Origin of the sequence: Microbacterium sp. HD4P20 (genome assembly GCF_019449275.2) — a bacterium.
Lineage (GTDB): Bacteria > Actinomycetota > Actinomycetes > Actinomycetales > Microbacteriaceae > Microbacterium.
Genome location: NZ_JAHZQZ020000006.1, coordinates 115343 through 173013, shown reverse-complemented (window position 1 = coordinate 173013; position 57671 = coordinate 115343). Strand labels below are relative to the sequence as shown.

The 57671-nt window shown below is 70.0% G+C and carries 48 protein-coding genes and 1 tRNA gene (2 of these 49 running past the window's edge); 17 read left to right on the top strand and 32 right to left on the bottom strand.

What is annotated here, in order from left to right:
* The 3 genes in view from K0817_RS01560 to K0817_RS01550 are tightly spaced (at most 57 nt apart) and all read left to right on the top strand, a layout consistent with a single transcriptional unit that may run on beyond the window.
* Positions 1 to 550, top strand: the 3' portion of a protein-coding gene (locus tag K0817_RS01560) for a phosphotransferase family protein (protein ID WP_219979334.1). The gene continues 503 nt to the left of window position 1, outside the view; only the last 550 of its 1053 coding nucleotides appear in the window; its start codon lies beyond the left edge, outside the window; it ends in the stop codon at positions 548 to 550.
* Positions 550 to 1770 (top strand): acyl-CoA dehydrogenase family protein, encoded by a 1221-nt coding sequence (locus K0817_RS01555; protein ID WP_219979333.1) that lies wholly within the window; start codon positions 550 to 552, stop codon positions 1768 to 1770. Before K0817_RS01560 ends, K0817_RS01555 begins: the two co-directional genes overlap by 1 nt.
* Positions 1771 to 1827: 57 nt before the next feature.
* On the top strand, positions 1828 to 3408 hold the full coding sequence (locus K0817_RS01550; RefSeq protein ID WP_219979332.1) for a long-chain fatty acid--CoA ligase: 1581 nt from the start codon (positions 1828 to 1830) through the stop codon (positions 3406 to 3408).
* Between the two features lie 239 nt (positions 3409 to 3647).
* On the opposite strand, the gene K0817_RS01545 is transcribed toward K0817_RS01550, so the two are convergent.
* Complete coding sequence (locus tag K0817_RS01545; protein WP_219979331.1) at positions 3648 to 4145, bottom strand: carboxymuconolactone decarboxylase family protein; 498 nt, start codon at positions 4143 to 4145, stop codon at positions 3648 to 3650.
* 145 nt (positions 4146 to 4290) lie between these two features.
* Here K0817_RS01545 and K0817_RS01540 point away from each other — a divergent pair, with 145 nt between their 5' ends.
* Positions 4291 to 5547 (top strand): MFS transporter, encoded by a 1257-nt coding sequence (locus K0817_RS01540; protein ID WP_219979330.1) that lies wholly within the window; start codon positions 4291 to 4293, stop codon positions 5545 to 5547.
* Positions 5540 to 6343 carry a MerR family transcriptional regulator gene (locus K0817_RS01535; protein ID WP_219979329.1) on the top strand — a complete coding sequence of 268 codons (804 nt, stop codon included), beginning with the start codon at positions 5540 to 5542 and terminating at the stop codon, positions 6341 to 6343. The genes K0817_RS01540 and K0817_RS01535 overlap by 8 nt, the downstream gene beginning before the upstream one ends.
* Positions 6344 to 6404: 61 nt before the next feature.
* Here K0817_RS01535 and K0817_RS01530 read toward each other — a convergent pair whose 3' ends face one another.
* The 10 genes from K0817_RS01530 to K0817_RS01485 all read right to left on the bottom strand — a co-directional run bounded on the left by K0817_RS01530 (position 6405) and on the right by K0817_RS01485 (position 16834).
* Positions 6405 to 7811 (bottom strand): PLP-dependent aminotransferase family protein, encoded by a 1407-nt coding sequence (locus K0817_RS01530; RefSeq protein WP_253735111.1) that lies wholly within the window; start codon positions 7809 to 7811, stop codon positions 6405 to 6407.
* A gap of 185 nt (positions 7812 to 7996) precedes the next feature.
* Positions 7997 to 9283 carry an ABC transporter substrate-binding protein gene (locus K0817_RS01525; protein ID WP_219979327.1) on the bottom strand — a complete coding sequence of 429 codons (1287 nt, stop codon included), beginning with the start codon at positions 9281 to 9283 and terminating at the stop codon, positions 7997 to 7999.
* A gap of 2 nt (positions 9284 to 9285) precedes the next feature.
* Positions 9286 to 10581 (bottom strand): branched-chain amino acid ABC transporter permease, encoded by a 1296-nt coding sequence (locus K0817_RS01520; protein WP_219979326.1) that lies wholly within the window; start codon positions 10579 to 10581, stop codon positions 9286 to 9288.
* Positions 10578 to 11456: a branched-chain amino acid ABC transporter permease gene (locus K0817_RS01515; protein ID WP_219979325.1), complete on the bottom strand. Its 879-nt coding sequence runs from the start codon at positions 11454 to 11456 to the stop codon at positions 10578 to 10580. Before K0817_RS01515 ends, K0817_RS01520 begins: the two co-directional genes overlap by 4 nt.
* Entirely contained in the window at positions 11456 to 12208 is a 753-nt protein-coding gene (locus K0817_RS01510) for an ABC transporter ATP-binding protein (RefSeq protein WP_219979324.1), read from the bottom strand. Before K0817_RS01510 ends, K0817_RS01515 begins: the two co-directional genes overlap by 1 nt.
* The gene (locus K0817_RS01505) at positions 12205 to 12942 is read right to left on the bottom strand and encodes an ABC transporter ATP-binding protein (RefSeq protein ID WP_219979323.1); all 738 of its coding nucleotides are present in this window, start codon (positions 12940 to 12942) and stop codon (positions 12205 to 12207) included. Before K0817_RS01505 ends, K0817_RS01510 begins: the two co-directional genes overlap by 4 nt.
* Before the next feature lie 581 nt (positions 12943 to 13523).
* The gene (locus K0817_RS01500; protein WP_219979322.1) at positions 13524 to 14285 is read right to left on the bottom strand and encodes an SDR family NAD(P)-dependent oxidoreductase; all 762 of its coding nucleotides are present in this window, start codon (positions 14283 to 14285) and stop codon (positions 13524 to 13526) included.
* Positions 14286 to 14424: 139 nt separating this feature from the next.
* Positions 14425 to 15477, bottom strand: a complete 1053-nt coding sequence (locus tag K0817_RS01495) for an NADPH:quinone oxidoreductase family protein (protein WP_219979321.1) — start codon at positions 15475 to 15477, stop codon at positions 14425 to 14427.
* The gene (locus K0817_RS01490) at positions 15464 to 16054 is read right to left on the bottom strand and encodes a TetR/AcrR family transcriptional regulator (RefSeq protein ID WP_219979320.1); all 591 of its coding nucleotides are present in this window, start codon (positions 16052 to 16054) and stop codon (positions 15464 to 15466) included. Before K0817_RS01490 ends, K0817_RS01495 begins: the two co-directional genes overlap by 14 nt.
* A gap of 36 nt (positions 16055 to 16090) precedes the next feature.
* On the bottom strand, positions 16091 to 16834 hold the full coding sequence (locus tag K0817_RS01485; RefSeq protein WP_219979319.1) for an SDR family oxidoreductase: 744 nt from the start codon (positions 16832 to 16834) through the stop codon (positions 16091 to 16093).
* 194 nt (positions 16835 to 17028) lie between these two features.
* On the opposite strand from K0817_RS01485, the gene K0817_RS01480 reads away from it, so the two are divergent.
* From K0817_RS01480 to K0817_RS01460, 5 genes are all read left to right on the top strand, one after another.
* The gene (locus tag K0817_RS01480; protein ID WP_219979318.1) at positions 17029 to 18261 is read left to right on the top strand and encodes an acyl-CoA dehydrogenase family protein; all 1233 of its coding nucleotides are present in this window, start codon (positions 17029 to 17031) and stop codon (positions 18259 to 18261) included.
* Between the two features lie 62 nt (positions 18262 to 18323).
* The gene (locus K0817_RS01475) at positions 18324 to 19478 is read left to right on the top strand and encodes an AI-2E family transporter (RefSeq protein WP_219979317.1); all 1155 of its coding nucleotides are present in this window, start codon (positions 18324 to 18326) and stop codon (positions 19476 to 19478) included.
* Between the two features lie 141 nt (positions 19479 to 19619).
* A complete protein-coding gene (locus tag K0817_RS01470) occupies positions 19620 to 19907 on the top strand; it encodes a hypothetical protein (RefSeq protein WP_219979316.1) in 288 nt (95 codons plus the stop codon).
* 55 nt (positions 19908 to 19962) lie between these two features.
* Positions 19963 to 22860, top strand: coding sequence for a LuxR family transcriptional regulator (locus K0817_RS01465; protein WP_219979315.1), 2898 nt, complete (start codon positions 19963 to 19965; stop codon positions 22858 to 22860).
* Between the two features lie 55 nt (positions 22861 to 22915).
* Positions 22916 to 23962 carry an ATP-dependent DNA ligase gene (locus K0817_RS01460; RefSeq protein ID WP_219979314.1) on the top strand — a complete coding sequence of 349 codons (1047 nt, stop codon included), beginning with the start codon at positions 22916 to 22918 and terminating at the stop codon, positions 23960 to 23962.
* Positions 23963 to 23995: 33 nt separating this feature from the next.
* On the opposite strand, the gene K0817_RS01455 is transcribed toward K0817_RS01460, so the two are convergent.
* The 7 genes from K0817_RS01455 to K0817_RS01425 all read right to left on the bottom strand — a co-directional run bounded on the left by K0817_RS01455 (position 23996) and on the right by K0817_RS01425 (position 29328).
* Positions 23996 to 24553 (bottom strand): nitroreductase family deazaflavin-dependent oxidoreductase, encoded by a 558-nt coding sequence (locus K0817_RS01455; protein ID WP_219979313.1) that lies wholly within the window; start codon positions 24551 to 24553, stop codon positions 23996 to 23998.
* Complete coding sequence (gene ligD, locus K0817_RS01450; protein WP_219979312.1) at positions 24550 to 25593, bottom strand: non-homologous end-joining DNA ligase; 1044 nt, start codon at positions 25591 to 25593, stop codon at positions 24550 to 24552. Before ligD ends, K0817_RS01455 begins: the two co-directional genes overlap by 4 nt.
* Before the next feature lie 197 nt (positions 25594 to 25790).
* A complete protein-coding gene (locus tag K0817_RS01445; protein WP_219979311.1) occupies positions 25791 to 26387 on the bottom strand; it encodes a dihydrofolate reductase family protein in 597 nt (198 codons plus the stop codon).
* Positions 26388 to 26390: 3 nt separating this feature from the next.
* Positions 26391 to 26870, bottom strand: a complete 480-nt coding sequence (locus K0817_RS01440) for an SRPBCC family protein (RefSeq protein WP_219979310.1) — start codon at positions 26868 to 26870, stop codon at positions 26391 to 26393.
* Positions 26867 to 27253 (bottom strand): metalloregulator ArsR/SmtB family transcription factor, encoded by a 387-nt coding sequence (locus tag K0817_RS01435; protein WP_219979309.1) that lies wholly within the window; start codon positions 27251 to 27253, stop codon positions 26867 to 26869. Before K0817_RS01435 ends, K0817_RS01440 begins: the two co-directional genes overlap by 4 nt.
* An 80-nt stretch (positions 27254 to 27333) precedes the next feature.
* Entirely contained in the window at positions 27334 to 28578 is a 1245-nt protein-coding gene (locus K0817_RS01430) for an SseB family protein (protein WP_219979308.1), read from the bottom strand.
* 321 nt (positions 28579 to 28899) lie between these two features.
* A complete protein-coding gene (locus tag K0817_RS01425; RefSeq protein WP_219979307.1) occupies positions 28900 to 29328 on the bottom strand; it encodes a hypothetical protein in 429 nt (142 codons plus the stop codon).
* An 80-nt stretch (positions 29329 to 29408) separates the two neighbouring features.
* On the opposite strand from K0817_RS01425, the gene K0817_RS01420 reads away from it, so the two are divergent.
* Positions 29409 to 30017: a MerR family transcriptional regulator gene (locus tag K0817_RS01420; protein WP_219979306.1), complete on the top strand. Its 609-nt coding sequence runs from the start codon at positions 29409 to 29411 to the stop codon at positions 30015 to 30017.
* A gap of 32 nt (positions 30018 to 30049) precedes the next feature.
* On the opposite strand, the gene K0817_RS01415 is transcribed toward K0817_RS01420, so the two are convergent.
* The 3 genes from K0817_RS01415 to K0817_RS01405 form a co-directional block, all read right to left on the bottom strand.
* Complete coding sequence (locus K0817_RS01415) at positions 30050 to 32536, bottom strand: ATP-dependent helicase (protein ID WP_253735117.1); 2487 nt, start codon at positions 32534 to 32536, stop codon at positions 30050 to 30052.
* A gap of 179 nt (positions 32537 to 32715) precedes the next feature.
* Complete coding sequence (locus K0817_RS01410; RefSeq protein WP_219979305.1) at positions 32716 to 33402, bottom strand: response regulator transcription factor; 687 nt, start codon at positions 33400 to 33402, stop codon at positions 32716 to 32718.
* Entirely contained in the window at positions 33395 to 34684 is a 1290-nt protein-coding gene (locus K0817_RS01405) for an ATP-binding protein (protein ID WP_219979304.1), read from the bottom strand. The genes K0817_RS01410 and K0817_RS01405 overlap by 8 nt, the downstream gene beginning before the upstream one ends.
* A 115-nt stretch (positions 34685 to 34799) precedes the next feature.
* On the opposite strand from K0817_RS01405, the gene K0817_RS01400 reads away from it, so the two are divergent.
* Both K0817_RS01400 and K0817_RS01395 read left to right on the top strand, forming a co-directional pair.
* Entirely contained in the window at positions 34800 to 36410 is a 1611-nt protein-coding gene (locus K0817_RS01400; protein ID WP_219979303.1) for a PspC domain-containing protein, read from the top strand.
* A complete protein-coding gene (locus tag K0817_RS01395; protein WP_253735110.1) occupies positions 36407 to 36847 on the top strand; it encodes a hypothetical protein in 441 nt (146 codons plus the stop codon). The genes K0817_RS01400 and K0817_RS01395 overlap by 4 nt, the downstream gene beginning before the upstream one ends.
* A 277-nt stretch (positions 36848 to 37124) precedes the next feature.
* Here the strand turns inward: K0817_RS01395 and K0817_RS01390 are convergent, their stop codons facing one another.
* The 10 genes from K0817_RS01390 to K0817_RS01345 all read right to left on the bottom strand — a co-directional run bounded on the left by K0817_RS01390 (position 37125) and on the right by K0817_RS01345 (position 50857).
* Positions 37125 to 38195, bottom strand: a complete 1071-nt coding sequence (locus K0817_RS01390) for a peptidase C39 family protein (RefSeq protein ID WP_219979302.1) — start codon at positions 38193 to 38195, stop codon at positions 37125 to 37127.
* A 1-nt stretch (position 38196) separates the two neighbouring features.
* Positions 38197 to 39777, bottom strand: a complete 1581-nt coding sequence (locus tag K0817_RS01385; RefSeq protein WP_253735109.1) for an ABC transporter ATP-binding protein — start codon at positions 39775 to 39777, stop codon at positions 38197 to 38199.
* Positions 39774 to 40634, bottom strand: a complete 861-nt coding sequence (locus K0817_RS01380) for an ABC transporter permease (RefSeq protein WP_219979301.1) — start codon at positions 40632 to 40634, stop codon at positions 39774 to 39776. The genes K0817_RS01385 and K0817_RS01380 overlap by 4 nt, the downstream gene beginning before the upstream one ends.
* Positions 40631 to 41626, bottom strand: a complete 996-nt coding sequence (locus tag K0817_RS01375; protein WP_219979300.1) for an ABC transporter permease — start codon at positions 41624 to 41626, stop codon at positions 40631 to 40633. Before K0817_RS01375 ends, K0817_RS01380 begins: the two co-directional genes overlap by 4 nt.
* A complete protein-coding gene (locus K0817_RS01370; protein WP_219979299.1) occupies positions 41623 to 44265 on the bottom strand; it encodes an ABC transporter substrate-binding protein in 2643 nt (880 codons plus the stop codon). Before K0817_RS01370 ends, K0817_RS01375 begins: the two co-directional genes overlap by 4 nt.
* Before the next feature lie 243 nt (positions 44266 to 44508).
* Positions 44509 to 44997, bottom strand: coding sequence for a glutathione peroxidase (locus tag K0817_RS01365; RefSeq protein ID WP_219979298.1), 489 nt, complete (start codon positions 44995 to 44997; stop codon positions 44509 to 44511).
* Between the two features lie 13 nt (positions 44998 to 45010).
* Positions 45011 to 45484: a MarR family winged helix-turn-helix transcriptional regulator gene (locus tag K0817_RS01360; RefSeq protein WP_219979297.1), complete on the bottom strand. Its 474-nt coding sequence runs from the start codon at positions 45482 to 45484 to the stop codon at positions 45011 to 45013.
* A 215-nt stretch (positions 45485 to 45699) separates the two neighbouring features.
* Positions 45700 to 48726, bottom strand: a complete 3027-nt coding sequence (locus K0817_RS01355; RefSeq protein WP_219979296.1) for a hypothetical protein — start codon at positions 48724 to 48726, stop codon at positions 45700 to 45702.
* Positions 48727 to 48992: 266 nt separating this feature from the next.
* Positions 48993 to 49790: an ABC transporter permease gene (locus tag K0817_RS01350; protein WP_219979295.1), complete on the bottom strand. Its 798-nt coding sequence runs from the start codon at positions 49788 to 49790 to the stop codon at positions 48993 to 48995.
* Complete coding sequence (locus K0817_RS01345) at positions 49787 to 50857, bottom strand: ABC transporter ATP-binding protein (RefSeq protein ID WP_219979294.1); 1071 nt, start codon at positions 50855 to 50857, stop codon at positions 49787 to 49789. The genes K0817_RS01350 and K0817_RS01345 overlap by 4 nt, the downstream gene beginning before the upstream one ends.
* A 61-nt stretch (positions 50858 to 50918) precedes the next feature.
* Between K0817_RS01345 and K0817_RS01340 the strand changes: the two genes are divergently transcribed.
* The 4 genes from K0817_RS01340 to K0817_RS01325 all read left to right on the top strand — a co-directional run bounded on the left by K0817_RS01340 (position 50919) and on the right by K0817_RS01325 (position 55011).
* Entirely contained in the window at positions 50919 to 51932 is a 1014-nt protein-coding gene (locus K0817_RS01340; RefSeq protein WP_219979293.1) for a YafY family protein, read from the top strand.
* A gap of 160 nt (positions 51933 to 52092) precedes the next feature.
* Positions 52093 to 52165: transfer RNA gene (locus tag K0817_RS01335), tRNA-Met, on the top strand.
* Positions 52166 to 52268: 103 nt separating this feature from the next.
* The gene (gene budA / locus K0817_RS01330; protein ID WP_219979292.1) at positions 52269 to 53000 is read left to right on the top strand and encodes an acetolactate decarboxylase; all 732 of its coding nucleotides are present in this window, start codon (positions 52269 to 52271) and stop codon (positions 52998 to 53000) included.
* 238 nt (positions 53001 to 53238) lie between these two features.
* Complete coding sequence (locus K0817_RS01325; protein ID WP_253735108.1) at positions 53239 to 55011, top strand: serine hydrolase domain-containing protein; 1773 nt, start codon at positions 53239 to 53241, stop codon at positions 55009 to 55011.
* A 41-nt stretch (positions 55012 to 55052) separates the two neighbouring features.
* Here the strand turns inward: K0817_RS01325 and K0817_RS01320 are convergent, their stop codons facing one another.
* On the bottom strand, positions 55053 to 57671 hold the 3' portion of the coding sequence (locus K0817_RS01320; protein ID WP_219979290.1) for a glycoside hydrolase domain-containing protein. Its footprint extends 2313 nt past the window's final position; only the last 2619 of its 4932 coding nucleotides appear in the window; its start codon lies off the right edge, out of view; the stop codon is at positions 55053 to 55055.

The window sequence follows — 57671 nt, the reverse complement described above, 5'->3', positions numbered from 1 at the left end:
GTCGACGTGGCGCCGCCAGCTGAACGCGTCGCGCTCACGTGAGACCCCGCAACTCGACGCATTGCAGTCGGCACTGGCCGATGGCATCCCTTCTTCGTCTCGCTCCACGATCGTGCACGGCGACTACCGTCTCGATAACGCGCTGGTGGTGGGTGAGGGCGACGAGCCCCGCATCTCGGCGATCCTCGACTGGGAGATGGCGACGCTCGGCGACCCGTTCGTCGATGTGGGCATGCTGGGCCTGTACTGGGACATCGCCGCGCTGCCCGGTGGCGAGGGTGTCGTGCCGAGCGCAGTCGACCCGGACGCCGGCTACCCCGGCTTCGACGAGCTGGTCGAGGCCTATGCCGAGCACGCCGGCATCCTCGTCCCCGATCTGCGCTGGTACCGCGCGTTCGCCGCCTACAAGCTCGCCGTGATCCTCGAGGGGATCCACTACCGCTTCCAGGCCGGTGACACCGTCGGCGAGGGGTTCGACCGCATGGGTGCGCTCGTCGAACCGCTCGCGAGCACCGGCCTCGACACCACCCGAGCCGAAGGAGTGCGCTGATGGACTTCGCCCCCGACCCCACCGCGCATGACTACGCCTCGCGGGCCCGCGGCTTCCTCGACGAGCACGTGCTGCCTGCCGAGCCGGTGCTCGACGAGCAGCTGGCCGCGGCACCCGGCGACTGGACCGTGCGGCCGGTGGTCCGCGAACTGCAGAGCAAGGCGCGCGAGGTGGGACTGTGGAACCTCTTCCTCCCCGGCGGTGAGCACGGTGCCGGCAACGGCGGCGCGGGCCTGACGAACCTGCAGTATGCGCCGGTCGCCGAGGTCACCGGATGGAGCCCGCGCCTTGCCCCCGCCGCCTTCAACTGCGCCGCGCCCGACACCGGCAACATGGAGGTGCTGAACGACTTCGGCACACCGGAGCAGAAGGAGCAGTGGCTCCAGCCGCTGCTCGAGGCCCGCATCCGGTCGTCCTTCTGCATGACCGAGCCCGACGTCGCCTCCTCCGATGCGACCAACATCGGCACGCGCATCCGTCGCGACGGCGACCACTTCGTGATCTCGGGGCGAAAGTGGTGGTCGACCGGCGCGATGAACCCGGACGCGGCGATCTTCATCGTGATGGGAAAGACGGATCCGGATGCTGCGCGCCATCGGCAGCAGTCGATGGTCCTGGTCCCGCGCGACACACCGGGGGTGCGGATCGTCCGCCCGTTGACGGTGTTCGGCTACGACGACCGCGATCACGGCGGGCATGCCGAGATCGCGTTCGACGATGTGCGCGTGCCGGCGTCGAACCTCATCGCGGGCGAGGGTGACGGGTTCGCCATCGCGCAGGCGCGACTCGGACCCGGCCGCATCCATCACTGCATGCGCGCGATCGGCATGGGCGAGCGTGCGCTGCACCTCATGACCGAGCGAGCGAACGCGCGGCACGCGTTCGGGCGGACGCTGGCCGACCAGGGTGTCGTGCGCGAGTGGGTCGCCGAGGCGCGCATCCAGCTCGAGGCGCTGCGGCTCCTCGTGCTCAAGACGGCCTGGCTCATGGACACCGCGGGCAACAAGCAGGCCATGACCGAGATCCAGGCGATCAAGATCGCGGTGCCCCGCGCCGTGCAGCAGATCGTCGACCGCGCCATCCAGATACACGGCGGCGCAGGGGTCTCGTCCGACACTCCGCTGGCCGAGCTCTACGCCGGCGTGCGGTCGCTGCGCATCGCCGACGGGCCTGACGAAGTCCACTTGGCGAGCCTCGGCCGCGCCCAGCTGCGGGAGTAGCCGACCAGCGGATGCCGCGGCATCCGAAGCCCCCGTCCGATGTCGAAGGAGACAGCGATGACACACCAGCCCGACCCGGCGATCGACGGCGCGGGGTTCACGACCCTGTCGGTCGCGAGCCTTCTCGCCGAATCCGCCGTGCGGCATGCCGACCGCACCGCTTTCTACTTCGCCGGCACGACCGTGTCGTACCGCGAGCTGTGGGATCAGACCCGTGCGTACGCCGGTGCCCTGCAGGCGCGCGGGATCGGCCGCGGCGACCGCGTGGCGATGCTCGTGCCGAACGTGCCCGACTTCGCCCGTGTGTACTACGCCGTGCTGTCGCTCGGAGCGGTCGTGGTGCCTGTCCACCTTCTGTTCAAGGCCGACGAGATCGCACACGTGCTGCGCGATTCCGACGCCGATCTGCTCGTGGTCGCCGCTCCCCTGCTCGCCGAGGCCATGCCGGCGGCTGCGACGGCCGGTGTGCCGATGGTGACGCTGCTGCTGCCCGCCGACGCGGGCATCGACCTGCCGCGGCTCGAGATCGAGGCGGCGGCAGCGCAGCCGATCGCGCGACACGAATCGGTGGGCCCCCTGGATGCCGCGACCATCCTCTACACGAGCGGCACGACGGGCACTCCCAAGGGCGCGGTCGGCTCGCACCTGTCGATCGTCGAGCAGGTGCACACGACCCTCATCGACGCGTTCGACCTGCGTGCCGACGACGTCGTCTTCGGCGGGCTGCCGCTGTTCCACACCTTCGGCCAGACCGCTGTGATGAACATCGCACTGCGGGTCGGAGCATCCGTCATCCTTCTCCCTCGCTTCGATCCCGACCAGGCGCTCGCGCTGATGGTCGGGCTGAGAGCGACCGTCTTCACGGCGGTGCCGACCATGTACGTCGGGATGCTGGAGGCCGCACGCCGCTCGGAGGACCGCCCGCCCCTGCGGTACGCCGTGTCGGGCGGGGCCGCGTTGCCGGTCGCGGTGCTCGAGTCCTTCCGCGACGCGTTCGGCGCCGACGTGCACGAGGGCTACGGGCTCACCGAGACGGCGCCGACCGTGTCGTCGAATCCGCTGCACGAGCCGATCCGCCCCGGCACAGTCGGGCGCCCGCTGTGGGGCGTCGACGTCGCGATCGCGGACCCCGATCGCGAAGACGCCGTCGTGCTGCTGGGCGAGCCCGACGCGCTCGGCGAGATCGTCGTGCGCGGCCACAACCTCTTCAAGGGATACCTCGGGCGGGCGGATGCCACGGCCGACGCCGTCGTGGACGGCTGGTTCCGCACCGGCGACCTGGGCACCTATATCGACGGCGTGCTCACGATCGTCGACCGCAAGAAGGACATGATCGTGCGATCGGGCTACAACGTGTACCCGACCGAGGTCGAGGCGGTGCTGGCGCGGCATCCGGGCATCGCGGTCGCCGCCGTGTTCGGCGTCACCGACGACGTGCGTGGTCAGGAGGTGCACGCCGCCGTCGTCCCACACGAGGGAGCGACCCTCGATGCCGACGAGGTCGTGGCGTTCGTGCGCGATCGCCTCGCGGCGTACAAGTACCCGCGCGTCGTGCACGTCGTTGGGGCGCTGCCACTGGGGTCGAGCGGCAAGGTGCTCAAGCGCGACCTCGTCGCGCAGTTCACGCCCGTCCGCTGACCTGGGGGGATGCCTCGCGCCGCCGCGCCGCCCGCGCCGCCGCGCCGCCCGCGCCGCCCGCTTCGGGTGGCGCAACACGCGGAATCTCACCCGCCAACCCCGCGTGTCGCGACCCCCGAACACCCCACGCCCACACCCACGCCCCGAGCCCCCACCGCAGGTGGCGCAACACGCGGAATCACGCCGGCCAACCCCGCGTGTCGCGACCCCCGAAGCTGCGAGACACCCGGCCGACGCGCTCAGCCGGCGGGGCGCGGGGCGACGGTCCACGCGCGGGTGGTGACGCCGATGGCGTTCCACACGTTGATCGTGATGATGAGCGAGATGAGGGCCGCCGCGGCCTCTTCACCGAACGCGGCGACCGCATCGGTCACGGTGTCCTCGGGCACGTGCGTCTCCGACAGGCGCGTGACGTCTTCGGTGAGTGCGAAGGCCGCACGCTCGGCGGCCGTGAACAGGCCCGATTCGCGCCAAACGGCGACCGCATCCACGCGCTGCGTCGCCACCCCCGAGGATCGTGCGGCACGAGCGTGCAGATCGACGCAGTAGGTGCACCCGTTCACCTGCGAGGCGCGCAGGCGCACGAGCTCGCGCAGACCGGCGTCGATGCCGGCGAGGTCGAGCTGCTCGGTGGTGGCGTCGTCGAGCGTGCTGACGGCGCGCGAGAAGACGGGCGCGAGGGCGTCGAAGTCCAGGCGCGGCGAAACGGGGACGAAGGTGTCGTTGAGAAATGTCATGATCTCAGGCTAGGAAATCAATGTCATGCCGAACATGGCCAATTCGACCGCGTGTGCGTGGGCCATTCCGACTCGAGGCTTGGGGTGCACGGGTCCCAGGGACTCCGCTTGACCCCGCCCCTACGTCATGGTTCTGACTTGATGCATGAGGCTCATTCCCTTCGCGTATCTGGCGTCCTACCTGCTGTCACTCACCGGCAACTCGATCGCGGGCGTGGCCCTGCCGTTGATCGTGTTGCAGGTTACGGGGAGCGCACTCGGCGCGGGCGCGGTCGCCGCGGCGACCGCGGTTCCGGCGGTGGTCGCCGGTCTGCTGATGGGAGTGGTCATCGACCGGATCAACCGTCGGACGTCGTCGGTCGTGACCGATCTCGTCTCGGCGGCGGCGGTCGCGGCGTTGCCGCTGATCGACATGCTCTCGGGGCTGAGCTTGGGGTGGTTCATCTTGTTCGGGATCATCGGCTCGCTGGGTGATGTGCCGGGCATGACCGCGCGGGACGCGCTGCTGCCCGCGATCGTTCGCCACAGCGGGATAGCCGCGGAACGGCTCATGGGAATCCGCGAGGCTCTCGGTGCGGTGGCGTTGCTTCTCGGCCCGGCCGTGGCGGGCACCCTCATGGTGCTGTTCGACGGTTCCACGGTGCTGTGGATCACCGCGGCAACCTCGTTGGCGGCGGCGCTCCTGACCCTGCTCATCCCGCACCGTGTCGGTGCCGTGGTCACCGCGGACGGTGAGGCGGCGATCGTCACAGGGACCGGATGGGCGCAGCTCCGCGAGGGATGGCGGGCTCTGTTCCGTAGTCGATTCCTGCTCGCCACGACGGCGCTCAGCCTGGCGTCGGTGATCGTGCTCGCTTCCCTGCAAGGGCTGATCCTGCCGGTCTACTTCACGCTCGTCGAGCAGCCTGGAATGCTCGGGTTCGTCCTCTCCGCCCTCGCCGCCGGAATGCTCATCGGGGGCACGACCTATGCGATCGCCGGCGCACCAGGCCGGCGACGAGCATGGTTCCTCGCCGGAATGCTCGGCAGCACGCTCGGGTTCGGGATCATCGCGGCCCTGCCGTCCGTGTGGGTCGTCTTCGCCGGCGCCTTCGTCGTCGGCCTGTCGAGCGGCCTTTTCGGCAGCCTGATCGGCGTCCTGATGATCGAGCGCATCCCCGAGCAGATGCGCGGACGGATCATGGGAACCCAGAACGCGATCATGACCGCTGCGCCTGCAGCGGGCATCGTTCTGGCCGCGGTGCTCACCGAGTACGCGGGCGTGAACGTCGCGGCGATCGCCCTCGTGGGCGTGTGGCTCGTAGCGCTCGCTCTGGGCCTGTTCGCCCGCTCGCTGCGTAACCTGGAACCGGAGCCTGCGGAGCCGGGCAACGGCGAGACGGTGGTGGTCAACAATGCATAGCGGAGAGCTGGCGCGACTCGCGGGCGTCACCGTCCGGGCGCTGCGGCACTACCACCAGATCGGAGTGCTCCCTGAGCCCGAACGCAGCAGCAACGGCTACCGCAGCTACAACGTCCACGATCTGATCCGGGTGGTGCGGATCAAGCGTCTCGCCTCCCTCGGGATACCGCTGGAGCGCATGTCCGACCTTCTCGACGACGCAGCCTCAGACGGCAGCGGGCTGCTGGATGAGTTGGACGCGGAACTCGCGGCACAGATCGAACGGCTCACAGAACAACGCGACCTCATCGCCCGCCTCCGCGCCCACAACGCGCCCCCGGACCTTCCTCCGGAGTTGGCTCCGTTCCTCGCGGTGTTCGCAGCCACCGGACTCTCACCGCATCTGGCCAAGATCGACCGCGATCAGTCGGTCCTCCTGGCTCACCTTGTCGGGGACGAGGGGATGCCGTATCTCGCACGCTTCTATCAACGGATCAGTGCGCCCACCCTCGCAGCCGCCGTGACCGACATCGCGGAGCGGTTTGATCGGCTCGGGCCGGGGAGCACTGAGCAGGATATCGCCGCGCTCGTGGACAGCTTCGTGGCAACTTTCGCACCGTTGATCGGCGAGCTGTCGGATGGGTCAGAACCCGACGAGCTGAGCGGGTCGGCGAGCCTGTTCAACGAGTACACGGCCGACGTGCTGAACACGCAACAGCAGCGCGCCCTCGAAAGACTCGCAGCGACACTCGATGACTCGGCCCCGGCGGTGGCCATGATCCACGGGGAGGAATCTGCCGTCGTGCATGAATCCTGACCCTCCACCACCCCCGACTACCGTGGAATCGCTGGAGGTCTCCGCCGACTTCAGTGGCAACCTACCCCTCCGCGATCGCGGCGACCAGCGCATCGAGCCCGGTCTCGACACGTGACGGTGGCAGCGCGCCATACCCCACGACGACCCCCGCCGGCGTCGGCCGCGCGGTCGGCGCCCCGCCTCGGGAACGTGCCGCGCGAAACGCGGCCAGGCCGTCGACGGCCACGCCACGCTCGCTCGCCCGCGCCACCACGCGCGCCTCGACGGACTCGTCAGGCAGCCCGACGAGACACTGCAGGCCTGCGGAAAGCCCCTCGATGTGCAGCTGCGGCGCACGCTCCGCCAGGAGCGCGCCGAGCAGCTCTCGCCGCGTCCGGAACCGTGCGCGACGCCGGCGCACCGCCCGGTCGTACTCGAACGCATCGATGAAACGCGCGAGGGCGTGCTGGTGCAGTCCACTCGGGGTTCCGCCCGACACCTCGCGCTGGCGGCTCACGTCGTCGCGGAGCGCGGCGGGTATGACGCCCCATGCCAGCCCCACCGATGGCGCGAGCGCCTTGCTCGCGCTGCCGAGATAGACCACGACGTCGGGCGCGAGCGCCTGCAACGCCCCGACGCTTCGCCGGTCGTAGCGGAACTCGCCGTCGTAATCGTCCTCGAGTACGACTCCTCCGCACGACCGCGCCCACTCCACGACCGCACGGCGCCGGGCAGCCGAGAGCGGCACTCCCGTCGGAAACTGGTGCGCCGGTGTGAGCAGGATGCCGCCGACGTCCAGGCGAGCAAGGTGCGAGGCATCCGCCCCCTCGTCGTCGACGTGCACCGGCACGACCTCGAGGCCCGCCGCCTCGATGATGCGCCGGTGCCGCTCGTGGCCGTATTCCTCGACGGCCATGCGCCGTGCCCCGCGGGCGCGGAGCGTGCGCGCGAGCAATGCAAGCAGGTCGCCGAATCCGCTGCCGATCATGACGGCGCCGGGGTCGGCGACCGCGCCGCGCGTGCGGGCGACGTACGAGGCGAGGCTCCCACGCAGGGCCGGCACCCCGATGGGGTCGGGGTAGCCGAACGCCGCGGAGGGCGACTCGGCGAGCGCGCGACGAACGTGCGTGCTCCATGCCGCGTGCGGGAAGTCGCTCGCGTCGACGAGTCCACCCCTCAGGTCGAGGGGTGCGGGATGCTGCGCACCCGGCGCGCGCGAAGGATCCGATCCGGGCACCGCCGCCACCCACGTGCCGGCGCCGACGCGGGTCTGCAGCCACCCCTCCGCCGCGAGCCGCGCGTACACCTCGCCCACCGTGTTGCGCGCGACGCCGAGATCGGACGCGAGGACCCTCGACGCGGGGAGCCGCGTGCCGACCGGGAGGCGACCATCGGCGACCAGCGCGCGCAGCCCCGCCTCGATCTCGCGCACCGACCGGCCGCCGTGCAGCGGAAGGTACAGGTCGAGCCCGGTTGCGGCATCCGTCACCATCGCGCTCCCCTCCCGGCACCCGCCGCGTCGTCCCGACCCTATCGACGGCGGGGGCAAAGCCCGAGCCCACGGGCTCCGGGCCTCGGGCTTCAGGTGGCGCAACACGCGGGATCCCGTTCGCGATCCCGCGTGTTGCGACCCCCGAGAAGAGCGCCGAGAGGCGCCGGAACCTGGAGTCCTGGTCAGGAGCCGGGCACTCCCTCGCCCGAGAGCGCCACCGGCGCCTGCTCGACCGCGGTCACCGACCCGCCCTCGACGGCGTAGGTGGCGCCGACGTAGTCCTGCACGCCCTGGTCCACCGCCGTGATACCCACCCCGAGATAGGCGGCGTGGCTGTCTTCGCTGAAGGACAGCGGCAGGATGCCGGTGCCCGCCAGATCTCCGGAGGTCACCGCGCCGATCAGCGAGGCGCGCGTCGGGTTCTCGCCCGCCGCCTCGAGCGCCTCGGCGAACAGGTAGGCGACGCTCATGCCGTAGATGGTGTTGCCGTCGAACGGCGCACCGTCGTTGTACTCGTCGTTGACCTGCTGGAACAGCGTGACCCACTCGGAGTCACCGCCGAGCGCCGGCAGGTAGTTGGCGCCGACGAAGCCTTGCAGCAGCTTGGGTCCGACGTCCTCGCCGAGGTATCCGACCAGCGTCGGGTAGTCGCCGCCCGACGACGACGAGAACCACATCGGGAACCAGCCCAGTTGCGCTGCGGTGCCCAGGGCGAGCGCGGTGAACCCGTTGATCGTGGCGAGGATGTTGATCTCGCAGCCGGCGGCCTTGAGGGCTCCGATCTGGGCCGCGACGTCCTGGTTCGACACCGAGTAGCGCTCGATGTGCGTGAGTCCGTCGTCACCGAGCGCGAGCTGAGCACCCTCGATCATCTCGTCGCCGAAGTCGTCGTCCTGGCCGAGCAGGCACACCTTCTTGGCGGGGTACTCGTCGGCGGCGTACTGCGCGAGCGCGGCGCCCTCGACGATGTAGTCGGCGTTGAACCCGAACGTGAAGGGGTACTTCTCCGGCTGGTTCCAGCTCGTCGACCCGGAGGCGACGAACAGGTCGGGCACCTCGTTCTGGTTGAGGTAGTCGAGCACGGCGGTGTGGGTCGGGGTGCCGAGCCCGTTCACGATCGCGAAGACCTCGTCCTCCTGCACGAGCTCGCGCACGACCGTCTGCGTGGTGGCCGGGTTGTACCCGTCATCCTTCACGAGGTACTCGATGGAGCGGCCGTGCACACCGCCCTGCTCGTTGAGGTAGTCGAAGTATGCCGTGGCGGCGGCCGAGATCGACGAGTAGCCGGCGGCGGCGGGTCCGGTCAGCGGCGTGTGCGCGCCGATGGTCACGGTGTCGTCGCTGACACCGGGGGCGGCCTCGGCCGGGTCGCCGGTCGCGGCGGGCGTGCTGCATCCGGCGAGAGCGACGAGGACGGCGGATGCGCCGGCCATCGCCGCCACGCGGCGTGCGAAGGAGTGCTGTGACATGGTCACCTCTTTCTCTGTGGTGGGGGTGATGCGGGGGTCAGGACGGATTCCGGATGCCGCGGCGCGGCCGGCGGCGTCGATTCGTCGAGTCGCGGGGTTGCGGCGAGCGGCGCGGCGCCCGCGGTGTTCGCGGCACCCGGAGTGTTCGCGGCACCCGGAGTGTTCGCGGCACCCGGAGTGTTCGCGGCATCCGCGGTGTTCGCGGCGCCCGCGGCGCCCGCGCCGCCCGCGGAAGCGGGCGTGCTCGGCCCCGAGGCCGACGGGCCGCGGCGCACCCGGGGTCCGCGAGGGCGCCGCATGCTCGCGAGCCCTCCCGGCCTGGCGAGCATGACGACGATGAGCAGCGCGCCGAAGACGAGCACCGAGAGGTTGCCCGACAGGCGCTGCTCGACCTCGGCGGGCAGCGGGATCGCCGAGATCCCGGTCGACAGCAGCCACGGCAGCAGCACGATGAGCGCCGAGCCGATCGCGGCGCCGCCGATGCTGCCGAGCCCGCCGAGCACCACGGCGACCACGAGCAGCAGCGAGAACGCGAGCGTGTAGGCCCCCGGGCTCACCGACTGGGTGACGAAGCAGAGCACCGCTCCCCCGGCGCCGGCGGCGATCGAGCTGACGCCGAACGCGGTGACTTTCACGCGTCCGGCGCGCACGCCGTTCAGCCGTGCCGCCGTCTCGTCGTCGCGCACGGCGCGCATCCGCAGGCCGAGCCGGCCACGAGAGAACGCGGCGAGAGCCGTCACGACCACCCCCGCGACGAGGATCGCCACCCACGCCTGCCACTGCTCGACGGCGATGAGCCGCTCGAACAGCGGAGGCACACCCTCGTACGCGATCTGCAGCCCTTGGTCACCGCGCAGCACGCCGGAGAACACCGCGGCCACCGCGGGGACGGCGATGACCAGGGCGAGCGTGACGCCGGCGAGGTACGGACCGCGGAGCCTCGCCGCTGCGAGTCCGAGCAGCCACCCGAGCGCCCCCGAGACGACGACCGCACCGAGCATCCCCACCAGGAAGCGAGGAATGCCGTCGATCCCGGCATCCGTCATCGCGTTCGCGGTGAGTGCGTAGCCATAGCCGCCGGCGGCCATCAGCGCGGCATGGCCGAGCGAGAGCTGCCCGCTGTGGCCGATGAGGATCGTGAGCCCCGCCGCGGCGCAGAAGTACGCCGCCACCGTCGCGAGCTGGAAGTTGCGGTAGGGGTCGAGCAGGAATGTGCCGCCCAGAGCGAGCACCGTGAGTGCCGCGCCGAAGATGACGGTGCGAGGGATGCCGCGCAGTCGCGGAAGCAGCCGGGTCATGCCGTCCGCGCCTCTCGCATCGAGAAGACGCCCCCTGGCCGGATCAGCAGCACCGCGACCAGCAGCACGAGTACGCCGATCGGCGCGACGGTCGCACCGAGGTACCCCGTGACGAGCGTCATCGCGACGCCTACGACCAGGCCGCCCAGCAGCGCGCCGACCGGCGAGTCCAGCCCGCCCACGACTGCGACAGCGAACGCGTAGACGAAGAGCATGTCGGTCGCGTGAGGATTGAGGCCGAGTTCGGTCGGCACGAGCAGCATCGCGGGCAGCGCGGCGACTGCGGCCGACAGCATCCATCCGATCGTCACCATGCGGTTCACCCGCACACCGAGCACGCGTGACACCTCGGGGGCGAACGCCGAGGCGCGCAGCTGCAGGCCGAGCGACGTGCGGGTGAACAGCAGCGCGAGACCTGCCATCACCACGAGTGCGACGACCAGCACGAACAGGTCGTACGGCGAGAGCAGCGGCACGCCGCCGACGACGATCGGGCTGTCGTCGAACGGTGCGCGCATGGGACGGTACTGCGCGCCGAACAGGATGCCGAGCAGCGACTGCAGCACCATCACTATTCCGATCGCCACGATGACGCCCGACAGCGGGCTGCTGTGGGGCGCGAACCGCATGACGCCCCGCTCGACGCCGACGCCGATCGCCGCACCGGCGAGGAGGCCCGCCGCCAGGCCGGCCCAGTACGAGCCGGTGAATCCCGTGACGGCGAACGCGACATAGGTCGCGACCAGCGCCATCGCGCCCTGAGCGAAGTTCACGATGCGGGCCGCCCGCCAGATCAGCACGAGCGACAGCGCGAACAGCGCGAACACCGCGCCGCGCGCGAGGCCGGTGGCGAAGAGGAAGAGGAGTCGGTCCATCAGAATCCCAGGTAGGCGTGGCGGAGGGTCTCGTCGGCGGCGAGCGCTGTGGCCGGGGCATCCGCCACGACGCGGCCGAGGTCGAGCACGACCCCGCGATCGGCGATCGAGAGGGCGCTCGTCACGTTCTGCTCGGCCAGCAGCACCGTGAGGCCGCGGCTCGCGGCGGCGCCTCGCAGTGTGCCCATGAGCTGCGCGACGACGAGCGGCGCGAGCCCCAGCGACGGCTCGTCGAGCGCGAGCACGATCGGCTCGGCGATGAGCGCGCGGCCCAGGGCGAGCATCTGCCGCTCGCCTCCCGACAGCTGGTGGCCCGCGCTGGTGCGGCGCCGCGCGAGAGGCTCGAACAGCTCGTAGACGCCGGCGACTGCGCGCTCGCGCGCCGCGCCGCGGTGCCGCCACAGACCGCCGAGTCGCAGATTCTCATCGACGGTGAGCTCGGCGACCACGCTCTGGCCGTCTGGCACGAGCGCAACGCCGCGACGTGCCCGGTCTTCGGTGCGCAGGGGCGCGAGGTCGTAGCCGTCGAGCACGACGGATCCGGATGCCACGGGCACCAGACCCGCGAGCGCGCGCAGCAGCGTGGTCTTGCCGGCGCCGTTGGCGCCGAGCAGGGCGACCACCTCTCCGGGCGCGAGGGCGAAAGAGACGTCGTGCAGGACGGGCGCGCCGCCGTACCCGACCGTGAGGTCTCGGATCTCGAGCGCTCCTTCACGGGTAGGCGCTTCGGGGCGTGTGGCTGCGGTGCTCATGCGGTCGCCTTCACGCCGAGGTAGGCCTCTTCGACGCGCGGGTCGGTGCGAACGTCGGCCGGCGTGCCGCGCGCGATCACGCGTCCGAAGTCGAGGACGACGATGCGGTCGGCCAGACCCATGACGAAGTCCACGTGGTGCTCGACGAGGAGCACCGCGCAGCCGGTCGCCGCGACGCCGCGGATGATGGAGCCCAGACCGGCGATGTCGTCGGCGCCGAGCCCTCCGGCGGGTTCGTCCAGCAGCAGCAAGCGGGGCTCGGTGACGAGCGCGCGGGCCAGCGCGACGCGTTTGCGGTCGGGGTAGGGCAGGGCTGCGACCGGACGGTCGGCCAGGGCCGCGAGGTTGAGCGCGTCGAGCCGGGCCTCGACGAGGGCAGCCGCATCCCGCCGGCCGGTCACCGGCACCGCGACGTTCTCACGCACCGTGAGCCCAGCGAAGAGGCCGAGCCCCTGCAGCGTGCGCGAGACTCCGCGCCCCGTCAGAGCGGCGGTTCGCCGGGGGGCGGGTGCCCCGTCGATCGCGATCCCACCGCGCCTGCGCACCAGCCCGCACACGGCGTTGAACACCGTGGTCTTGCCGGCGCCGTTGGGTCCGATGAGGGCCACGATCTCGCCGGGCCGCACGTCGAACGAAACGCGATCGACGGCGGTGAGGCCGCCGAAGGCGACGCTCAGGTCGGTGACCTCGAGGCGTGCGGGAGCACCCTCATGGGTCGCGGTCGTTGCGGTCATCGGCACCTCTTCGTGTCGGGTGCCCTCACTGTACACGAGAAACCGACCGGGCGGTATGTTCCCGTTGCACCCCGCCTTTCTCTTCCCGACCATGTCCCTCTCGCGCCGACCATGTCGGTTCCGCGCCCACCATGTCCCTCTCACGCCGACCATGTCGGTTCCGCGCCCACCATGTCCCTCTCGCGCCGACCATGTCGGTTTCGCGCCCACCATGTCCCTCTCACGCCGACCATGTCGGTTCCGCGCCGACCATGTCGGTTCCGCGCCGACCATGTCAGACATGCTCGGTGAGAAACACACATGCTCGGTGAGAAACCCACATGCTCGGTGAGAGACCCACATGCTCGGTGAGAAACACACATGCTCGGTGAGAAACCCACATGCTCGGTGAGAGACCCACATGCTCGGCGAGAGACCCACATGCTCGGTGAGAACACATGCTCGGCGAGAGACCCACATGCTCGGCGAGAGACCCACATGCTCGGCGAGAGACCCACATGCTCGGCGAGAGACCCACATGCTCGGCAACGGGGTGCGCGCGCGAGGCGGCGCGGGCGTGCGGGCGCAGGCGGGGCGGAGGGCTACTTGTGCGGGATGCCGGCGATCATGCCGCCGTCGACCACGAACTCGGCGCCGCTCGTCCACGCCGAGGCGTCGGATGCGAGGAACACGATCGCGCCGGCGATGTCGTCGGGCGTGCCGCTGCGGCCGAGGGGGATGTCGAGATGCTCGGGGTCGATGCGCGCCGTCATCGGCGTGCGCACGAAGCCCGGATGGACGGAATTGACGCGGATGCCGGCCGGCCCGAGCTCGACCGCGAGGGACTTGGTCAATCCCCGCACACCCCACTTCGACGCCGTGTAGGCATGGACGCCCGCGCTCCCGCGCATGCCGTCGACCGAAGAGAGATTGACGATCGAGCCACCGCGCCCGGATCGCGCGAACTGGGCCTTCATCACGGGCACCACCGCGCGGCAGCCGAAGAAGACGCCGGTGAGATTCACGCCGATCACCGCGTCCCACTTCGCTGTCGTCAGGTGCTCGATCGGCGCGGCATTCGCGATACCCGCGTTGTTGACGAGCACATCGAGCGAGCCGAAACTGTCGAGCGTCGACGAGATGACAGCATCCCACTGCTTCTCGTCTGTGACGTCGAGGGGCTCGAAACGCACGCGGTCTCCGAGTTCGGCCGCGAGCTTGCGGCCGCGGTCGTCGCTGACGTCGGCGACGACCACCCGGCCGCCCGCGGCGTGCAGGGCGCGCACGGTTGCCGCGCCGATGCCCCGCGCGCCGCCGGTGACGAGCGAGACCCTCCCGTCGAGGTCGAAGCTGACGCCGCTCATGCGTAAGACGCTCCCGCGCCCGCGCCCGCGCCGATCGTCGAGACCGCACGTCCTCGCCGAACCCGCACGTCGTCGAGGCAAACAACGTGCGTCCTCGACGGGAACATACGTACTCGACGAGGGGTGGGCCGGCCCGGGCTCACGGCACCACCGCGATCACGACACGGCCGACGGTCGAGCCGCCCGCCAGCGCGGTCAGCGCCTCGGGCGCCTGTGCGAACGGCACGACGCGATCCACGACGGGCCGCACGACGCCGTCGTCAGCGAGCCGTGTGAGTTCGGCGCGGGCGTCATCGATGAGGTCGGGCCGCACGCGGGGATAGAGACCCCAGTGCAGGCCCACCACGGAGTAGTTCTTGACCAGCACGTGGCCGGCCGGCAGCGCCTGGATCTGACCGCCGGCGAATCCGACGACGATGATGCGCCCCTCGAACGCGATGCACTTCGTCGAGGCCTCGAACGCCGCGCCTCCGACCGGGTCGAACACGACGTCGGCGCCGTGCCCACCCGTCGCGGTCTTGACGCCGGCGACGAGGTCGTCGGCGCCGCGCACCAGCACCACCTCGGCGCCGGCGTCCCGCGCGACGGCCGCCTTGGCCTCCGAGCCCACGACGCCGATCACGCGCGCCCCTGAAGCCGCTCCGAGCTGCACGGCCGCGAGTCCCACGCCGCCCGCGGCGGCATGCACGAGCAGCCATTCCCCCGCCTGCAGCGCCGCACGGCGGTGCAGCCCGAACCACGCGGTCTGGTAAGCGACGGTGAGGCCGGCCGCTTCCGCGTCCGAGAGCGCGCGCGGCGCGATCCAGACATCGGATGCCGGCAGCACGGCATACTCCGCCAGCACCCCGATCTTCGACCCGACCACGCGGTCGCCCACGGCCACGCGCGAGACGTCCGCGCCGGCAGCCACGACGGTGCCCACGAGTTCGATCCCCGGGCTGAACGGCAGCTCGGGCTTGACCTGGTATTCGCCGCGGCACAGCAGCACGTCGGGAAAGTTGGCCGCGACGGATGCCACCCGCACGAGCACTTCGTCGGGCCCCGGCGTCGGCACCGGCACGACGTCGAGCGACAGCGCCTCGGCGGGTTCGGCCAGGCGCGTCACTCGCCACGCGCGCATCTCGGCGGGAATCGCGGTCACCGCCGACCCCGCGGCGGCGCGGGCATCGGCGGTGGCGTCAGGCTGCGGCATCCGTTCTCCTCAAACTCGATAGGAACAGGTCGGTGATCTGCTCGGCGACGAGCGTCTTGTCTTCTGGCCCCTCGGGCGAGTACCAGTGCGACAGGTAGTGCACGTCGCTGAAGAAGTGGGCGACGAGCATCGCGACGGGGATGTCGGTGCGGTAGAGGCCCTCGCGCTGGCCGCGCGAGATCAACTCGGCGAACTCGTCGTGGTACGCGCGTCGCCGCCGCGTGACCTCCTGCTGGCGGGGCGCCGACAGCATGTTGAGGCTGCGGAAGAACACCGCCCCCTCTTCCATGTGGTCGATCGAGGTCTCGAGCACGTCGACGCACACCGCGCGCAGTACGTCGTCGACCGTGCCGCCGGCAGCGATGATCTCGTCGAGGTGCGCCTTCTGCAGCGTGAGCAGCTTCTCGTAGATGCCGAAGAGCAGGTCGTCCTTCGACTCGAAGTAGTGGTACATCGCGCCCTTGGTGACGCCGGCGGCCTCGACGATCTGCTGCACGCTGGTGTTGGCATAGCCCTGACGGGCGAAGAGCTCGACGGCCGCGCGGGTGACGTCGTCGGCGACGTGGGAATCCTTCATGCCTTCATCTTTCACCCGGTCGGCGTCGCCGCCGCGTCATGTGAGGGGGCGGATGCCGGCGCCGCCGTCGATCGACAGGGTCTGGCCCGTGATCCACGCGGCGTCGTCCGACAGCAGGAACGCGACGGGACCTGCGACATCGGCGGGCTCGCCGAGCCGCCGGAGCGGATAGGCGGCGGATGCTTCCTCTTCGTGCCCTTCGTACAGTGCCCGTGCGAACACGGTCTTGACCACGGCGGGCGCCACCGCATTCACCCGGATGGCGGGCGCGAGCTCGAACGCGAGCTGCATCGTGAGGTTCACGAGTGCCGCCTTGGAGATGCCGTAGAACGCGATGCCCGGGCTCGCACCGAGCCCGGCGACCGAGGCGATGTTCACCACCGAACGCGAGAGTCCGGCGGCGAGTGCCGCGCGCGTCCAGTCGAGCGCCGCGATCACGTTGACCTCGAGGATCTTGCGGGCAGCGTCCGCGTCGATCTCGGTCAGCGGACCGTAGACGGGGTTGATGCCGGTGTTGTTGACCAGGTGATCCAGGCGTCCGTGGCGCTCGGTGATGTGCGCGAAGACGGCCGCGCGGCGCTCGGCGTCGTCGGCGCGACCGGAGACGGCGGATGCGGCGGGCCCGAGCTCGGCGACCGCCGCGTCGAGCGCGTCCTGCCTGCGCCCGGTGATGACGACCGACCCGCCCTCGTCGACAAGGCGCCGCGCGATCGCGAACCCGATGCCGCGACTGGCGCCCGTGACGAGCGAGACGGTGCCGTCGAATCTGCCCAGGGCCATGACGCCTCCTTGCGTGACATACCGGCTGGTCGGTTTTACCGTAGCACGACGGTCAGGCATTCCGTCCCGCTTCACTCGCTCAACGACCCGCAATGCCCCGGTCGTCGAGCGAGCGAGGAACGGGCGAGACGAAACGATTGGCACTCAGTACTATGGATCGTGACATCCAGTGCCACTCTGTCAGGAGTCCGAACATGACCGCATTCCAGCCCCGCCCCGGTCAGAGCGTCGAAGGCTATGACGTCACCCGCCGCCTCGGCACCGACTACTACGCGGCCTTCGCCGACATCCCGGCCGCCGACCGGGCGATCTGGGAACGCGCGCAGGCCTACGTCGACGAGGTCGGCACACGGATGCTGGATGCCTGGGACGCCGCTGAATACCCGCTCGAGCTCGCGATGCGCATGGGCGAGCGGGAGCTGTTCAACGACGGAATCGACCACCCCGCGCTCACGCGCTTCTCGCCCCTGGCCGCCGGCCTGGTCAATATGGAGATCTCGCGCGGCGACGGGTCGCTGGGCACAGTGATCGCGGTGCAGGGCGGGCTCGCCCTGCGCACGCTGGCCCTGTTCGGCAGTGACGAGCAGCAGGAGCGCTGGCTCGCGCCCGTAGCCCGCGGTGACGTTCCGGCATCCTTCGCCCTCACCGAACCCGACCACGGATCCGACTCGGTCTCTCTCGAGACCACCGCCCGCCGCGACGGCCAGGAGTGGGTGCTCGACGGCGCCAAGAAATGGATCGGCAACGGCGCGTCCGGCGGCATCACGTTCGTATGGGCGCGGGTCGACGACCCGGAGAGCGAGCACCACGGCGCGGTGCGGTGCTTCCTCGTCGAGCAGGAGACACCCGGGTACGTCGGCACCGTGATCACCGGCAAGGCGTCGCTGCGCGGCATCCATCAGGCCCACATCGTGCTGGACGGCGTGCGCGTGCCGCTGGATGCGGTGCTGCCGGGCACCAAGACATTCAAGGATGCCTCGACCGTGTTGTATTCGACGCGCTCGGGCGTTGCGTGGTCGGCGCTGGGCCACGCCACCGCCTGCTACGAGGCGTCGCTGGCCTACGCGCAGCAGCGGGTGCAGTTCGGCAAGCCGCTGGCGAAGTTCCAGATGGTGCAGGAGCGGCTCACGCAGATGCTCGACGAGCTCACCGCGATGCAGCTGTACTGCCGCTTCATGGCCGATCTCGAGACGCGCGGCGAGCTGCGTCCGACGCAGGCCTCGCTCGCGAAGTACCACAACACGCGCGCCGCGCGCCGCATCGCGGCCATCGCACGCGACATGCTGGGCGGCAACGGCATCCTGCTCGAGAACGGCGTCATGCAGCACATGGCCGACATCGAGGCCATCCACACCTACGAGGGCACCGAGAGCGTGCAGGCGCTGCTCATCGGCCGCGACATCACGGGGATGAGCGCCTTCGCATAGCGGGTCGGCGGGGGCTCGGCAAGCCGTAGGGCGTCACCGGTGCCGCCGGTTAGCCTCGCTTCATGGGACTGTTCAGCAACGAGCCGAAGTCGGTGCGCCTGGATTCGCAGGACGCCGATCTGAAGGCGAGCCGGGCGCCGTGGAGCCTGTGGGCCGACAACTTCGGCAAGCTCGGCATCCGCTCGATCCAGATCATCGTCGTCGTCACGGTGGTCGCGGCGATCATCTTCGCGATGCAGCAGCTGACCCTGGTGACCATCCCGCTCATGATCGCCCTGATCCTCGCGTGCGCCTTCCACCCCGTCATGCACGCGATGCGCTCACGCGGCGTGCCTTCGGTGCTCGCGACCATCATCACGATGCTCACGATCGTCGTGCTGCTGGGGGCGGTCGGGTGGCTCATCGTGTGGGCCGTGCGCGACCAGTGGGACGAACTCTATTCGGAGGCTCAGGATGGCTTCCAGGCTCTGCTGGCCTGGGCGCAGGACCTGCCGTTCGATTTCGTGCAGCCCGAGCAGGTCGACGAGTGGGTCGCGAGCATCACCGATTTCATCACCAGCGCCCAGTTCGGCTCGGGCGCGCTGGCCGGGGTGGGTGCTGTCGCGAACTTCCTCACCGGACTCGTACTGATGATCACGATCCTGTTCTTCTTCCTCAAGGACGGCCCGCAGATGTGGGAGTTCCTGCTGCGGCCGTTCCGCGGCCGGAACTACCTGCGCGCCCGCCGCATCGGGGACAAGACCGTCGGGGTGCTCGGCTCGTATGTACGCGGCACCGCGACCGTCGCCGCCGTCGACGCGATCGGCATCCTGATCGGTCTGCTGATCCTGCAGGTCCCGCTGGCGATTCCGCTCGCCGTGCTGGTGTTCCTCCTCGCGTTCATCCCGATCGTGGGTGCCACGCTCGCCGGGATCCTGGCAGCGCTCGTCGCCCTCGTCGCCAACGACTGGATCAACGCCCTGTTCGTGGTCGGCGTGGTGGTGCTGGTGAACCAGCTCGAAGGCAACTTCCTGCAGCCGGTGCTGATGGGGCGCTCGGTGAAGCTGCACGCCTTCGTCATCCTGGTCGCCCTGACCGTCGGCACGGTGCTCGGCGGCATCGTCGGCGCCGTCCTCGCGGTGCCGATCGCAGCCGCGGCGTGGGGCGTCGTCCAAGTGTGGGACGGCCCCGACCTGCCCGCGCGATGGGCGCGTCCTAAGCGCCCGGTCGAAGCCTGAGCCGCGGCATCCGCCTCGCAGCTGCGGCGAATAAGGCGGTTGCGCGCCAGAGATAGGGCATTCGTCCGATGGGGAGGTAGGGCCTCAGCGACGAGAGTCGAACTGCACGGAATCACCGGGTTCCGAGGCAGGAGATCGATCATGGATGCCACGACCCACGCGGTCATGCGGCTGGCCGAGCACCGCTTCGCCGACCTCGAGCGCGAGAACCGGCGCCGCGTCGCCCACGCCGAGCGTCGAGCGGCTCTCGCGGAGGCCGAGCGTCGCGCGGCCCTCGCGGAGCGCGAGCGTCGGGCGCGCGCGAGCACCGCCGCGGCGCCCGCGCCCGAGTCGCCGGAGTCGCCGGAGTCGCCCGAGTCGCCCCGGACGCCCGAGGCACCGGCGCGGACGGCCGCGACCGGCCTCGCGCTCGCGGGACCCTCGTCGTGACCGGAGCCGCCGGCCGCACCTCCCCGATGTCGTGCCGAGGTGCGAGCATATGAGCATGCCCGCCCTCACCTCGACGCCCCGCATGGTGGGGCGCCGGGCTGAGCTCGACGCCCTGCTGGGGGCGCTCGACGACGGTGTGGCGGGCCGGCCGGTCACGGTCGTCGTGCGGGGCGAGGCGGGCATCGGCAAAACGCGGCTCGTCCAAGAGTTCCTCGCCGAGGCGACCGAGCGCGGCGGCGAGCTGCCCGTCACGGTCGCGATCGGGCAGTGCGTCGATCTGGGCCCGATCGGCGCGCCGTTCGGTCCGATTCGCCGGGTACTGCGCGATCTGCACGCCGCCGTGGGCACCGAGGAGTTGCGCAAGGCGGCCGGCTCGGTCGCGGTCATCGCGAGCCTGGCCGCGCTCGTGCCCGGCATCGCCGCCGAGCATCCCGACACCGACGATCCGGCGGGTGAGTTCGCCGAGGCGATCGAGGTCGTCCTCGAGCAGCTGTCGCAGGAGCGCCACGTCATCGTGGTGATCGAAGACCTGCAGTGGGCGGATGCCTCCACCATGGCTCTGCTGAAGACGCTCGCCAGCACCCTGCGTGGCCGGCACCTCACGATCGTCGCCACCTACCGCTCCGACGACATCGACCGCTTCCATCCGCTTCGTCCGGTGCTGGCCGAGCTCGACCGCACCCGCTCCGTCGTCCGGGTCGACGTCGAGCGACTGAGTCCTGAGGAGGTCGCCGAGCAGGTCGCACAGCTGGCGCCGGACCTGGATCCGCGCGTCATCGAGGATCTCGCGGAGCGCAGCGGCGGCATCCCGTTCCTTGTCGAAGAGCTCGTCGATCTGGGCGATCGCGGACTGCCCGACACTCTGCGCGAACTCGTGCTCGCCCGCTACGCCCGCGTGGGCGACGCCGCCCAGCAGACGGTACGCACGATGGCGGCGGGCGGCATGCACGTCGACCACGAGGTGCTGGCGGCGGTGTCGCCGCTCGACGACCGCGCCCTCGACCTCGCCGTGCGCGAGGCGATCGATGCGCGCGTGATCCTCGCCGACGGCGCCGGCTACTCCTTCCGCCATGCCCTGACGCGCGAGGCCGTCGAGAGCGACATGCTGCCGAGCGAACGCGTACGCACGCACCGGCGCTATGCCGAGGTTCTCCGAGACGGTCGCGCCGACTCGCCAGACGAGGCATCCGCCATCGCCGAGCACTGGCTCGCCGCACGCGACCTCCCGGCCGCCTTCGACGCCACCGTCGCCGCGCTGCAGCAGTCGCGCGCCCGGTACTCCCCGGCCACGTCGGTGAAGCTCGCGGAGCGTCTCACCGAGCTGTGGGAGCAAGTTCCGGATGCCGCCGCCCGCGCCGGCACCACGCTCCCCGAGTTGCATCTCGGCGCCGCCGAGGGGTGGCACGACCTCGGCGATTCGGAGCGGGCCCTTCGCTCGGCGAAAGAGGGCCTGGCGGTGTGCCCCGACGACCCCTTCACACGTGCGGCGCTGCTGCGGCAGCGGTTCGTCGAAGTGTTCAATTTCGAGCACCGCAACCAGCGCGAGGACCTGCTCGCGGCGATCGACCTCCTCGAGGGCATTGACGACGAGCGGGCAGACGCGCTGCTGTCGCGCGTGTTCACCAATCTCGCGATCGGCGACGACGGCGCCACGGCACAGCACTACGCACAGCGGGCGATCACGCTCGCCGAGCGCGCTGGTGACAATGCGGCACTCGGCGTCGCACTGACCGTCGAATCCTGGCGGATCGCCGACGACGAGGACGATGAGCCCCGCGCACTCGCGCCGGTCCAGCGTGCCGCTGCACTCCCCTTGGATCCTGCCCTGCGGTCCTACACCGGTTCGGCCCTGGTCGATCTGCTGGTGCGGCTCGGCCGCTTCGACGAGGCGGTCATCTTCGGGGAACAGCGCTATGCCGACGCGGTACGAGCGGGCATCGAACGCGGGTCCGGGGCATCCGTCGCCTACTCGCTCGCCCGCGCCCTGTTCAGCATGGGCCGCGCCGAAGACGCGCTGCGCTATGCGCGCCGCGCGCGGCGCCTCACGAAGGCTCGCGGGTCGGTGGTGCGGCTCATCGCCACCCACCTGAGCTGGAACGACCAGGCCGCCGCGCGCGACGAGCTCCTCAGCGCCGACTGGGCCTTGATCGAAGAGTCGCTGCGCACGCACCCCAAGAAGCGCACGTCGTGGGCGATCGACCGCGCCGAGGCGTGCGCCTCGATCCGCGGGTTGCCTCCGGCACCTGCGGCCGAGCGGGAGGCCGCTCTGGCGGACGTGCTCGAAGTCGCCACGGGCGATGCGCCGCCGGCACTGCGACGCCACGCGGCCGTGACGGCCGCGATGCTGCTCGCCGTGAGCGACCGGGATGGCCGCGACGACAGGCGGCGGGCCCTCGCTGCGGCGGTCGACGCCTGGCCCGACCGCGCCGCCGCGCCGATCATGGCCGGCTTCGTGCGGGCGCTGCTGGCCGACGCGGGTCCGGTCGGCCATCGCGTCGAGCAATGGCGCGGCGTTGTCGCGGACCTCGAGGCCGGCATCACTCCGGTGTGGCATCTGCACGTCGCGCGCTGCCTCCTGGCATCGGCGCTGCTCGAGCACGGCGATCGCGACGAGGCGGCGGCGCTGCTTCGGCGCGTCTCGACAGAGGCACCCGGGCACGGCGTCGCTCGGGTCGCACGGTGGGCGACCGAGCTGGCCGCTCAGGCGGGACTGACGGCGGGCGCGGAGACCCCCGATACCCCGGGCGGTGCGGATCTGGCGGCAACCCTCACGCCGCGCGAGCGTCAGGTGCTCGAGCTGATCGCCGAGGGACTGACGAACCCGCAGATCGGCCGGCGCCTGTTCATCAGCCCCAAGACCGCCTCGGTGCATGTGTCGGCCATCCTCGCCAAGATCGGCGCATCCAACCGCGCAGAGGCCGCCGCACTGTACACGGCGGCGTTGGCACCCTGACGCGCGGTCGAGCCCGGCCTGTACGGGTGTCGGGGCGCCACGGCAGGATGGACCCATGCCGTACGAGATCCCCGCGCCGATGCTCGCGAAGTCCGTGCCCGACGTGCCCGACCCGGCGAAGACGCCCGGCGGTCTCAGCTATGAGCCGAAGTGGGACGGGTTCCGCGCGCTGATCTCGTGGGACGGCGAGAACGTCGAGATCGGCTCGCGAGGCGCCAAACCCCTGACCCGCTACTTTCCCGAACTGGTCGAGGCGTTCGCGCGGCTCCTGCCCGAGCCGTGCCTGCTCGACGGCGAGATCGTCGTGCCGATCCAGCGTGACGGCCGGCGACGGCTGGACTGGGAGTCGCTGTCGCAGCGCATCCACCCCGCGGCATCCCGCGTCAACTTGCTCGCCGAGCAGACCCCGGCGATGTTCATCGCGTTCGACCTGCTCGCGGTCGGAGATCGCGATCTGCAGTCCGAGCCGTTCGGCGAGCGTCGCGCAGCGCTCGTCGAGCTCTTGCGTGACGTGCCCGACCCCGTACACGTCACGCGCACCACCGACGACGCGGACCTCGCGCGCCGCTGGCTCGCCGAGTTCGAAGGCGCCGGTCTCGACGGTGTCGTCGCGAAGCCGCTCGACCAGCCGTACGCGCCGGGCAAGCGCACGATGTTCAAGATCAAGCACGCGCGGACGGCGGATGTCGTGGCTCTCGGCTACCGCATCCACAAATCGGGTGAGGGCGTCGGATCGCTGCTGGTCGGCCTCTACGGCGAAGACGGAACGCTCTATCCTGTCGGCGGGGTCGCGGCGTGGAGCAACGCCCGCAGGCTGGAGCTCATCGATGAACTCGCGCCGCTCGTCGAGCGCGATGCCGAGGGCGAGGCCGTTCGGGGCGAGGGCGAGAAGTCGCGGTTCCAGGCCGGTCGCGCCGACTCGTCGTTCGTGCGGCTGCGCCCCGAGCGCGTGCTCGAGGTGCGCTACGACCAGCTGGAGGGATGGCGCTTCCGGCACACGGTGCAGTTCGAGCGGTGGCGCCCCGACCGCGACCCGCGCTCGTGCACGTATGAGCAGCTCGAGGTCGTCGCGGCGTACGACCTCGCCGAGGTCCTGGTCTGAGGGTGGCGGATGCCGTAGGCCACGGCATCCGGATCACCCCACTTTGGGCGGTGTGAACTCGACGACCGGAATGTGCGCGTCGCCGCCGGCGATCTCCATCGCGCTGCTGAGGTGATGCCATGCCCCCGGATGCGCCACCGCGTATCGTCGCAGCACGGCCGCGGACTCCTCCCGTCCGAGCAGCCGCACCGCGGCGCGCACGCGTCGGGCACCGCCGGTGCTGAGGTAGGCGACACCGTTCGCACGGAGGTTGCGGTACCACTGCGCCGTCTCGCCGAATCCGGATGCCACACGCACCACATTCGGCTCACGCTCAACGACCTCGACCACCACGAAACGCCGCTCGTGCGAGACCCGCCCGAAGTGCTCGATCATGACGAGGCGTGGCCCGAGCATCCAGCCGAGCCCGGCGCGGTACAGCGGAATCGGCAGGCGCATCAGCCATCGCACTTTGAGCGCACGGGCCGCGAGCCGGTCGAGGAAGCCCGGGCCGCGCGTGGCCTGCGTGGGCCCACGCGTCCCGAGGCTCCGCGGATCGCGCCAGCGATCCGTGGAGAGGACGGGGGGAGGGTCGGTGACCGCCTCGGTCATTGCTCTTCTTTGGGCCAGTTCTCCGGGTTGATGCGGCTGGGCTGCACGCGGGGCGGCTCGCCGGGCATCTTCGGGAAGTCGGGCGGAAACGGCAGCTCGCCGAGCCCGTCATCGAGGTCGCGCTGCCACCATTCGAGCAGCGTGTCGATGCGCCCCGGCTTGGCGAGCAGATCGGCCCACGGGTCGCCGACATCGGCGAGGCGCTGCGGCACCGAGCGAACCGTGAACGCGGCGGGATCGACGCCGGCCGCGAGCTCGTCCCACGTGAGCGGTGTCGACACCGTCGCACCGGGCAGCGCGCGCGGGCTGTAGGCGCCCGCCATCGTGCGGTCGCGGTTGGCCTGGTTGAAGTCGATGAAGATGCGCTCGCCGCGCTCCTCTTTCCACCAGTTCATCGTGACCTTGTCGGGCAGGCGCCGTTCCAGCTCGCGACCCGCGGCGATCACCGCGTGACGCACCTCGAGGAATTCCCACCCCGGCTCGATGGGACAGAACACATGGATGCCGCGGTTGCCGCTGGTCTTGAGGAACGCCGTCAGCCCCGCCTCGGCGAGCACGTCACGCAATGCGGGGGCGACGGCCGCGGCATCCGCGAAGTCCGTTCCCGGCTGCGGGTCGAGATCGATGCGCAGCTCGACGGGGTTGTCGGTGTTCGCCGTGACCGACGCCCACGGGTGGAAGACGATCGTGTTCATCTGGACGGCCCACACGGCGGTCGCGATCTCGGTGAGGATGATCTGGGGATGCCGTCGCCCGCTGTTGTAGGTGACGGTCTGGGCCTCGACGAACGAGGGCGCACCCTTGGGCGGGTTCTTCGAGTAGAACTTCTCCCCCTCGACGCCGTCGGGGAACCGCTCGAGCGACACCGGCCGATCGCCGTTCGCGGCCAGGAAAGGCTCCCTCACGGCGATCATGTACTCGGCGAGTTCGCGTTTGGTGATACCCGCCTCCGGCCAGATCACGCGGTCGGGGTTCGAGATCCCGACCTCGCGGTCTCCGTGGGGACCGGGCACGGTGAGGGTGATGCGCGGCGACGCCATGCTCCGACGGTAGCGGGATGCCGCGACTGGGGCCACCCGACCGGAGGCTCCGCTCGACGCGCCTGGGCCCACGCGGCCTGAGGCTCCGCTCGACGCGCCTGGGGCGCGTGGAGGGGCCGTGGGGACGGCGAGTCGAGGGATGGTGGGGACCGGCATCCCTCACCGTCAAGACGCCGCGCTGGGGATGCCTCGGCGGCTCACCGCTCGACCGGAAAGACCATGTGCGTGACGCGCGTACTCGGGACGACCACGGCCGGATCGCCGAGCCGCACCGTCGCAGGATCGATGTCGGCGAAGTACCGATGCCCTGTGCCGAGCACGACCGGCACCAGATCGATCGCGACCTCGTCGACCAACCCCGCAGCGAGGGCCTGGCCGGCGATCGTGCCCGCGGCGAGCGCGACGGTGCGGTCGCCCGCGATCCGCTGCGCGAGCGCGATCGCCGCCTCGATGCCGTCGGTCACGAAGTGCGCGTTCCCGGTGTGGGCATGCGCCCAGTCGGTGGGCGCCACGTGCGTGAGCACCACGTACGGCACGCCGAGGGGATGCACCCCGCTCCAGCCGTCGGTGATGTCGAACAGCAGGCGGCCGACCACGAGGCATCCGATCTGGTCCACCCACTCGCGCCAGTAGTCGGCGCTCGCCGGCGTCAGATGGAACGAGGCCGGCTCGCTCGCCGTGACGACCTCGACGTCACCGGCCTCGTACCAGTCGAAGAGGCGACCGGGGTCGTTGTTCTCGTGCGCAACGAAACCGTCGAGCGACATCGAGGCGTTGCAGACGACCTTTCCCATGGGTCAGCCCTCGCCCGCGAGGATGGCGTCGAGCTTGTCGTAACCCTCGCGCATGCCGCGTTCCATGCCTTCTGCGATCATCTTCTCGAGCACCTCGGTGGTCGGGAACACGCTGTGATCAACCAACCGCGAGCGACCGCCGTCCAGCGATTCGAAGCGGATGATGTCCATGCTGACCTCGTCGGGCCAGCCCTCGAACTCGAATGTCTGCACGATGAGTTCGTTCTCGCGGACGGTGTGGAACACGCCGCGGAACGCGTAGACGTTGCCGTCGGGGTCGGTCTGCTCGAACCGGTATCCGCCTCCGGTGCGGAAGTCCCAGTGCGTGATCACGGTCTGCTCCTCGCCGGGCCCGATCCACTGCGCGTACAGTTCAGGATCGGCGTGAGCGTGAAACAGCGCGGCGACGGGCGCGTCGAACTCGCGGGTGATGTCTGCGTACGAGGTGCCCTGCGGCGCGTCGATGACGAGCGGATTGCTCATTGGTCCTTCTCCTTCTTTCGTCGGTTAGCGGTCCGGCGAGGGGTCTGCGCGTCGGTCGTTCCGGATGCCGTGGCCGCCAGTACCGCGTCGAGCCGCCGGTAGGCGCGCTCGGCGTCGAGTCGGTACCGGTCGATCCAGGCGGTCAGCTGTTCCAGCGCGGCGGCCTCGAGGTGGACGGGACGGCGCTGCGCGTCGCGCGATCGTGTGACGAGGCCCGCGTCTTCGAGCACCCGGATGTGGCGCGAGATGGCCTGCATCGTGATCGGGAACGGCTCGGCGAGCTCGCCCACTGTCGCGGGCCCGCGGCTGAGCCGGGCAATGATGCTGCGGCGCACCGGATCACCCAGGGCCACGAACGCCCGGTCGAGCGACTCATCATTCACGATCAACCTTCTTGTTTATCAACGTATGTGTTGAATAAAACACCGCACGAAGCGTGTTGTCAACCCCGCGCCCGGGTTCGTCAGCTGGCGAGAGCCAGCACCGGCGCCAGGTCGTCCCGCGTGAGCCGGATCCATGGGCCGGCCGGATCCACCACGACACCGCTCAGGCCAACATCTCCGCCGAGCGCCTTCGCGAGCTGGGTCGCCGTGATGGGCGCGGCGTTGTCGCCGCGTCCGACCACGGCGACCTCGAGCGGGTGCGAGTACACCTCGAGGTACCGGGTGCCGTCGGCCTGCCGACCCTCCGCCAGCCCCGGCTTGCCGCCGGCGGCGGCGCCGACGGCCACCCACAGCGGCACACGGGTGAGCGCCTGGGCGATCTCTGCCGATGTCGCGGGTGTGCGATCACCTGCCAGCAGGGTCTTGACCGTCAGCTTCGGGTCGGCCTGCTCGACGATCTTCTGCAGCAGCTCCCTCGGCAGCACCGCCCGAGCGGGAGCGGAGGCGTGATCGAGGATGAGCCCGTCATAGGTTCCGGCAAGCACGTGCTTGAGCACCGAGAGCACCGGCTGCCCCATCGCCGAGGTGTCGACGTCGCCGTCTGCGCGCAGGCTCGCCTGCAACGCGGCACCGCTCGAGTAGCCGAGGGCGAACGTGCGCTCGCCGGCGTTGACGACGGCGAGGGGCAGGTTCTTGCCCTCCGCGAGCAGCGTGCGAGCGTCGCCCTTCACGCGAAGGAACACATGCCCCTGCAGCAGTTGCCGAGCGACATCCAGCACCGTGTGCGCCGGCGCGCCGTCGGGCACCCGCGCAAGCGCATCCCGCAACAGCACGTTGTCGCGCAGGCCAGGGATGGTCTCACTGGAGGTCGGCGCGACCCGAGTCTCGGCACGCGCGTTGCCGCGCGGACGCGGAGCTTCCTTCGGCGTCGCCGGGGTGGCGGGCGTCGCCGAAGTCGCCGGAGTCCCAGCGCCGAGCCCGCCGAACGTCGAGACGGAGATCGATACACCCGACACGGCGTCCACCTCGGCGGGGCCCGAGGGCGTTGGCGCTGCGGCATCCGCCGCCGGCACGTCGGACGGAGCCTCCGCGTGCGTGGGCCCAGCCGCGGCATCCACCGCCTCCGTGCCGGAGGTCTCTGGAACCTGGGCCTCCGGGCTTGGTGGGGCGCCCGCATCGCGCGAGCTCGACTCACCGTGCACCTCTGCGGCAGCTCCACCGGCGGCGGCGGCGTCTTGCTCGCTCGGCGGCGCCGCCGACGCGGCTACATCCTCCCCCGAACCGGGCTCGGCGGGCTTCTTCGGACGGCGCGAGAACAAGGCCATTGTGCGAGCCTAACCCGACCCCTCCCGTACTCTCGATGCTCACAACTCAGGCTCGCACCGAGCTCCGCTACGGCCGAACCCCGAAACTCCCCGTGGACGTTCGACCCCGCTACCGCTCTGCCTGAATTGCGAACAGGTGCCTCTCCCCAGGCGCCGATCTACCGCCCCGCCACGGCACCGCGGCGACCCCCGGCCGCCTCCCCACCCCGCCGCTGTACCGTTCTCCTGATCAGCGCGCCACCAGCAGGCCGCGGCCCGCGGAATCCCGCCACTCGCCGCACCGCACAGCCACATCAGTCCGGAGTTAGGTACACCGGCCCGTCACGACAGCGCAGAGATTCCTGCCGCGATCACGCCGATGCCCACGGCAAGAAGGGATGCCGCGAGCACCACGACCCCAGCCCAGAGCAGTGCGATGGCCCGGCCAGGACGCTGCGGGTCGCGCCCGAGCACGGACAGGAAGAACCCCGCCGGGATCAGGATCGCACTTGCGAGCACGCCGACCGCGGTCCACTGCCACACGGGCGCAGCGCCTACTGCCGCGAGGAGCAGCAGGCTCACGAGCCCGAGGATCACGAGCACCCCCGCGTGGGCGTGGCCCGCCCGGAAGAAGGTCTTCTGCAGGTCATTGAACGGCAGCCCGCCCGTCGCGACGCGCAGCAGGAAGGTTCCGCCCGACATGATGCCGATGACGGTAAGGATCGACGCACCCGCGACGATCGTGAGGATCGGGTCCACTGTGTCCTCCATGAGATCGCAACTCGACTGGATAGTTTCACTCCCCAGTATTGGATAGCGATAGTATCCAATGCAAGCCCTGAGGAGAGCTCATGAAGATCTCGCAGCTCGCCGAGCGCAGCGGAGTCCCTGTCGCGACGGTGAAGTTCTACATCCGCGAGGGCATGCTCCCCCGCGGTGAGGCGATGTCGGCGACGAGCGCCCAGTACGGCGACGACCACCTCTCGCGGCTGCGACTCATCGCGGCGCTCGCGGATGTGCGTGGCCTCCCGCTCTCGCGGGTGCGCGACATCCTCGCCCTCATCGATTCCCCCACCGGAGAACCGATCGACATCCTGGGTCACGCGGTGGGTGCACTCCCGCCCTACGTCGACGGCGATCGCGACGACTACCCCCGCGCGCGCGCCGCGATCGCCGAGCTGGGCCTCACCTACGACCCCGGCTTCACCGCGGTCGCGCAGCTGGACGAGGCGCTGCGCGCGGTGGAGGGAGCGGGGCTGGATGCCTCACCCGCGGTCCTCCGGCGGTACAGCGATGCGATGCGCCGGGTCGCCGCAGAGGAAGTCGCGCCGGTCGCCGGGATGACTGTCGACGAGGCCGTGCCGTACGCCGTGCTCGGCACGGCGCTCTATGAGCCGGTCATGCTCGCACTCCGCCGCCTCGCCCACCACCACCTCCTGGTCGAGCGGGGCGAAGGCTGAGGCGACGCCGCTGTCCGCGGGACGGCGGCGCGTCAGAGCTTCTCGATCGGGGCGATCTTGATCAGCAGCTTCTTCGGACCGGCGGTGTCGAAGCGCACGTGCGCGACTCGCTTCGCGCCCTCGCCGGTGACGGCATCCACTTTTCCTTCGCCGAAGTCGTCGTGACGGATGCGGTCACCCGGCGAGAGTACAAGGTCGCCGTTGTCGCGGACCTTCGCCGGGATCTTGTTGGCGAACCGTTCGATACTGCCGTTCGGCTCGCGACGCGGAAGGGGCACAAGGTCGTCGCCGTAACGCCTCCCCGATCCGGAGCCCCCGAAACCCGACCCGGACTGACGCCGCGCGTTGAGCGCGCGGGACTGGGTGCCGCCGCGCGAGTTGACGTCGCCGGGCGACTGGCGCCAGTGGAGCAGCTCATTCGGGATCTCTTGCAGGAACCTGCTCGGCATCGCGACGGTCACCTCGCCGAACTGGGCGCGGGTCATGGCGAGCGACAGGTACAGGCGCTTGCGCGCGCGGGTGATGCCGACGTAGAAGAGTCGTCGCTCTTCCTGCGGCCCACCCGGCTCGTTGGCCGAGATCCGGTGCGGGATCAGGTCTTCTTCGACACCGGTGACGAACACGGCGTCGTACTCGAGGCCCTTCGCGGTGTGCATCGTCATGAGCGACACCGAGCCCGACGCGTCTTCGAGGTCGTCGGCATCCGACACCAGCGCCACCTCGGTCAGGAAGTCGAGAATCGTCCCCTCGGGGTTGTTGCGGGCGAACTCCCGCGCGACGGCGACGAGTTCGTCGAGGTTCTCGATGCGGGCCTCGTCCTGTGCGTCCTTGCTGGCACGCAGCGCGTCGTAGTACCCGCTCTTGCTGAGGAGCAGCTGCAGCCCGTCGGCGACCGCGGTCGGCGGCGCGAGCTCACCCGACGCGGGAAGCATGAGGGCGGATGCCTCGGCCAGCACCGCGTCCAGATGCGCGATCGCCGCCTGGATCTTGGGGCCCACGCCCAGCGCTGACGAGTTGGCGAGGGCGTCGCGGAACGTGATCTGCTGGTCGACGGCGTAGCGGGCGATCGTCTCGATCGTCACGTCGCCGATGCCCCGTCGCGGCCGGTTGATGATGCGGCGCATCGCCATCTCATCGGCGGGGTTCGCGACCGCGACGAGGTAAGCCAGGGCGTCCTTGATCTCGGCGCGCTCGTAGAATTTGGTGCCGCCCATGATCTTGTAGGGCAGGGCGGAGCGGATGAAGATCTCTTCCAGCGCACGGGACTGGGAGTTGGTGCGGTAGAACACGGCGATCTGCGAATAGTCGACGCCCGCCTTGCGAAGCACCTCGATCTCGTCGGCGACGAACTGCGCCTCGTCGTGCTGCGAGTAGCCGGTGAAGCCGATGATCTTCTCGCCCTCGCCGACGTCGGTCCACAGGCGCTTGTCTTTGCGGTCGAAGTTGTGGCTGATGACGGCGTTGGCGGCCGAGAGGATGTTCTGCGTCGAGCGGTAGTTCTGCTCGAGCAGCACGACCTTGGCTCCGGGGAAGTCGCGCTCGAACTCGCTGATGTTGCGGATGTCGGCGCCGCGGAACGCGTAGATCGACTGATCGGAGTCGCCCACGACGGTCAGCGAGGCGCCGGCCTTGTCGGGGTCGTTCGCCGGGTCGGGCTCGAAGATCATCATGCCGCCGGCGCCGGCCAGGGGTGCGGCATCCGAACCGATCGGCCGGGTCAGCTCGTGGATGAGCGAGTATTGCGCGTGGTTGGTGTCTTGGTACTCGTCGACCAGAACGTGCCGGAACCGGCGGCGATACACGTCGGCGACGTGCGGGAACGCCCGGAACAGGAAAACTGTCTGGGCGATGAGGTCGTCGAAGTCGAAGGCGTTGGCTCGCTGCAGCTCGCGCTGGTACGCGGCGAACAACTCGACGAAGACCCGTTCGGCGGGATCGCTCATGTTCGCCGAGCGGGCGTAGGACTCGGCATCCGCCAGCTCGTTCTTGAGCTTGGAGATCTTGCCCTGCGTGGCCGCCGGCGTGAGCCCGTAGGCGTCGGCTTCGTGCTCTTTGACGAGGCGCTTGATGAGCGCGCGCGAGTCGCCGGAGTCGTAGATCGTGAAGGCCTTCGTGAAGCCGAACTGCTCGGCCTCGCGCCGCAGGATGCGCACGCACGCCGAGTGGAACGTCGAGATCCACATGCCGCGCGCGGTGTCGCCGACGAGCTGCTCGACGCGCTCGCGCATCTCACCCGCGGCCTTGTTGGTGAACGTGATCGCGAGGATCTGGCTGGGCCATGCCTCGCGGTTGCGCAGCAGCGACGCGATGCGTCGCGTGAGCACGCTCGTCTTGCCGGAACCGGCACCCGCGACGATGAGCAGAGCCTGCCCGCGGTACGTCACGGCCTCGCGCTGCTGCGGGTTGAGCCCCGCGAGCAAGTCCTCGTCGGGCCGCGCGTCAGGGTAGGCGTGAGCGCGCGGGCCGGCACTGCCGTCCAGAACGATAGGACGAGAGGTCCCCACTCCCCCTCCAGACATCGTCCCCACGCCGCCTCCACGCGCCGCTGGCGCGTCGCGCGGAGCCGCCGGTCGTGTGGGCCCAGGCGCGCTGTCGGGAGCCTCTGGGTGTGGGGGCCCAGCCGGGCCCGGCGCGGTCGGAGTGGCGTCGGTCATGTCCCACCAAGTCTAGGTCGCCCGACCGACACCCGACCGGGGCGTCAGAGCAGGCGCCGGGCCGACGCCCACGCCGTCAGCTCATAGCGCGACGACAGCTGCAGCTTGCGCAGCACGGCCGACACGTGCGACTCCACAGTCTTCATCGAGATGAACAGCTCGGCGGCGACCTCCTTGTACGCGTAACCGCGGGCGATGAGCCGCATGACCTCCTGCTCGCGCGTCGACAGCCTGTCGAGCTCGTCGGTGGTCGTCGCCGTCTCGCCCATCGCTGCTCCGAACGCGTCGAGCACGAACCCGGCCAGCCGCGGCGAGAACACCGCGTCGCCGTCTGCGACGGCGTGGACGGAGCGACTGACCTCGGCTCCCGATGAGCCCTTCGTGATGTACCCGCGCGCACCGGCCCGGATGACGCGGACGACGTCTTCTGCGGCATCCGACACACTCAGCGCCAAGAAGCGCGTGGACGGGGCGGACGGTGCCGCGCCGCGAATGACCGCCTCGCCTCCCGCCGCATCGGCGCCGGTCCCCACGACCCCAGCCTCCCCCGACGGCAGGTGCACGTCGAGCAGCACGACGTCGGGCTGGGTCCGGGCGATCGCCTCGACCGCGGCGGCGACATCGGCGGCCTCGCCCACCACGTCGATCGACGGGTCCAGGTCGGCCCGCAGGCCGGATCGGAAGATCGAGTGGTCGTCGACGATCAGCACGCGCACGGTCGCCTCAGCCAAGACGGGCCTCCGCGGACGGCATCGGATCTTTGGCGGCGGACGCGTCGTTCACGAAATGCAGGTGCACTTCGGTGCCGCCGCCGGCTCCACGCCGGATGGTCGCGGAACCTCCGGCTCGCCGCATCCGTCCGATGATCGATTCGCGGATGCCGAGCCGGTCGGCCGGCACCGATTCGAGATCGAATCCCGGCCCCCGATCGCGCACGAACACGTCGACCGCGTCGGCGTTGCCCTCGATGTACACCGAGACGTCGCCGCCCGCGTGCCGTGCCGCGTTGAGCATCGCCTCACGGGAGGCCGCGGCCACCTCGCCGCTGGCCCGCTCTGCGGGCAGCCCTGCCGAGACGACGTCGATGCGCACCGGATAGTCGAGCTCGAGGGCCGCGCCGTAGTCCCTCAGGTCGGTCGGAAGGTCGCTGTCGGCGGGAGCATCACCGTCGTACAGCCACGCGCGCAGTTCGCGCTCCTGCGCGCGAGCCAGTCGTGCGACGTCGCTCGAGGCTTCGGAGCGGTTCTGGATGAGCGCCAGCGTCTGCAGCACGGAGTCGTGCAGGTGCGCCGCCATCTCGGCGCGCTGTTCTTCGCGGATGCGGCGCACGCGCTCGCCCGTCAGCTCTCGCCACTTGTCGACGAGCACCGAGGAGTACACGAGCCCGATGCCGACCAGTGGCACCAGCGCGATCACGAACCCGGCGATTCCGGCGTCGGCCAGCGTCGTGAGCTGGGCGAAGAGCACCACCGCCAGCACGACGGTCACGGTGATGCGGACGATCGTCTCGTGCCGGGGCCCGCGAGCCGGGTCACGCCGATCGACCAAGGTCGCCCACACACCCGCCGCGGCGGCGAGCGCGGTCGTGCCGATCACCGACGCTGCCCACGTGGGCACCGTGCCGAAGGCGACGCCTCCTGCTCGCCATGTGCCCAGTGCCACCAGGGTGGCGAGGACGCCCGTGATCGACAGGGCCGTGAGGATCCACGCCACCGGCACGCGCCTGGTCGGCCTGTCATCGTCGCGTTCGGCCGGCGCCCACGGCACGAACACCCAGAGCCATGCGTACAGCAGTGCCCCCATGCCCCACACCGGCGAGAGCACGACGAATGCTGCGCGCACGAACCACAGCGGCCAGCCGAGGTGATGTGCCAGCGCGGCAGAGACCCCCGAGACGGCGCACGCACGCGGACGCTCCAGCGCCGGGCGCACCCAGTCCGGCTGTCGACGGACGGCGCGGTCGTGCGCGCGGGCGATCGCCGCAGCATCCGCAATCCTCGTCTTCGCAGCCATGCGCTCATCCAATCACCCGGCGGCCCGCCGAGCGCACCGTCGGGGGCAAGGATCAGGGTCGGGTCAGGGGATCACCCCATGGCGGGTGCGGCGGGCGCACCGCCAGGCTGGACTCATGACCGACACGACGTCCGCACCGGCGAGTCCCCCCGCCGACCCCGGACCGCCCCCGCCCGCTCCGCCCGGCCTTCCGACCGGATCGGACCGCTTCTTCTCGTGGGTCCGCGGCTTCGGCATCGTCCGCGCCGACGGCTGGCTCGGCGGCGTGTGCGGCGGTGTCGCGGCACGCCTGCGCATCGATCCGATCATCGTGCGCGGCATCTTCGTGGTGGTCGCGCTGATCGGCTTCCCGGCGCTGCTGATCTACGCGATCGCGTGGGCGCTGCTGCCCGACGCGAGCGGCCGGATTCACCTGCGCGAGCTGTTCCACGCACGGTTCGACCCCGCCATGATCGGCATCCTGATCCTCGCCGTGGTGAGCTTGGTCCCCCTCGCGCCATGGCTGTGGAATGCCACGTTCACCCCTCTGTGGGGTGGTTTCGGCGGCTACCCGCTGCCGATCTGGGATCTGTCGTCGCCGTCCGGCGGGTTCGGTGTCATCCTCACGCTGGCGCTCATCGGCGGCGCCACGTTCCTCATCGTCCGGTCGGCGCGTGCCGGCCGGCGCGCCTCGGCGGAGACTTCGCGAACGGCTTCCGCGGAGTCCGACCCGATGCCGGCGACCGCATCGTCTTCGGGTGACGACGCGGCAGCCGCTCCCCTCGCGGAGCACGGGGGCTCGGCCGGTCGGGCGCCGGCCGAGCCCCCGTCGGAGGCGCCCGGCCTGCTGGCTCCCCCGCCAGGTCCCCTGGCGGATGACGCCGAGATCGCACAGTGGCGGGCGACGCACGAAGCCTGGCGCGCGCAGAACGACGCGTGGCGTCGCAGCCAGCAGGACGCCGAGCGCGCAGCGCGCGAGCAGGCACGCCACGAGCGCGAGGCCGCGGGCGCCGCGTTCGCCGCCGAGGCCGAGGAGCGCCGCCGCCTCCGCCGTGCCACGCGGCCGCGCACGAGCTTCGTGTTCGTGCTGACCGCGCTGGGCGCGGCGGTCGTCACCGGTGCGATCTGCGCGCTGATGGCGATGACGGATGCCGCAACCGCGCCGTTCGCTGCGGCCATCGGTCTCCTCGCCGGAGCTGTCGTGGCCGCGCTGGCGATGATCGGAGCGGGAGCGTTCCGCCGGCGCAGCGGGTTTCTCGCGGCCGTGACGATCGCGCTGCTGGTCGCGGGACTGGCGACGGCCGTGGCATCCGGCCCTCGCAGCCTCGCGCTGGGGCACGTCCATCTGGCCACGAACGCCTCACCGGTGTCGATCACCCAGCCCTTCGGCACCGCCGACATCGTGGTCCTCTCGCTGTCGGACGACGAGACTGTCACCGCGGGAGACATCAGCATCCACAAGGTCTCTGGTGACACCTACATCACCGTGTATCCGGGCACCGTGCTCGACTTGAAGGCGACCCTGGACCGGGGCGGTGTCAATTTCAGCCGCATCGATCAGGCCACCGGCGAGTCCGAGGACGGCGCGGTCTATCCCCACGACGGCCCCGACGGGCGCGCCGAGTGGACGTGGTTCGTGCGCAACACCGGCCCGTCGGCCGAACCCGCGACGCGCCAGCGCATCGAGCTCGACCAGGCCGCCGGATCCGTTTTCGTGACCATCTACGAGTCGGAGGAGAACCGATGACCGACGCCCCGCCCCCCGATTCGCACACGCCGCTCCCGCCGGCGGACGAAGACGTGACGCCCGAGACCCCGGCCCCCGTGTCGACCGCACTCTTCCCGCCGGCTTATCAGGCTCCGGTGACCGCGGACGTCGCGGCGCCGGCCGCCGCGACGGAGGCTCCTCGCACCCGCTGGGCGGCGATCATCTGGGGCGCCGTGTTCGCCGCGACCGCCGCGGTCGCGCTGTGGGTGACGGTCAGCCCAGACCGGCGCACCGCCCTGGCCGACTGGACAGTGAACCTCTCCCCGCCCGCCGCGGTCGCGTACCTCGCGCTCGTCGTCGGCGCGATCGCGCTCGTAGCGGGCGTGGTCGGCGTCGCACGCCGCGCGCAGCGCGCGCTCGCTCGCCGCCGGTCCGGGCCGATGGCCGATGCGGAGCGCGGGGCTGTCGAGGCCTGATCCGGCGCCGCATCCGGGCACGTCGCCACTGCGCCAACAGGTCAACCGCGCTTTCACAGGAGGGTGGAACGGTCAGATCTCCTGTGGAAGGCCGGTTTTCCTGTGGAGGACCTGCAGCACCGGCACGGGCAGGGGCTCCGGCATCCGTCGCGCAGAACACCTGGTTCAGCGCACACGGGTCCGAACCGCCCCCACTCTTCCTGCCCTCGCCAGAACACCTGTTCTCGGCAGACGAACCGTGCGGGAACGGATGCTGCGGCCCGCGGCCGCACCCCTCTCAGACGAAGATCACGCCGCGGTACGCCTCGTCGCTCCAGCGCACGAGCACGTCGAGGTCGGCGAGGTGAATCGGCAGCTCGTGTGTGTCGACCCAGGTCTCGCCGGCTTCGACGTTGATCCAGGGGTCCTCGACGACCACGGCGCCGCCTGCCACCGCATGCGCGACGATCCAGTGAGGTCCGACTTCGCCGTGCATGGCCGCCTCGTCGATCAGGAGCAGAGCTCGTTCGCCACCCGCCACGCGTTCCGCGATCTCCGTCACCGCGATCCGATCCCGGCGCACCGGGATGCCCCGTTCGATGGCCTGCCGCAACGAGTCGGCCTGGAGTTCGGCGCGGAACGAATGGTCGAACCCCTCGAAGCCTTCCAGCAGCGCAGGGCCCTCGAGATCCAGGGCCACCTCGACGGCCGCGGCAGACACGCCCGCCACCCGGTCGTGGAGCGCGACAGCCAGACCGATCGGCTCGCACGCCGGGTAATTGCTGGCGCTCCGCCAGAACGCGATCTCGCGATCGCGGTCCCCCGCGCTGCCGTCGAAGCCGCCCGGCGCGCGCCCCTCGGACGCGATCAGGGCGGCCACGGCACCGCAGGTGAACAGCGTGGTCTGGGCGTAATACCCCGGCTCATCGTGCTCGACCGCGTCGAGCCACAGGACGTATCCGCCGACCGCCTCGGTGCCGACGGCAGCCCAGGGCCGGCGCATCGCGACGAAGCCCCGGTCGACGCCGAACGCGGGAACACCCTCGCCCGCGACGACCTCCCACTTGACCGCCACGTCGCCCCGGTCACGCGCCCCCTCGACAACCGCATCCACTGCCTGCGCCGCGGCCGTCTCGTCGCGCCACCACAGGTCGATGATCTTCGTGGCGGCGGTCGAGGGGCGGCCGCTGGTCAGCGCCGCCGCGACCGGTGCACCCGCATCGTCGCGGATGACCACGCTCGCCGGGCGATACCCGCTGCGAGACAGTCGCCACCGGGCCGCCCGTGTCGCGGTCAAGCCGTGAGCCTCAAGCTCGTCGGCGATGTCGACCGGCGAGATCCCGGCGGCGTCGCGCAGTGTGGCGGGCATATCAGTCCTTTCCTGGAGCGTCGACGACGACGCCCGGGTTCTCGCGGCGTGCTGCGGCGACCAGCAGCGCGGTGTACTCGTGGCGCGGTTCGCTCAAGACCTGCTCGCACGTCCCCGACTCGACCACACGGCCCTGCCACAGGACCGCGACCGTGTCGGCCAGCATGCGCACGACGGCCAGGTCGTGCGAGATGAAGAGGATCGCGATGCCGAGCTCGTCACGCAGCCGCACGAGCAGGGCGAGGATCTGCGCTTGTACCGACACGTCCAGCGCCGAAACCGATTCGTCGCAGATGAGCAGGCGCGGGTTCGGGGCGAGCGACCGCGCGATCGCGACGCGCTGACGCTGCCCACCCGAGAGCTCGGCGGGTCGCTTGCGAGCGAACTCCGCCGGAAGTCCCACCGTGGCCAGCAGCGACGCCACGTCGCCCGGCGGGCGGCCGGCGACGCCGAGCGCTTCTCGCAGGATCGCGCCGATGCTCATCATCGGGTTCAGCGAGGAATAGGGATCCTGGAAGACGATCTGCATCTGCCCGGGCGTGCGTGATCTGCGGCCGGGGGCCAGGGGGGCGCCATCGAAGAGGATCTCGCCGGAGCCCTCCGTCTCGAGTCCGGCGATGCACCGGGCGAGCGTCGACTTGCCCGAGCCGGACTCTCCGACCACGCCCACGATCTTTCCCGAGCCGACGTCGAGGTCCACGTCGTCTAGCACGAGTCGTTCGCCGAAGTGCTTGACGACGCCCCGCGCACGCAGCAACGGCGCACCGTCATCGTCCGGCATCCCGCCGGGGCCGGCCGCTGCCGACGACGCAGCCAGCGTCGGGTCCGCCTCGATCAGGGCACGCGTGTACGGATGCTGTGGGTCCGCGAGCACGGTGGCGGTGGCGCCCCGCTCCACGACCTCGCCGTGCCGCATCACCAGCACATGATCCGTCCGTCCGCGCACCAGCCCCAGGTCGTGGGAGATGAGGATGACGCAGAGGTTCCGGGCCCGCTGCACCGACCGCAGCAGGTCGAGGATCTCGGCCTGGTTCGAAGCATCCAGCGCCGTCGTCGGCTCGTCGGCGATGATGAGTTCGGGATCCGCGGCGAGCGCGGCAGCGATCGCGACACGCTGCCGCATCCCACCCGAGAGCTGGTGGGGATACGAACGGGCGACATACGAAGGCAGTTTCACCTCCGCGAGCGCCTCGGCGACGGCCTGGTCGCGCTCGCCGCGCGACAGGCGACGCGGCGCCGCGGCATCCAGCGTCCACCCGATCTGATCGCCGCACCGATGCACGGGGGAAAGACTCGTGAACGGGTCCTGGAGGAGGAGCGTGACGGTGCGACCGCGAACGCTTCTCCACTCGGCATCGCTCGCGTCGAGACCGACGGCGCGAGAGCCGATGTGCATCGAGCCGTTCGCCCGGAAGCCCCGTGGGAGCAGGCCGACGAGCGCCTTGGCGGTCAATGTCTTGCCCGACCCGGACTCGCCGATGACGGCGAGGGTACGACCGGGTTCGATCGCGGCGTCGAGCGGCGCGACCATGGGGCCGTCGTGCCCGATGACCGTCAGGCCTTCGATTCGCACGCCGTTCACAGCGCCTTTCCCACCTGTGAGAGGCGCTGGCCCGCCCAGTCGCCGACGAGGTTGACCGCGGATGCGACGAGGATGATGAGCACCGCGGGCACGATGACCGCGAACGGGTTGTCGAACATGATCGCGCGGTTGTCGGTGAGCTGTCGCCCCCAGTCGGCCGTCCCGGGCGGGACCCCCACTCCGAGGAACGACAGTGAGGAGAAGGCGACCAGCGCGAACGCGACGTTGAGCATGGCGTTCGTGAGCACCAGGGTCGAGACGTTGGGAAGGATGTGGCGGAACATCACGCGCCAACGCGACAGCGACAGCATCCTCGCCGCTTCGATATACGGGCGTGCAGACTGCTCGAGCACCCCTGCTCGCACGATTCGGATGTCGGACGGTGAGAACAGCAGGATCAGCAGGCCGACGGTGATCCAGTAGCCGCCGCCGAACACGCCTGACACCACGATGGCCGCGAGCAGCACGGGCAGCGCAAGGAGCAGATCGGTCCAGCGGCTGACTACTACGTCGAGCCAGCCGCGCTCGTAGCCGGCAAGGGTTCCGAGCACGATGCCGAGAACCATCGACCCGACCGCGACGCACACGGGCCCGATCAGCGCGGAGGCGGTACCGGCGACCGTCATCGCCCACACGTCGCGACCCAGTTCGTCGGTGCCCAGCGGGTATCCTGGCGTGCCGGCCGGCAGCCGGCCGGACAAGATGTCCTGCCGCATCGCGTCGGGGTACAGCCAACCGCCGAACAGCACCGCGAACACAGCAAGACCGAGCACTACGAATGCGAAGACGATCGTCCAGGGCACGCGCCGGCGCTTGGTGCGAGACGGAGCGCTCAGCAGATCGATCGCGGCCGTCATGCGCGCACCTCACTGCGGCGGATGCGGGGATCGAGAAGGAAGTATGCCAGGTCGGCGAGCAGCGCGATGATCGCGATCACCACCGCGACGAGAAGAGTGAGCGACTGCACCACTGCGATGTCTTTGAAGAGCACGGAATCCTGGAGCAGCGTTCCGAGCCCCGGCAGTGAGTATGTCGTCTCGGCGAGCACCGTGCCGCCGACGAGGAAGGTCAGCACGAGGCTCGCGCCGGTCACGATCGGTATCGCGGCGTTGCGCAGCGCGATGCGGTGCACCTGTGATTCGGCGATGCCGCGGGCGCGGGCCGACGTGACGTAGTCCGCTTCGAGTTCTCGGAGCATCGCCGTGCGAGTGAGCTTCACGACGATGGCGCCGAGGCCCAGCGCGAGGGTCACAGCCGGCAACACCAGGTGCCACAGCGTGTCCAGTCCGCCCGTGCCCCCGCCGTAGACGGGAAAGATGCGGAAGTAGTACGCGAACACATAGAGCAGCAGCAGACCGACGGCGAAGGTCGGGGCGCTGAGCCCGACGATCGCCAGGCTGTTCGCGGTGCGGTCGGTCCATCCGCCGGCGCGCACCGCGCTCTGCACGCCGAGCGGGACGGCGATGACCAGCGCGATGACGAAGGCGAGGCCGCACAGCGCCAGAGTGATGCCGAGGCGCTGGCCGATCGCGTCGCCGACGGCTACCTGAAGCCGGACCGACTGCCCGAGGTCACCCGTGACGAATCCGCCCAGCCACTTCAGGTACTGCAACCACACCGGGTCGTCGAGGTTGTACTGGGCGCGGACCGCCGCGACCGCCTCGGGCGAGGACGGACGGTTGCCGAGCAGGTTCTTCACGATGTCGCCGGGCGCCAGGTGCATGAGCGAGAAGATCACGATCGAAAGCACCAGCAGCACGGCGAGCATGCCGAGCACGCGCACCGTCAGCAATCGGCCGACCGACCGGTACCGCGACGCGCGTGCTCGGACGGGGAGCTGCTGCGTCACTGGCCCATCCGGTACAGCTGGGTCGGCCACGACGAGATGAACGCGAAGGAGCTGTAGTCGTTGAGCCCGAGGTCGTCTGCGAAGGCAGTGGCGGACTGACCCCACCACAGCGGAACGTTGACAGCGTCCTCTGCCTGCAGCGTCTCAGCCTGAATCAACAGGTCGACTCGCGCGGCAGGGTCGGACTCCGCTCCGGCCTGCGCGAGCAGGTCCACGATCTCGGGGTTGTCATATGCCGACGGGTTGCCGGCGCCCAGAAGGTAGCTCGGCACCTCGGCCGGGTCTCCCAGCGTCGAGAAGTACCACATCAGGCCGACGCCATGGTCGGACGAGGCATCCAGGCTGGCAAGCCATTCCTCGATCGGCACCTCACGCACGTTGAGCGTGATGCCGACCTCGGCGAGGTTCTGCGCGAGCGCCTGCGCAGCCGTGCCGAGCTGCGGGCCGGTGTTCGGCGTGAGGAGTTCGGCCTCGAACCCGTCGGCCACCGAGGATTCGGCGAGGGCCGCCTTTGCGGCATCCAGATCGAAATCCCATTGCGGGATACCGGCGAGCGCCTCGCGTGCCTCGTCAGCGCCATAGACGTTCCCGAGCGACTCGGGTGTCATGATCGAGGTCGCCGCTTCGCCGTGCCCGCGCAGAAGCCGCTCGACGTAGGCGTCCCGGTCCACCGCATGCGCGAAGGCCTGCCGCACCTTGGGGTCGTCGAACGGGGCGATGCTCGTGTTGAAGTACAGGCCCACGTACGACAGATCGTTGACGTAGTCCACGCGCATCGTGTCGAGTCCCTCCCACTGCTGCGACTGGGCGAGCGGCACGTTGAAGGCGACATCCACGTCGCCCGACTGCGCGGCGAGCAGGCGGGTGGACTCATCCGCAATGAAGTTGACGGTGATCTGTTTCACCTTCGGCAGTTCACCCCACCAGGTGTCGACGCGTTCGAAGGTCACGTGGGAGTCGGGGGCGAACTCGGTCACCTTGTACGGTCCCGAGCCGAGCAGCAGCGCGTCAGGGGTGCCGACCTTGCCGTCGTGGTCTTCCCAGAACGCCTTCGACGTGATGAACGCGGCGCCACCGGTGCTCATGTTCGCGGCGAACGCCGCGTCGGGCTCGGTCAGCGTGATGGTGACCTCGCTATCACCGGTTTTCTCGATCATGTCGACGTTCGACAGGTAGTACGCCAGACCGGGCGAGCTCGTCTCGTCGCGCGCCTGCTCGAGGCTGAAGACGACGTCGTCAGCGGTGACAGGGGTGCCGTCGTGGAAGACGGCGTCGTCTCGCAGCTCGTACACATACGTGACCTCGTCGGTCTGCTCCCACGACTCGGCCAGCCCCGGCTGGGTGCGCCCCTGAGCGTCGACCGAGACGAGACCTTCCTGGGCGATCGAAGCGATGTAGTAGTTCAGGATGCCGGCTTCCTGGCCGACATAGAGGCTCGAGAGCGATCCGGGCAATGCCACCGAGATGTGGTCGATATCGGCGCCCGAGTCGGGGCCGGCGTTGGATTCGGGGGCGGGGCCGGAACAGGCTGCCAGAAGCAGCGCGCCTGCAGCGGCCACGGCGCCGGCTTTCGCGAGGCGGGCCGGAGACGGGATCGACATGATGGGACTCTCCTCGGGTGTGAGTGCTGCGGTGCGGAATCGGGCGCGATGGCTTTCGCTGCGCCGGCGGGCGTCGAGAATGGCTTCGACTTCGGCGGGAATGCGGCGGTGTGTGGCGAGCGTGCGGAGGGCCGTCGCGACGGCGGGGATCGATGCCGCCTCAACGAGGGTTGCCGCGGACATACGCCGGGTGAACGACGGAGCGATGCCGAGGGCGCGAAGGCCCGCGGGAAGTGAGACGCCGACGAGGTCGGACTCGGCAACGAACGCGGTGCCCACCCCGTGGGCGGCGAGCGCGATGGCGGCATCGGGGCGGCTCACCACGAGGTCGTCGCCGCGCGGCGTGCGGTCGATGGATGCCGCGACGACGTCGCTGCAGGTGCCGCGTCCCCGAATCCACGGGAGGCTCGACAGGGCGCGCGCGTCGACACGGCCTCCGGGCGCATCGAGGTCGGCTGCAGTGACGGCCACGACCTCCTCGGCGAAGAGGAAGGTCGAGCGCATGCCGGTTCGGCGGGGCGTCGGACGCCGGCCGGCAGAGGCGACGGCCAGGGTCACGGCGACATCGGCGCGGCCCCCGCGCACCATGTCGAGCGCCTCGGAAGCGTCGGCGCACTCGTGGACCGTCACCTCGATGCCCGGGATCTGACCGTTCAGCCGCGCCATCGTCGGCGCCACGACGTGGGCGACGCTCGCGATCTCGGCGGCGAACCGGACGGCACCTGCGCGACGCCCGAGGACGCGCGCGAGCTCTGTCGCGGCAGCCGTCAGGCTCGCGTCGATCCGCGGCGCGTGCTGAGCGAGCAAGGCGCCCACCGGGGTGAGGGATGCCGCGCGCGCAGTGCGCGCGACGAGCTGCGCACCGAGGCGGGCTTCCAGCCGCTGCACGTGCTGCGTGATCGTGGGCTGGCTGAATCCGAGCGACCGCGCCGCAGCGCTGATCGAGCCTTCCTGGTCGATGGCCACCAGAATGCGCAGCGAGTGGACATCGAGCGCGCGCGTGAGGGTGTCAATCTCAAGGGCGTCACTGCTGTCCATAGCCCGATGCTATTCATTCTGACATTTCGATGGTGTAACGATATGTCTCGTCAGATGAACACGGCCGGACACATAGTCACGTCACAACCCGACGCGAGATCAGGTGATCTCACCGGGGTAGGAGAAATCCCAGCCGAACGTCCTGCCCTCGCGACATCACCTGATATCGCGACCGACGGCAGGGTGTGGTTCAGGATGCCGCGGACCGAACCCCCACCCCCTACCCGCTCTCCCCTGCGGCGCTCAGTCGGCCGGCAGCCAGGCTTCGATGGCCTCGATGACCTCGGGCTCGTCGGGCTTGATCTGCGGTGAGAACCGCTTGACCTGTCCGTCGGGGCTCACCAGGAACTTCTCGAAGTTCCAGGTGATGCGACCGGATTTGCCGTCGACGTCGGCCGTCTTGGTCAGCTGCCGGTACAGCGCGTGGGCGTTGCGGCCGTTGACCTTGACCTTCTCCGTCATCGGGAACGTGACGCCCCACGTGGTGGAGCAGTACTCGGCGACGGCCTCCTCGGTCGACAGCTCCTGCAGGAACTGGTTGCTCGGAAAGCCCACCACGGTGAAGCCGCGGTCGGCGTAGGCCTTCTGCAGCGCTTCCAGCTGCTCGTACTGGGGCGAAAGCCCGCACCGCGACGCGACGTTGACGACGAGCGCCAGCCGTCCGTCGACGAGTTCACCGAAGGTGGTCTGCTCCCCGTGGATCGTGGTGACCGGGATCTCCTGAAGCGTCATGCGTTCTCCTCTTTCATCGTTCGGCGGCGGATGCTGCGGCACTGCGTGCGTCGTAGGAGAGCATCGCCGTGCGGAGTGAGCGAAGCGTGTCGAGAGCGGTCTCCGCGTCGTCGGGCGTCAGCTTCATCGCCTCCGCCACGCAGCGCTCGATGTGGCCGAGTTCACCGCGCACCGCGAGCGAATGCTCGGTGGCGCCGATGCGCACGGACCGGCGGTCGGACTCGCTGTGCTCGCGACGGAGGTGGCCGGCGCGTTCGAGGCGGCCGACGAGGCCCGAGACGCTGCTCGCATCGAGGCACAGCAGCTCGGCGAGTTCGCCCGGCGACACTTCGCCACGCTCCCAGACGACGGCCAGGACCATGAGCTGCTGATAGGTCAGGCCCCAGGGGGCGAGCAGTTCGCGATACAGCTGCAGCGTCGTCTGCATCGAGGAATACAGCGCGAAGCACACCGAGGACTCAAGGGTCGGCGACGTCCGGGTGCTCATAGGCCAAGCTTTGCATGCAAATAATTGGGATACAAGCTATCGGAGGTTCGGAACGCCTGTGCAGATCAGGATGCCGCGGCCCGTGGCATCCGTCCCGCCCTTCTCACCTCGCAGCGCGAAGCGAGATCAGGTGATGTCACCGAGGTAGGAGAAAACCGCGCCAAACGTCCTACCCCCGTGACATCACCTGATCTCGCGACCGAAGAGAGGGCGGTTCAGGATGCCGCGGCCCCGCGCCGCTGCCACGGCAGCGCCAGCAGCACGCCGACCACGAGCAGCGCGGCGCCGAGGCCCACAGCGACCCACGGGGTCTCGGCGGGGATCTCGAGGTACGTCGTGATGCCCAGGATGCGGGCGAGGCCCCACGGCAGCAGGCCCATTTCGTCGTTCCAGAGGGTGAGCGTGGCCTCGAGGCCGATCGCTCCGACGACGGCGGCCGGCACCGCGAGCCCGGCGCCGACGCCCGCGAGCACGTAGCCGGTCGCGCGGCGCGCGCCGACCTGGGCCGACAGCGCCCAGCCGCCCGCGACGAAGACCCACACGAACAGCGCGACCGCCACGGCGATGTACACGGTGCGCAGCACGGGGTCGGTCCAGAATGCGAACCAGTATCCGCCCGGGCCGGTGAAAGCGACGGCGAAGAGCGTGAGGATGCAGCGCAGCACCACGACGCCGCCGACCGCCGCGAGCACTGGCCACGGCGAGCGCCGCCCTACACACGCGCGCACCACGAGTGCGAACACCGCCCACGCGCCGAAGACGACGGCCAGGTGCGTCCACGACAGGAACGACGTCTGCACGGCGCGAGTCGCAACCAGCAGCGCGGCCGGCACCGCCAGGAGCAGCCAGCGGTCGAGCTCGAGCATGCCGAGCGTCGATTCGCGCGCACGCCACGGCCGGGTCGACGCGATCCACGACGCGCGAGCCGCCGCGGCACCGGGACGACGCACCAGCCTCGTGCGCGCCGCGATCATGCCGATGAGCAGCCAGGCTCCGGCGAACACGAGCAGCACGCGGGCCAGCCACGCCATGGTCAGGTCGCGCTCGGCCCGTTCCACGCCGAGTTGCGCGGCGGTGAGGTTGAACGCCGGGTGGTCGAGGTCACCCTCGTACCGGTCGAGGTGCTCGGCGGCGAGCGCCTCGAACTCCACGCGGTCGGCGTCCCACGCTGCGTGCGCTTCGGGCGCGAGGGTGTCGTGCCACTCCCCCTGGTGCAGGATCATCGCGCGATACGCCGCGAGCAGCCGCAGCGTGTCGAGTTCGTAATCCAGGGTCGACACGAACGCCTCGCGCATCTCGTCGGAACGCCAGGTGGCAGCATCCGTCGCCGTCACGAGGTCGCGCATGCGCTCGACGGCCGCGACGGCCTCGGCTCCGCCCGAGATCGCGGCCTCGACGCCGCCCTCGGCATCGCGGGCGATCGCGTACATCACGTCGAGCACGGCGGAATCGCCGGTGAGGATGTCCCACTCGAAGATCCACATCATGGGCGGCGGCTCGAGCCCGATCGCGAACACGCGCTGCGCGGCGAACGGCTCGATGTACATGCCCTGAGCGATCGCCTCGCGCGAGTGCGTCATCGCTTCCACAATCGCCTCGACGGTCGCGGGGTCGTCCGAGAACCACTCCCTGGCCCAGTCCGCGGTGACCTGAGTGACATCGACCGAAGGATCACGGGCGAGGGATGCCGCCACCTGCGTGTTCAGTTCGTACAGCTGCCAGAACCCGGCCTTGAGGTACAGCGACATGGGTCCGGCGCGCCATGGTCCGCCGTCCTGCGTCCACACCCACACGCCCTCGAGCTGATCGTTCGCGGCGAGCAGCTCCTGCAGCGCCCACTGGTACTCCGGGCCGAGGTCATTCGGGAACGCGCCGTAGTTCTCGAACTCGCGTCGGCTCTGCAGCTCGACGATCCGGCGCTGCGAGCCCTGCTCGAGGGTGTCGTTGAGCGGCAGCCACGTGTAGAAGTCGCCCAGCGTGTACTTGGTCGACACGATGAGCGCCGGCGAGTCGATGCCGCCGAGCACCGCCTCGTACGACTCGGCGTTGGTGTGCATGTCGCCGACGGCGCCGACGCCGACCGACCACGTGCGGAAGATGACTTCGCGCTCGGATGCCTCGGCCTGCCCCGTGAAAGCTTCGAGCATCACCCGCACGGCGTCGACCGTGGTCACCTCGAGCGCGGAGTAGTAGTCCCAGCCGTCCACGTCGTAGACGGGGCCTGCCTCGCCGATGCGGATGAGGACGCCGTCCAGGGCCGGCACCGCGTCGTACAGCTCATCGAGGCCGGCGGTGTAGGCATCCCAGAATTCGGGGTTCTCGGTGTCGAGCGATCCGAAGCGGTCGATGAGGTACTGCTCGAGCGGTCCGGTGAGCGCGAGCATGTCGGTGCGCAGGAACACCTTCATGCCGAGCTCGTCGGCGCGCTCCCAGAACGGCGCGAACGCCTCGCGCAGTGCGAGGGCCTTGTCTCGGTGGTCATCGGCGTCGGCGTAGACGGGGCCACCAGGGGCATCGTCGAAGGTGACGAACTCGACGAACCCGGGGAACGCCACGGCGTTGAACCCGTTCGCGAGCGAGTGACGCAGGAAGCCGTCGAAGTCCTCGTACGCGTCGGCGAGCGCCGCGTCGTCGATGTACGGCGCCTCGGGCTGGAGCACATCGGCGAAGGCCTTCGACGCGTGCGAATAGTCGTCGCCCGCCTCCCATTCGGCCGGGTCGGGGGTCACGCCGACCGCGCCGAGATCGGTCATCCGCAGCGGCAGGCGCGACGACTCGTGTGTGCCGATCAGGTCGGTCAGCGGTCGCGCCGCCCGCACCGCCGCGGCGAGGTCGTAGATGGCACGAGTGGCGCCGTTCTCCGACAGGGCCGAGACTCGCAGCGCCGTCGCGTCGCCCTCGAGCGTGTATCCGTCGCTCGTCTCGGGTCGAAGCGTCGGCAGGAGGGTGACGGTGACGGATGTCTCCCCCACACGTTCCGGCGCGTCGGCGACGGCGTCCAGCAGTTCTTCGACGGCGACCTCGACACGTTCGGTCGTCGGAACGTCTAACGATGAGATCGACGGAGGGGTCGCGGGGACCGCGACCGCCGGCACGACGGGAGCAGCGGGCTGCATCTGCGCGGCGGGCTCGGTGCGGATGCCCAGCGCATCGCCCACGACGACGGCGACGCCGAATCCGAGGGCGAGCAGGACGATGCCGGTGACGACGGCGAGGATGGCCCGCCGCGTCGCCTGTGTCATTCTCTGATCCTAGGACCGCGCGCAAAGCCGCCCTTACCGTATGCCGGAGCCGTTGCAGACCTGTTGCCGAGGCGCGGAATGCGCGCGGGCACGCAGGCCTCGCTCCTTGAGCCAGCGAGGAACGAGCGAGTCGAAACGCCCCGAACCACCGCGCCGACACCGGCCCAGGCGTTTCGACTCGCTCCGCTCGCACAACGACCGAAGACTGCGCGCCGGTCCGAGGCGGAACGCGGATGCCGGTGCCCCCGGCATCCGCGTTCCTTCACTCAGCTGCTCTTGCGCATGGCCCGGATTCCGGCCCACAGGCCGAGCAGCGCCAGGATGACCGCGGCCACCCATCCCCACAGCACCGCGATGTTGCCGAGGTCGCCGGCGAACAGCGCGCGCTCGGCCTGCACGACCCAGTTGATCGGGTTCACCGTGGCGACGGCGCGCATCCAGCCCGGCGCGTCATCGAGCGGCAGCAGCATGCCCGACAGGATCAGCAGCGGGAAGATCAGAGTCTGCTGCACTCCCCAGAACAGCCACTCGCGGTCCTTCGTCTTCAGCGCGAGCGTGTACGACAGCGAGCCGAGGCCGACACCGAAGACCGCGAGCAGCACGAGGCCGATGATGAGCCCGGCCACGTCGATCCTGAAGCCGAACGGCCACGCGATCAGCACGATGATCAGCGCCTGCACGATGATCGGCACGATCTCTTTCAGCGCGCGGCCCACCAGCAGCGACGACCGAGCCAGCGGTGCGACCAGCGTGCGCTCGTGCGAGCCCGTCATCATCTCGTACTGCAGGTTCGATCCGGTCGCGCCGGTGCCGAACAGCACGATCATCACGAGCACGCCCGGCACGAACCACTGCAGCGTCTCGCCGACCGGAGCGCCCGACGAGCCGATCAGCAGCGGCGCGAACAGCCCCAGGAACACCAGCGGCTGCACGAGGCTGAAGATGAGTGAGAAGGGGTCGCGCACGACCGGCTTGAGCTCGCGCGTGAGCACGTTCCAGGTGTCGCGCGCAGGGTTGACCCGCACCGCGGTGTCGGGTCGCTGGGTTGCGCTGGTCGTGGTCATCGGTTCGCTCCCGTCTTCTCTGCCACCTGTGGGGCGGCACCGGATGCTTCGGCCGCGGCATCCGGAGTCTCTTCGCTCTCTTCTTCGACAGGCTCGCCCTCGCCCGCCTCGCGCAGCGTGCGCCCGGTCAGCGCCAGGAACACGTCGTCGAGGGTGGGCGGCACGCCCGTGGCGCGCTGCACTTGCAGGCCGGCCACGTCCAGCGCGCGCACCGCCGCCGGCAGGAGCGCGTCGCCCTCGGGTGCCGTGAGAACTACAGATGCTGCACCCTCGCGCCGCACCTCGCGATCGGTGAGCTGCTGGATGACGGCGGCCGCGCGCTCGGCATCCGCGTCCGTCGCGAACCCGAAGGTGAGCAGGTCACCGGCGAGGTTCGCCTTGAGCCGTGTTGCCGTGTCGTCGGCGATCACGCGGCCCTTGTCCATGACCATGACGCGCTCGGCGTAGCGGTCGGCCTCTTCGAGGTAGTGCGTGGTGAGGAAGACGGTCGTGCCGTATTTCGCGCGCAGCTCGAGGATGTGCTGCCACAGGTTCGCCCGGCTCTGCGGGTCGAGCCCCGTCGACGGCTCATCGAGGAAGATGAGCGGCGGCGCGTGCATCAGGCCGAGTGCCACGTCGAGCCGGCGCTTCTGCCCGCCCGACAGCTGCTGCACCGAGCGGTTCGCGAAGCCCGCGAGGTCGAGCGACTCGATGAGCTCGTCGGCCCGCTTGCGGGCTGCCGGTTTGCTCATGCCGTAGAACGCGCCCTGGCTGAGCAGCTCGTCGCGCGCCCGTTGCGAGAAGCTGCCGCTGGTGAGCTGCCCCACGTAGCCGATGCGTGCCCGCACATCGGCCGGACGGCGCAGAATGTCGTAGCCGACCACGCGCGCGGTGCCCGAGGTCGGCGGGATGAGAGTGGTGAGCATGCGCAGGCTGGTCGACTTGCCTGCGCCGTTGGGTCCCAGGAACGCGACGAGCTCGCCGCGCGCGACCTGGAACGTGAGGTCGGTGACCGCCTCGACGGTCTTCTTCTTGACGGAGAAGCGCTTGGTCAAACCCTGCGCTTCGATGATCGGTTCGTTCGCCATGAATCCAAGCTAGGAACCAATGCGGACACATCCGGTCCGCATGGTGAGGCAATCTTGAACCATGTCCGATACGACGACCCGAGCGCTCTCGCTGCTCAACCTGCTGCAGACCCATCGGCACTGGCCCGGTTCCGAGCTGGCCGGCCGGCTCGGCGTGACCGAGCGCACGGTGCGCCGCGACGTCGAGCGTCTGCGCGACCTGGGCTACCGCATCGAGTCCTCCCCTGGTGCCGCCGGCGGCTACCGGCTCGAGGCGGGCAGTGCCGTGCCGCCGCTGCTGCTCACCGACGAAGAGGCCGTGGCGATGGCGATCGGGCTGCGGGTCGCGGCATCCCAGCGCCTCGTCAGCGGACCCGAGACCACGATCACCGCGCTCGCGAAGCTCGAGCAGGTGCTGCCCGCTCCTCTGCGGCGCCGGGTCAACGCCCTCGCCGAGACGGTGCAGCCGTCGGGGCTCAACGCCGGGGCCCCGGTGTCGAGCGAGGTGCTCGGCGAGCTGGCCCTGGCCAGCCGCGACCACGAGCGTGTGCGATTCGTGTATACCGCGGCCTCGGGCGAGGTGACCCGACGCAGGGTCGAGCCGCACGCGCTCGCGCCGGCCGACCGGCACTGGTACCTGCTGTGCTGGGACCTCGACAAAGAGGACTGGCGCACCTTCCGCGTCGACCGCCTCGCCGACGTGGAGCACACGCGCGTGCTGTTCACCCCGAAGCCGCTCACACCCGAAGAGATCGAGGAGTTCATCTTCGTCGCGCGGTCATGGGTGCGTCAGGCGGTGGAAGCGGATGCCGTCATGGAGCTCGACCTGGCGTCGATGCGGGCGGTGTTCGGCCAGTGGGGGCAGGGCGCGACGGCCGAGGACGAGGGCCGCACGCGGTGGCCGGTGGGTGGCGGCGACTTTCGCGAGACGATGTACGGGCTGACCTGGATCCCCGCCGGCGTCGAGTACACGACCAACCTCCAGTCACCCGCTCGCGACGAGCTGCGAGAGACGCTCGAGCGGATGCTGCGGGCGCTGGACGCTCCCACTCCGCCGACGCGTCCGGAATCAGCCCGTCCCGCCCCCGGCCGTTGAGCCGCCCGCCCTTTCGCTCGTTGAGCGAGCGAAGCGAGACGAAACGCCCCGAGCCTCCGAGCAACCTTCCCCGCCGGCATCCGTCACATCCCGACGCACGGCGAAACCATCCTTCACACCCTTCCCCACCGACGCCGGCTCACGTTAGCGTGGGGGTCATCGCGGCGATCCGGGCGGTCCCGGGCATCGGCTCATACCCGAGTGCGTTGCGGGTTCGACTCCCGCCGTCGCGTCGAATCCTGCAGGGCTGAGATCCCGCTGGGCTTCGTGCTCAGTGCGTTGAGCAGCGCGCCGGGCGCGTCGCTTCGTCCTCACAACGCGGGATAGCCTCGGCACGTGACCAGTGACCAATCTGTCTCCGATTCGCCAGTGACGCAATTCGCCGTGCTCGATGCGCTGCTTGCGGGGGCGTACGAGTCGGGTCTAGCGGTTGCCGACGTGCGAAAACTCGGTGATTTCGGCATCGGATGCTGCGAGCACCTCGGCGGCGAGGTGGTCATCCTCGACGGCGATGTGTTCGAGTGCACGGTGGACGACCGCCCGGGTCGGATGGTCGACGATCAGGTCCTCCCGTTCGTCGTGGCATGCCAGCTTCCGGCGGTGTCGGCGCAGCCCATCGCCCGCGCCGATCTGGCTGCGTTCACTGACGGCATCGAGAAGGGTCTCGCGAGTCCGAACCTCTTTCACGCGGTCCGCGTCGATGGAGTGTTCGCCGCCGTTCGCATCCGCGTGACGCCGCGTCAGGAGCGCCCGTTTCAGCCGCTGGCTGAGGTCACGAGCGGTCAGATCGAAACAGTGGTGACCGATACCCGCGGCACGCTCGTGGGGTTCTGGACACCGCGCATCTATCAGGGCATCAGCGTCGCGGGCGTGCACATGCACTTCATCTCGGAAGACCGCAGCATCGGTGGCCACGTTCTCGATGTGAATATCGCCAAGGGCCATATGAAGTTCGCGGCGCATTCCCGCTTCAACCTGCGCCTGCCCACGGACGAGCACTTTCTCCGGACCGAGCTGACACATGACGAGGACCACCGCATCGTGGCAGTGGAGGGGGGCCGTCCTTGAACGAGCGAAGCGAGACGAAGCGCCCCGGCCATTCCCCGCCCGTCGAGTAGCGAGCACCTCTGCCCCCGTGCACGGATGGGGCTATCGGCTGAATCCGGCAGCCGATACATTTCGTGCAGGGCACACCGGGGACTGATTTCGCAGAACAACCGCCTTCCAGGAGCCGAACGGATTGGCGCGCTCGAGTGGGGACTCCAGCCACCAACGGCAACCGATTCAGGTGACTCTGGGGGTTGAGATGGTTGATCCGAGTGTGGGTTTCGGTTTCAAGCGATTGCTGCGCGGCGTCACGAGCGCTGTTGCCGCCGTCGGCCTGACGGTCAGCGCCCAGCAGCTCGGACCGCCAGCGCTCGCCGATGCGCCCAGCGTGACCAGCGCCGACATCAGCTTCGCGGAGCCAGGCCTTAGCTTGCGCTATTCCAGCGCGCGGCAGGTCATTCCCGCTGCCCGGTACATCGACCAGATCCAACAGGACATCACACGGTTCCTGCGGCCGTCGCCGTCGGAACCGGTGTATCCCGGTGCCGTGGCGCTGGCCGTCCACGACGGCGTCATCCTTGCGCATGACGCGGTCGGCTATGCACTGCGCTACCTCAATGACACGCCCACCGACATTCCGCCAGACCAGTGGATTCCGATGCAGCGGAACACCATCTTCGATCTGGCCTCGATGACGAAGCTGTTCACGTCGATCGCCGCGGTGCAGCTCATCGAAGAGGGCCGGATCGCGCTCGATGCGCCCGTCACGCGCTACATCCCGGAGTTCGCAGCCAACGGCAAGTCCGACATCACCATGCTCAATCTGCTCACCCACACCTCTGGGCTTCCCCCCGATCCGAAGCCGAGGCTGTGCGAGTACCCGACTCGCGAGCAGCAGTGGGCGGCCGTCTACGCGGTGGAGCCGGCGACACCGCCGAACCAGGCGTTCCTGTACTCCGACATGAACATGATGACGCTGGGCAAAGTCATCGAGTCCGTCACCGGGCGGTCGCTCGATCGGGTGATCGCCCGGAAGATCACTGAACCGCTGCGGATGTCAGACACGATGTACAACCCTCCCTCCTCGCTCAAGCCCCGCATCGCGGCCGAGGAATACCAGCCGTGGACGGGCCGGGGCATCGTGTGGGGCAGTGTGCACGACGAGAACGCCTACTGCGTCGGCGGGGTTTCGGGGCACGCCGGCGTCTTCTCCACGGCGAACGACGTTGCCGTACTGGCGCAGACCCTGCTGAATGGGGGGCAGTACAAGGGGACTCGGATCCTCGAGGAGCAGTCGGTGCGCACCCTTTTCACCGACTACAACCAGGCTTTCCCCGGCCATGCGCACGGGCTGGGCTTCGAGCTCGATCAACGTCGCTACATGGGCGCGCTCAGCTCACCGGTGACGGCCGGACACACGGGGTTCGCCGGAACATCGGTCGTGATCGACCCGCTCGCACACTCGTTCATGATCCTGCTCACCAACCGCGTGCACCCGAGCCGCAGTTGGGGCGCTGACAATCCGCCGCGTGCGGCTGTCGCCACCGACCTCGCCATGGTGCCTCCAGTTCGCCCCACGCGCGGTCGCACCGCGTGGTTCGCCGGGCCGGTGGACGACACGACCGCGACGCTCACCGTTCCCGTCACAGTTTCCACCGACGGCGCGGATCTTTCCTTCGACCTCTGGTACGACACGTCCGACACCGACGGCGGAGCCGTCCACGCATCCTCCGACGGAGGTGCGACCTGGCAGCTGGTTCCGCTGTCGCTGCGGGCAGGCCGCGATCGCTGGCAGACCGACGGCACGTTCACCGGATTCGAAGGCAGACAGTGGTTGCAGGCTACGGCGCAGCTCAACCCGTCGACGACTCACATCCGGTGGACCTACACCACCGGCTCGGAGGCGCACGGCCGCGGCGTGTACGTCGACGCGGTGACGGTCGCCGGCGACCAAGGCCTGATCTTCGACGACAGCCGTCGCGCCGACGCCGCTGAGTTCCAGCCCGAGAACTGGGTCGAAAGCCGGAGCTGAGGCCCCGCCGCGCGAGCGGCGGGGCCTGTCCGTGGCAGCGCTCAGCCAGCAGCCGGATACGAGGCGGTCTTCGTGACGGTGACGGTCTCGTCGCCCACCTGGCCGGTCACCTCGACGCTCACCTCACCGGCAGGAATGGACCCCAGTCGCGAGTTGATCGACACGGCCGCCGACTTGCCCGGTGCGACCGCGGTGAACGTCTTCGCGCCGTACGGCGTCGTGACCACAGCATCCACCGGCGCGTCCTCGCTGTTGGTCACCGTGACCGAGACGTACTGCTTGCCCGCCAGTACCCGCGTCGAAGCCGACACCGAGACATCCAGATCGGCGACGGGGTCCGGTTCGCTCAGAGCGTCCAGCGCTGCAGTGAGCCCCTCCACTGCTGAGGCGGTCTGCTCGTAGGGCGCATCGGCGGGCACGGCACGCGCGACGGCGAGCGCCTCGTTCAGTGCCGCGATGCGCTCGGGCGCATGAGCGGACGGATCGACGGCCTCGGCCCGCGCGATGAGAGCCGGCAGCTGCCTCACCACCGCGTACTCGAGCTGCGCGGACGCGAGTGCGAGAACGCGCTGCGCCTCATCCGCCGCATCCTGGGTGACATCGGCGGTCGCGGCGACCCGCTTGGCCTCCTCGAGCGCGGCGCGGAACACGGCGAAGTCGATCGCGATGTACCGATCCTCGTGCACCGTGAGCGCCTCGCTCTCGGCGATGGCAGCCGTGAGGGCCGCGAGATCGACCTCGGGACTCTCCTGTGGCGCCCCGCCGAACTCGAACCACTGCAGGTTGGCGACGTAGTTGAACTCCTGGCCTGCGACGGCGTCTGTGCGCATCACGACCAGCAGCGTATGCGTGCCCGAGACCGCGGTGTCGAGCTTCGCGGTCGTCGAGACGTAGTTGCTCCACCCACCGGTCTTGGGCACCTGCACGGTTCCGACCTTCGTCGTCTCGCTCACCTCGTCGAGGTAGAACTCGAGCCGGCTGTTGTCACCGACCCGCTCGTCGCGTGTCGACGCGTTCACCGTGACGTGCGTCAGCGGCTCGGTTCCGAAGTCGCGCGCGGTGTAGGTGAGCTGGCCTCCGTCCCAGGTGCCCCCGACGTTGCCCGCGGGCGGGTCACCGCCCTCCTTCTTGATGCCGTTGCCGTTGTCGGCGTCGTAGGTCTCGGCCTCGACCCGCACGGGTTCGACGGACTCCGCAGCATCCTCCGCGGTCTTGAGGAACTGGAACCAGTCGAAGTTCACGATCCACGAGTTCGGCTGGGCGGGATCGGGCGTGCCTCCGAAGACCACGTAGAGGCGGTTCGCCCCCGCCAGCACGCTCGGGTCATCGATCTTGGCTTCCACCGTGGTGAAGTCGCTCCAGGCTGCCGTGGGGGGAACGTCCACCTTGGCTGCGACAGGGCCGTCTGCTGCTCCGACGCGCACCTCGATGAACTCGTCGGTCGCGCTGTCGCTGGGATGGTTGGAGTAGCGCATCTTGACGCGCAGCGGCTCGACCCCCGCGAAGTCCACGCCGTCGTACGCGATCCAGGAGCCGACCTGCACACCATTGACGGCTCCGAACGGTACACCGCTGGAGTCGTTGCCCGACTCCGTACCGAGACGCCCGCCAGAGGATGCTTCGAAGTTCTCCGCCTGGAAGACGCGATAGGCCGTCTCGACGATGCGCAGCCCCTCGATCGCCCGAGTGAGGCCGACGAGTGCCGACTGCAGGTCGTCGTCGCTCGCCGTGGTGCTGGCGAGTGCTTCGCGAGCGGCCGTGCGTGCACTGTCGAACGCTGCGAACGACGTTGCCGAATACGCACCGCGAACCACCAGCTCAGCCTCGGCGACGAGCGCCGTGAGCTTCTCGCGCCACTGCTGGTCGCGCTCGAGCACGAGAGTTCCCAGCCCCGACACCCCGTCCCCGCGCACGCTCGTCGCCGGCGTCCCTGCGAAGGCCGCGTCGGAGAAGTCCAGCGCGAATGATGCGCGCTGCGACTCGCCGAGTGACCCCGTGAGCCGGAGCGTCGCCGCGTCGGCACCGCTCAGCACCACAGAGGCGGTCACGCCGCCGGGAAGACCCGTGATCGCGAGTGCGCCGTCGGCGACGAGGTCGCGCCCGGCAGCTCCCGCGAACTCGGCGCCGCTCAGCGTCAGCTTCGCGGTCGTATCCACCGCACCGTCGGCAGCAGCCTTCATTCGAGGTGTGTCGATCGAGAGCGTTGCGCCCTCGAAGGCGACCTTGAGCGTGAACTCGCGCGTACCGTTCGACGGCTGCCGCGAGAACGCTCCGTCGGCGATCTTCAGCACGAGGTCGTCGATGCTGTCCATCGGGGCGGACGCGTCGGCCGTGCCGATGAGCGACAGCTTCACCGTGCGCGACCCGCTGCGTTCGGCCTTCAGAGCCAGCCCCGCGGGGACGTTCTCAGCGGTGATGGATGCCGACAGGTCGGCGCCGTCCGTGCCGGCGAACGTGCCGTTGGCGATGTTGAGGTCGATGCTGTTGCCGATCGATCCGTCGCCCGTCGCGGCCTCGGTGAACAGACGGGACGACACCGAGATCGCGCTGATCGGGTCGTAGCGCGAGCTCGGCAGCTCGTCACTCAGCGACGACGATGCGATCGAGTCGGCTGCCCACTCGGATGCCTCGTCGCCCATGCGGAACGCCAGTCCCCCACC

Bases quoted from the DNA above. Each gene is read 5' to 3' on its own strand.
- K0817_RS01555 (WP_219979333.1), top strand. From the start codon at position 550: ATGGACTTCGCCCCCGACCCCACCGCGCATGACTACGCCTCGCGGGCC.
- K0817_RS01550 (WP_219979332.1), top strand. From the start codon at position 1,828: ATGACACACCAGCCCGACCCGGCGATCGACGGCGCGGGGTTCACGACC.
- K0817_RS01545 (WP_219979331.1), bottom strand. From the start codon at position 4,145: ATGACATTTCTCAACGACACCTTCGTCCCCGTTTCGCCGCGCCTGGAC.
- K0817_RS01540 (WP_219979330.1), top strand. From the start codon at position 4,291: ATGAGGCTCATTCCCTTCGCGTATCTGGCGTCCTACCTGCTGTCACTC.
- K0817_RS01535 (WP_219979329.1), top strand. From the start codon at position 5,540: ATGCATAGCGGAGAGCTGGCGCGACTCGCGGGCGTCACCGTCCGGGCG.
- K0817_RS01525 (WP_219979327.1), bottom strand. From the start codon at position 9,283: ATGTCACAGCACTCCTTCGCACGCCGCGTGGCGGCGATGGCCGGCGCA.
- K0817_RS01520 (WP_219979326.1), bottom strand. From the start codon at position 10,581: ATGACCCGGCTGCTTCCGCGACTGCGCGGCATCCCTCGCACCGTCATC.
- K0817_RS01515 (WP_219979325.1), bottom strand. From the start codon at position 11,456: ATGGACCGACTCCTCTTCCTCTTCGCCACCGGCCTCGCGCGCGGCGCG.
- K0817_RS01510 (WP_219979324.1), bottom strand. From the start codon at position 12,208: ATGAGCACCGCAGCCACACGCCCCGAAGCGCCTACCCGTGAAGGAGCG.
- K0817_RS01505 (WP_219979323.1), bottom strand. From the start codon at position 12,942: ATGACCGCAACGACCGCGACCCATGAGGGTGCTCCCGCACGCCTCGAG.
- K0817_RS01500 (WP_219979322.1), bottom strand. From the start codon at position 14,285: ATGAGCGGCGTCAGCTTCGACCTCGACGGGAGGGTCTCGCTCGTCACC.
- K0817_RS01495 (WP_219979321.1), bottom strand. From the start codon at position 15,477: ATGCCGCAGCCTGACGCCACCGCCGATGCCCGCGCCGCCGCGGGGTCG.
- K0817_RS01490 (WP_219979320.1), bottom strand. From the start codon at position 16,054: ATGAAGGATTCCCACGTCGCCGACGACGTCACCCGCGCGGCCGTCGAG.
- K0817_RS01485 (WP_219979319.1), bottom strand. From the start codon at position 16,834: ATGGCCCTGGGCAGATTCGACGGCACCGTCTCGCTCGTCACGGGCGCC.
- K0817_RS01480 (WP_219979318.1), top strand. From the start codon at position 17,029: ATGACCGCATTCCAGCCCCGCCCCGGTCAGAGCGTCGAAGGCTATGAC.
- K0817_RS01475 (WP_219979317.1), top strand. From the start codon at position 18,324: ATGGGACTGTTCAGCAACGAGCCGAAGTCGGTGCGCCTGGATTCGCAG.
- K0817_RS01470 (WP_219979316.1), top strand. From the start codon at position 19,620: ATGGATGCCACGACCCACGCGGTCATGCGGCTGGCCGAGCACCGCTTC.
- K0817_RS01465 (WP_219979315.1), top strand. From the start codon at position 19,963: ATGCCCGCCCTCACCTCGACGCCCCGCATGGTGGGGCGCCGGGCTGAG.
- K0817_RS01460 (WP_219979314.1), top strand. From the start codon at position 22,916: ATGCCGTACGAGATCCCCGCGCCGATGCTCGCGAAGTCCGTGCCCGAC.
- K0817_RS01455 (WP_219979313.1), bottom strand. From the start codon at position 24,553: ATGACCGAGGCGGTCACCGACCCTCCCCCCGTCCTCTCCACGGATCGC.
- ligD (WP_219979312.1), bottom strand. From the start codon at position 25,593: ATGGCGTCGCCGCGCATCACCCTCACCGTGCCCGGTCCCCACGGAGAC.
- K0817_RS01445 (WP_219979311.1), bottom strand. From the start codon at position 26,387: ATGGGAAAGGTCGTCTGCAACGCCTCGATGTCGCTCGACGGTTTCGTT.
- K0817_RS01440 (WP_219979310.1), bottom strand. From the start codon at position 26,870: ATGAGCAATCCGCTCGTCATCGACGCGCCGCAGGGCACCTCGTACGCA.
- K0817_RS01430 (WP_219979308.1), bottom strand. From the start codon at position 28,578: ATGGCCTTGTTCTCGCGCCGTCCGAAGAAGCCCGCCGAGCCCGGTTCG.
- K0817_RS01425 (WP_219979307.1), bottom strand. From the start codon at position 29,328: ATGGAGGACACAGTGGACCCGATCCTCACGATCGTCGCGGGTGCGTCG.
- K0817_RS01420 (WP_219979306.1), top strand. From the start codon at position 29,409: ATGAAGATCTCGCAGCTCGCCGAGCGCAGCGGAGTCCCTGTCGCGACG.
- K0817_RS01415 (WP_253735117.1), bottom strand. From the start codon at position 32,536: ATGTCTGGAGGGGGAGTGGGGACCTCTCGTCCTATCGTTCTGGACGGC.
- K0817_RS01405 (WP_219979304.1), bottom strand. From the start codon at position 34,684: ATGGCTGCGAAGACGAGGATTGCGGATGCTGCGGCGATCGCCCGCGCG.
- K0817_RS01400 (WP_219979303.1), top strand. From the start codon at position 34,800: ATGACCGACACGACGTCCGCACCGGCGAGTCCCCCCGCCGACCCCGGA.
- K0817_RS01395 (WP_253735110.1), top strand. From the start codon at position 36,407: ATGACCGACGCCCCGCCCCCCGATTCGCACACGCCGCTCCCGCCGGCG.
- K0817_RS01390 (WP_219979302.1), bottom strand. From the start codon at position 38,195: ATGCCCGCCACACTGCGCGACGCCGCCGGGATCTCGCCGGTCGACATC.
- K0817_RS01380 (WP_219979301.1), bottom strand. From the start codon at position 40,634: ATGACGGCCGCGATCGATCTGCTGAGCGCTCCGTCTCGCACCAAGCGC.
- K0817_RS01370 (WP_219979299.1), bottom strand. From the start codon at position 44,265: ATGGACAGCAGTGACGCCCTTGAGATTGACACCCTCACGCGCGCGCTC.
- K0817_RS01365 (WP_219979298.1), bottom strand. From the start codon at position 44,997: ATGACGCTTCAGGAGATCCCGGTCACCACGATCCACGGGGAGCAGACC.
- K0817_RS01360 (WP_219979297.1), bottom strand. From the start codon at position 45,484: ATGAGCACCCGGACGTCGCCGACCCTTGAGTCCTCGGTGTGCTTCGCG.
- K0817_RS01355 (WP_219979296.1), bottom strand. From the start codon at position 48,726: ATGACACAGGCGACGCGGCGGGCCATCCTCGCCGTCGTCACCGGCATC.
- K0817_RS01350 (WP_219979295.1), bottom strand. From the start codon at position 49,790: ATGACCACGACCAGCGCAACCCAGCGACCCGACACCGCGGTGCGGGTC.
- K0817_RS01345 (WP_219979294.1), bottom strand. From the start codon at position 50,857: ATGGCGAACGAACCGATCATCGAAGCGCAGGGTTTGACCAAGCGCTTC.
- K0817_RS01340 (WP_219979293.1), top strand. From the start codon at position 50,919: ATGTCCGATACGACGACCCGAGCGCTCTCGCTGCTCAACCTGCTGCAG.
- K0817_RS01325 (WP_253735108.1), top strand. From the start codon at position 53,239: ATGGTTGATCCGAGTGTGGGTTTCGGTTTCAAGCGATTGCTGCGCGGC.